The sequence below is a fragment of the Streptococcus sp. oral taxon 071 str. 73H25AP genome (genome assembly GCF_000146755.1).
Lineage (GTDB): Bacteria > Bacillota > Bacilli > Lactobacillales > Streptococcaceae > Streptococcus > Streptococcus oralis_T.
The window spans coordinates 228,821-284,372 of record NZ_GL397254.1 but is presented as its reverse complement, the minus strand read 5'-3'; the positions used below and the strand labels follow the sequence as shown (position 1 = coordinate 284,372).

58 protein-coding genes, 9 tRNA genes, 1 pseudogene, 1 riboswitch and 1 other annotated feature (1 of these 70 only partly in view) are annotated in these 55,552 nt (G+C 41.2%); of the genes and pseudogenes, 16 read left to right on the top strand and 52 right to left on the bottom strand.

Annotated elements, in window-relative coordinates; all coding sequences use genetic code 11:
• The 3 genes in view from HMPREF9189_RS03715 to HMPREF9189_RS03705 are tightly spaced (at most 9 nt apart) and all read right to left on the bottom strand, a layout consistent with a single transcriptional unit that may run on beyond the window.
• Window positions 1-180: the 5' portion of a hypothetical protein gene (locus tag HMPREF9189_RS03715; RefSeq protein WP_000575391.1), read on the bottom strand. Its footprint begins 189 nt before the window's first position; the window shows 180 of its 369 coding nt (coding positions 1-180); the start codon lies at window positions 178-180; the stop codon falls past the left edge of the window.
• Window positions 177-605: an NUDIX hydrolase gene (locus tag HMPREF9189_RS03710; protein ID WP_000401998.1), complete on the bottom strand. Its 429-nt coding sequence runs from the start codon at window positions 603-605 to the stop codon at window positions 177-179. The genes HMPREF9189_RS03715 and HMPREF9189_RS03710 overlap by 4 nt, the downstream gene beginning before the upstream one ends.
• A gap of 9 nt (window positions 606-614) precedes the next feature.
• Window positions 615-1,085 (bottom strand): DUF3013 family protein, encoded by a 471-nt coding sequence (locus HMPREF9189_RS03705; protein WP_000257109.1) that lies wholly within the window; start codon window positions 1,083-1,085, stop codon window positions 615-617.
• Window positions 1,086-1,200: 115 nt separating this feature from the next.
• Between HMPREF9189_RS03705 and HMPREF9189_RS03700 the strand changes: the two genes are divergently transcribed.
• Window positions 1,201-2,472 carry a replication-associated recombination protein A gene (locus tag HMPREF9189_RS03700; protein ID WP_001113187.1) on the top strand — a complete coding sequence of 424 codons (1,272 nt, stop codon included), beginning with the start codon at window positions 1,201-1,203 and terminating at the stop codon, window positions 2,470-2,472.
• Between the two features lie 263 nt (window positions 2,473-2,735).
• Window positions 2,736-2,808, top strand: a tRNA-Lys gene (locus HMPREF9189_RS03695).
• Window positions 2,809-2,889: 81 nt separating this feature from the next.
• Here HMPREF9189_RS03695 and HMPREF9189_RS12495 read toward each other — a convergent pair.
• The 5 genes from HMPREF9189_RS12495 to HMPREF9189_RS03675 form a co-directional block, all read right to left on the bottom strand.
• Window positions 2,890-3,228, bottom strand: a complete 339-nt coding sequence (locus tag HMPREF9189_RS12495; protein ID WP_369688070.1) for a tyrosine-type recombinase/integrase — start codon at window positions 3,226-3,228, stop codon at window positions 2,890-2,892.
• 325 nt (window positions 3,229-3,553) lie between these two features.
• Complete coding sequence (locus HMPREF9189_RS03685) at window positions 3,554-5,815, bottom strand: DEAD/DEAH box helicase (RefSeq protein WP_000765492.1); 2,262 nt, start codon at window positions 5,813-5,815, stop codon at window positions 3,554-3,556.
• Window positions 5,815-7,563, bottom strand: coding sequence for a site-specific DNA-methyltransferase (locus HMPREF9189_RS03680; RefSeq protein WP_000801901.1), 1,749 nt, complete (start codon window positions 7,561-7,563; stop codon window positions 5,815-5,817). Before HMPREF9189_RS03680 ends, HMPREF9189_RS03685 begins: the two co-directional genes overlap by 1 nt.
• Window positions 7,564-7,668: 105 nt before the next feature.
• Complete coding sequence (locus HMPREF9189_RS12395; RefSeq protein WP_009755243.1) at window positions 7,669-7,812, bottom strand: hypothetical protein; 144 nt, start codon at window positions 7,810-7,812, stop codon at window positions 7,669-7,671.
• 221 nt (window positions 7,813-8,033) lie between these two features.
• Window positions 8,034-8,489 (bottom strand): GNAT family N-acetyltransferase, encoded by a 456-nt coding sequence (locus HMPREF9189_RS03675; protein WP_000155397.1) that lies wholly within the window; start codon window positions 8,487-8,489, stop codon window positions 8,034-8,036.
• Window positions 8,490-8,558: 69 nt separating this feature from the next.
• Between HMPREF9189_RS03675 and HMPREF9189_RS03670 the strand changes: the two genes are divergently transcribed.
• The gene (locus tag HMPREF9189_RS03670; RefSeq protein ID WP_000564990.1) at window positions 8,559-9,218 is read left to right on the top strand and encodes an A24 family peptidase; all 660 of its coding nucleotides are present in this window, start codon (window positions 8,559-8,561) and stop codon (window positions 9,216-9,218) included.
• Here HMPREF9189_RS03670 and trpA read toward each other — a convergent pair.
• The 14 genes from trpA to HMPREF9189_RS03595 all read right to left on the bottom strand — a co-directional run bounded on the left by trpA (window position 9,190) and on the right by HMPREF9189_RS03595 (window position 24,161).
• The gene (gene trpA / locus HMPREF9189_RS03665; protein ID WP_001126988.1) at window positions 9,190-9,966 is read right to left on the bottom strand and encodes a tryptophan synthase subunit alpha; all 777 of its coding nucleotides are present in this window, start codon (window positions 9,964-9,966) and stop codon (window positions 9,190-9,192) included. The genes HMPREF9189_RS03670 and trpA overlap by 29 nt on opposite strands.
• Window positions 9,959-11,182, bottom strand: coding sequence for a tryptophan synthase subunit beta (trpB, locus tag HMPREF9189_RS03660; RefSeq protein ID WP_000331253.1), 1,224 nt, complete (start codon window positions 11,180-11,182; stop codon window positions 9,959-9,961). The genes trpA and trpB (HMPREF9189_RS03660) overlap by 8 nt, the downstream gene beginning before the upstream one ends.
• Window positions 11,160-11,759, bottom strand: coding sequence for a phosphoribosylanthranilate isomerase (locus HMPREF9189_RS03655; RefSeq protein WP_000169918.1), 600 nt, complete (start codon window positions 11,757-11,759; stop codon window positions 11,160-11,162). Before HMPREF9189_RS03655 ends, trpB (HMPREF9189_RS03660) begins: the two co-directional genes overlap by 23 nt.
• Complete coding sequence (trpC, locus tag HMPREF9189_RS03650) at window positions 11,746-12,513, bottom strand: indole-3-glycerol phosphate synthase TrpC (RefSeq protein ID WP_000076528.1); 768 nt, start codon at window positions 12,511-12,513, stop codon at window positions 11,746-11,748. Before trpC ends, HMPREF9189_RS03655 begins: the two co-directional genes overlap by 14 nt.
• Complete coding sequence (gene trpD / locus HMPREF9189_RS03645; protein ID WP_000658713.1) at window positions 12,510-13,514, bottom strand: anthranilate phosphoribosyltransferase; 1,005 nt, start codon at window positions 13,512-13,514, stop codon at window positions 12,510-12,512. Before trpD ends, trpC begins: the two co-directional genes overlap by 4 nt.
• 10 nt (window positions 13,515-13,524) lie before the next feature.
• Entirely contained in the window at window positions 13,525-14,091 is a 567-nt protein-coding gene (locus HMPREF9189_RS03640) for an aminodeoxychorismate/anthranilate synthase component II (RefSeq protein ID WP_000601902.1), read from the bottom strand.
• Entirely contained in the window at window positions 14,088-15,449 is a 1,362-nt protein-coding gene (gene trpE / locus HMPREF9189_RS03635; protein ID WP_000439669.1) for an anthranilate synthase component I, read from the bottom strand. Before trpE ends, HMPREF9189_RS03640 begins: the two co-directional genes overlap by 4 nt.
• Before the next feature lie 71 nt (window positions 15,450-15,520).
• Window positions 15,521-15,752 (bottom strand) — a binding site (T-box leader).
• Window positions 15,743-16,921, bottom strand: a complete 1,179-nt coding sequence (trpB, locus tag HMPREF9189_RS03625) for a tryptophan synthase subunit beta (protein ID WP_000208436.1) — start codon at window positions 16,919-16,921, stop codon at window positions 15,743-15,745. It overlaps the preceding feature by 10 nt.
• A 331-nt stretch (window positions 16,922-17,252) precedes the next feature.
• Window positions 17,253-18,482, bottom strand: coding sequence for a DegT/DnrJ/EryC1/StrS aminotransferase family protein (locus tag HMPREF9189_RS03620; protein ID WP_001134510.1), 1,230 nt, complete (start codon window positions 18,480-18,482; stop codon window positions 17,253-17,255).
• Window positions 18,483-18,524: 42 nt separating this feature from the next.
• Window positions 18,525-19,217 carry a sugar transferase gene (locus tag HMPREF9189_RS03615; protein WP_000922227.1) on the bottom strand — a complete coding sequence of 231 codons (693 nt, stop codon included), beginning with the start codon at window positions 19,215-19,217 and terminating at the stop codon, window positions 18,525-18,527.
• A gap of 218 nt (window positions 19,218-19,435) precedes the next feature.
• Complete coding sequence (locus tag HMPREF9189_RS03610; RefSeq protein WP_001180036.1) at window positions 19,436-21,178, bottom strand: ABC transporter ATP-binding protein; 1,743 nt, start codon at window positions 21,176-21,178, stop codon at window positions 19,436-19,438.
• A complete protein-coding gene (locus HMPREF9189_RS03605) occupies window positions 21,168-22,913 on the bottom strand; it encodes an ABC transporter ATP-binding protein (RefSeq protein WP_000022582.1) in 1,746 nt (581 codons plus the stop codon). Before HMPREF9189_RS03605 ends, HMPREF9189_RS03610 begins: the two co-directional genes overlap by 11 nt.
• A gap of 160 nt (window positions 22,914-23,073) precedes the next feature.
• On the bottom strand, window positions 23,074-23,709 hold the full coding sequence (locus HMPREF9189_RS03600) for a DUF421 domain-containing protein (RefSeq protein ID WP_000174430.1): 636 nt from the start codon (window positions 23,707-23,709) through the stop codon (window positions 23,074-23,076).
• Entirely contained in the window at window positions 23,706-24,161 is a 456-nt protein-coding gene (locus tag HMPREF9189_RS03595; protein ID WP_000675320.1) for a DUF3290 family protein, read from the bottom strand. The genes HMPREF9189_RS03600 and HMPREF9189_RS03595 overlap by 4 nt, the downstream gene beginning before the upstream one ends.
• A gap of 133 nt (window positions 24,162-24,294) precedes the next feature.
• Between HMPREF9189_RS03595 and HMPREF9189_RS03590 the strand changes: the two genes are divergently transcribed.
• The 4 genes from HMPREF9189_RS03590 to HMPREF9189_RS03575 all read left to right on the top strand — a co-directional run bounded on the left by HMPREF9189_RS03590 (window position 24,295) and on the right by HMPREF9189_RS03575 (window position 27,714).
• On the top strand, window positions 24,295-25,122 hold the full coding sequence (locus HMPREF9189_RS03590) for an exodeoxyribonuclease III (protein WP_000767437.1): 828 nt from the start codon (window positions 24,295-24,297) through the stop codon (window positions 25,120-25,122).
• A gap of 11 nt (window positions 25,123-25,133) precedes the next feature.
• Window positions 25,134-25,520 carry a VOC family protein gene (locus HMPREF9189_RS03585; RefSeq protein WP_000386239.1) on the top strand — a complete coding sequence of 129 codons (387 nt, stop codon included), beginning with the start codon at window positions 25,134-25,136 and terminating at the stop codon, window positions 25,518-25,520.
• Window positions 25,521-25,654: 134 nt separating this feature from the next.
• Window positions 25,655-25,750, top strand: a riboswitch (purine riboswitch).
• A 120-nt stretch (window positions 25,751-25,870) separates the two neighbouring features.
• Window positions 25,871-26,452, top strand: coding sequence for a xanthine phosphoribosyltransferase (locus HMPREF9189_RS03580; RefSeq protein WP_000770428.1), 582 nt, complete (start codon window positions 25,871-25,873; stop codon window positions 26,450-26,452).
• Window positions 26,452-27,714, top strand: coding sequence for a nucleobase:cation symporter-2 family protein (locus HMPREF9189_RS03575; protein ID WP_001171647.1), 1,263 nt, complete (start codon window positions 26,452-26,454; stop codon window positions 27,712-27,714). Before HMPREF9189_RS03580 ends, HMPREF9189_RS03575 begins: the two co-directional genes overlap by 1 nt.
• A 50-nt stretch (window positions 27,715-27,764) precedes the next feature.
• On the opposite strand, the gene HMPREF9189_RS12625 is transcribed toward HMPREF9189_RS03575, so the two are convergent.
• The 6 genes from HMPREF9189_RS12625 to HMPREF9189_RS03550 form a co-directional block, all read right to left on the bottom strand.
• Complete coding sequence (locus HMPREF9189_RS12625; RefSeq protein WP_000714750.1) at window positions 27,765-27,932, bottom strand: DpnD/PcfM family protein; 168 nt, start codon at window positions 27,930-27,932, stop codon at window positions 27,765-27,767.
• On the bottom strand, window positions 27,929-28,225 hold the full coding sequence (locus HMPREF9189_RS12620; protein WP_000850932.1) for a hypothetical protein: 297 nt from the start codon (window positions 28,223-28,225) through the stop codon (window positions 27,929-27,931). The genes HMPREF9189_RS12625 and HMPREF9189_RS12620 overlap by 4 nt, the downstream gene beginning before the upstream one ends.
• The gene (locus HMPREF9189_RS03565; RefSeq protein ID WP_000422896.1) at window positions 28,222-28,986 is read right to left on the bottom strand and encodes a DpnI domain-containing protein; all 765 of its coding nucleotides are present in this window, start codon (window positions 28,984-28,986) and stop codon (window positions 28,222-28,224) included. The genes HMPREF9189_RS12620 and HMPREF9189_RS03565 overlap by 4 nt, the downstream gene beginning before the upstream one ends.
• Window positions 28,987-29,165: 179 nt before the next feature.
• Entirely contained in the window at window positions 29,166-29,570 is a 405-nt protein-coding gene (locus HMPREF9189_RS03560) for a PaaI family thioesterase (protein WP_000651216.1), read from the bottom strand.
• Window positions 29,571-29,639: 69 nt separating this feature from the next.
• Window positions 29,640-31,121 (bottom strand): UDP-glucose--hexose-1-phosphate uridylyltransferase, encoded by a 1,482-nt coding sequence (locus HMPREF9189_RS03555; RefSeq protein WP_000176966.1) that lies wholly within the window; start codon window positions 31,119-31,121, stop codon window positions 29,640-29,642.
• An 18-nt stretch (window positions 31,122-31,139) separates the two neighbouring features.
• Entirely contained in the window at window positions 31,140-32,318 is a 1,179-nt protein-coding gene (locus tag HMPREF9189_RS03550) for a galactokinase (protein WP_000191953.1), read from the bottom strand.
• Window positions 32,319-32,482: 164 nt separating this feature from the next.
• Here HMPREF9189_RS03550 and galR point away from each other — a divergent pair, with 164 nt between their 5' ends.
• Window positions 32,483-33,487, top strand: coding sequence for a DNA-binding transcriptional regulator GalR (galR, locus tag HMPREF9189_RS03545; RefSeq protein ID WP_000212484.1), 1,005 nt, complete (start codon window positions 32,483-32,485; stop codon window positions 33,485-33,487).
• A gap of 33 nt (window positions 33,488-33,520) precedes the next feature.
• Here the strand turns inward: galR and HMPREF9189_RS03540 are convergent, their stop codons facing one another.
• Entirely contained in the window at window positions 33,521-34,411 is an 891-nt protein-coding gene (locus tag HMPREF9189_RS03540; RefSeq protein ID WP_000095937.1) for a cation diffusion facilitator family transporter, read from the bottom strand.
• A gap of 132 nt (window positions 34,412-34,543) precedes the next feature.
• Between HMPREF9189_RS03540 and HMPREF9189_RS03535 the strand changes: the two genes are divergently transcribed.
• Both HMPREF9189_RS03535 and HMPREF9189_RS03530 read left to right on the top strand, forming a co-directional pair.
• Window positions 34,544-35,098, top strand: coding sequence for a TetR/AcrR family transcriptional regulator (locus HMPREF9189_RS03535; RefSeq protein WP_000919138.1), 555 nt, complete (start codon window positions 34,544-34,546; stop codon window positions 35,096-35,098).
• Between the two features lie 26 nt (window positions 35,099-35,124).
• The gene (locus tag HMPREF9189_RS03530; protein WP_000935020.1) at window positions 35,125-35,457 is read left to right on the top strand and encodes a hypothetical protein; all 333 of its coding nucleotides are present in this window, start codon (window positions 35,125-35,127) and stop codon (window positions 35,455-35,457) included.
• Window positions 35,458-35,491: 34 nt separating this feature from the next.
• Here the strand turns inward: HMPREF9189_RS03530 and pnuC are convergent.
• A pseudogene (gene pnuC / locus HMPREF9189_RS03525) lies at window positions 35,492-35,998 on the bottom strand (nicotinamide riboside transporter PnuC); the annotation flags it as partial.
• A gap of 39 nt (window positions 35,999-36,037) precedes the next feature.
• On the opposite strand from pnuC, the gene HMPREF9189_RS12485 reads away from it, so the two are divergent.
• From HMPREF9189_RS12485 to HMPREF9189_RS12225, 4 genes are read left to right on the top strand one after another with little or no spacing between them, the layout of a single operon-like run.
• Complete coding sequence (locus HMPREF9189_RS12485) at window positions 36,038-36,733, top strand: IS6 family transposase (RefSeq protein ID WP_001015294.1); 696 nt, start codon at window positions 36,038-36,040, stop codon at window positions 36,731-36,733.
• A complete protein-coding gene (locus tag HMPREF9189_RS03520) occupies window positions 36,726-37,004 on the top strand; it encodes a hypothetical protein (RefSeq protein WP_001287841.1) in 279 nt (92 codons plus the stop codon). The genes HMPREF9189_RS12485 and HMPREF9189_RS03520 overlap by 8 nt, the downstream gene beginning before the upstream one ends.
• A gap of 12 nt (window positions 37,005-37,016) precedes the next feature.
• Window positions 37,017-37,244, top strand: a complete 228-nt coding sequence (locus HMPREF9189_RS03515) for a hypothetical protein (protein ID WP_001152920.1) — start codon at window positions 37,017-37,019, stop codon at window positions 37,242-37,244.
• On the top strand, window positions 37,232-37,393 hold the full coding sequence (locus HMPREF9189_RS12225) for a hypothetical protein (RefSeq protein ID WP_001062367.1): 162 nt from the start codon (window positions 37,232-37,234) through the stop codon (window positions 37,391-37,393). Before HMPREF9189_RS03515 ends, HMPREF9189_RS12225 begins: the two co-directional genes overlap by 13 nt.
• 224 nt (window positions 37,394-37,617) lie before the next feature.
• On the opposite strand, the gene HMPREF9189_RS03505 is transcribed toward HMPREF9189_RS12225, so the two are convergent.
• The 13 genes from HMPREF9189_RS03505 to HMPREF9189_RS03445 all read right to left on the bottom strand — a co-directional run bounded on the left by HMPREF9189_RS03505 (window position 37,618) and on the right by HMPREF9189_RS03445 (window position 51,986).
• Window positions 37,618-38,418 carry an energy-coupling factor ABC transporter ATP-binding protein gene (locus tag HMPREF9189_RS03505; RefSeq protein ID WP_000103849.1) on the bottom strand — a complete coding sequence of 267 codons (801 nt, stop codon included), beginning with the start codon at window positions 38,416-38,418 and terminating at the stop codon, window positions 37,618-37,620.
• Window positions 38,405-39,241 (bottom strand): ABC transporter ATP-binding protein, encoded by an 837-nt coding sequence (locus HMPREF9189_RS03500; protein ID WP_000343048.1) that lies wholly within the window; start codon window positions 39,239-39,241, stop codon window positions 38,405-38,407. The genes HMPREF9189_RS03505 and HMPREF9189_RS03500 overlap by 14 nt, the downstream gene beginning before the upstream one ends.
• Window positions 39,217-40,008, bottom strand: a complete 792-nt coding sequence (locus HMPREF9189_RS03495; RefSeq protein WP_000130448.1) for an energy-coupling factor transporter transmembrane component T — start codon at window positions 40,006-40,008, stop codon at window positions 39,217-39,219. Before HMPREF9189_RS03495 ends, HMPREF9189_RS03500 begins: the two co-directional genes overlap by 25 nt.
• Complete coding sequence (locus HMPREF9189_RS03490) at window positions 40,008-40,610, bottom strand: hypothetical protein (RefSeq protein WP_000846130.1); 603 nt, start codon at window positions 40,608-40,610, stop codon at window positions 40,008-40,010. Before HMPREF9189_RS03490 ends, HMPREF9189_RS03495 begins: the two co-directional genes overlap by 1 nt.
• 338 nt (window positions 40,611-40,948) lie before the next feature.
• Window positions 40,949-42,469, bottom strand: coding sequence for an ABC transporter permease/substrate-binding protein (locus tag HMPREF9189_RS03485; protein WP_000182944.1), 1,521 nt, complete (start codon window positions 42,467-42,469; stop codon window positions 40,949-40,951).
• The gene (locus HMPREF9189_RS03480) at window positions 42,462-43,190 is read right to left on the bottom strand and encodes an ABC transporter ATP-binding protein (protein ID WP_000575233.1); all 729 of its coding nucleotides are present in this window, start codon (window positions 43,188-43,190) and stop codon (window positions 42,462-42,464) included. Before HMPREF9189_RS03480 ends, HMPREF9189_RS03485 begins: the two co-directional genes overlap by 8 nt.
• A gap of 72 nt (window positions 43,191-43,262) precedes the next feature.
• The gene (locus HMPREF9189_RS03475; protein WP_000655225.1) at window positions 43,263-43,706 is read right to left on the bottom strand and encodes a MarR family winged helix-turn-helix transcriptional regulator; all 444 of its coding nucleotides are present in this window, start codon (window positions 43,704-43,706) and stop codon (window positions 43,263-43,265) included.
• 143 nt (window positions 43,707-43,849) lie between these two features.
• Complete coding sequence (locus HMPREF9189_RS03470) at window positions 43,850-45,043, bottom strand: O-antigen ligase (protein WP_025168494.1); 1,194 nt, start codon at window positions 45,041-45,043, stop codon at window positions 43,850-43,852.
• 132 nt (window positions 45,044-45,175) lie between these two features.
• A complete protein-coding gene (gene gtfA, locus HMPREF9189_RS03465; RefSeq protein ID WP_000155211.1) occupies window positions 45,176-46,618 on the bottom strand; it encodes a sucrose phosphorylase in 1,443 nt (480 codons plus the stop codon).
• A 201-nt stretch (window positions 46,619-46,819) separates the two neighbouring features.
• Window positions 46,820-47,653 (bottom strand): carbohydrate ABC transporter permease, encoded by an 834-nt coding sequence (locus HMPREF9189_RS03460; protein ID WP_000711272.1) that lies wholly within the window; start codon window positions 47,651-47,653, stop codon window positions 46,820-46,822.
• A 16-nt stretch (window positions 47,654-47,669) separates the two neighbouring features.
• Complete coding sequence (locus HMPREF9189_RS03455; protein WP_001007693.1) at window positions 47,670-48,542, bottom strand: carbohydrate ABC transporter permease; 873 nt, start codon at window positions 48,540-48,542, stop codon at window positions 47,670-47,672.
• Window positions 48,543-48,560: 18 nt separating this feature from the next.
• Window positions 48,561-49,811, bottom strand: a complete 1,251-nt coding sequence (locus HMPREF9189_RS03450; RefSeq protein ID WP_001267890.1) for an extracellular solute-binding protein — start codon at window positions 49,809-49,811, stop codon at window positions 48,561-48,563.
• A 12-nt stretch (window positions 49,812-49,823) separates the two neighbouring features.
• A complete protein-coding gene (locus HMPREF9189_RS03445) occupies window positions 49,824-51,986 on the bottom strand; it encodes an alpha-galactosidase (protein ID WP_025168492.1) in 2,163 nt (720 codons plus the stop codon).
• A gap of 107 nt (window positions 51,987-52,093) precedes the next feature.
• Here HMPREF9189_RS03445 and HMPREF9189_RS03440 point away from each other — a divergent pair, with 107 nt between their 5' ends.
• Together HMPREF9189_RS03440 and birA are read left to right on the top strand one after the other, a co-directional pair.
• Window positions 52,094-52,954, top strand: coding sequence for an AraC family transcriptional regulator (locus tag HMPREF9189_RS03440; protein ID WP_000959986.1), 861 nt, complete (start codon window positions 52,094-52,096; stop codon window positions 52,952-52,954).
• Window positions 52,951-53,889 carry a bifunctional biotin--[acetyl-CoA-carboxylase] ligase/biotin operon repressor BirA gene (gene birA / locus HMPREF9189_RS03435; RefSeq protein ID WP_000835309.1) on the top strand — a complete coding sequence of 313 codons (939 nt, stop codon included), beginning with the start codon at window positions 52,951-52,953 and terminating at the stop codon, window positions 53,887-53,889. The genes HMPREF9189_RS03440 and birA overlap by 4 nt, the downstream gene beginning before the upstream one ends.
• A gap of 103 nt (window positions 53,890-53,992) precedes the next feature.
• Here the strand turns inward: birA and HMPREF9189_RS03430 are convergent, their stop codons facing one another.
• The 9 genes from HMPREF9189_RS03430 to HMPREF9189_RS03390 all read right to left on the bottom strand — a co-directional run bounded on the left by HMPREF9189_RS03430 (window position 53,993) and on the right by HMPREF9189_RS03390 (window position 55,549).
• Entirely contained in the window at window positions 53,993-54,697 is a 705-nt protein-coding gene (locus HMPREF9189_RS03430; protein WP_000788481.1) for a hypothetical protein, read from the bottom strand.
• A 141-nt stretch (window positions 54,698-54,838) separates the two neighbouring features.
• Window positions 54,839-54,926 (bottom strand) — tRNA-Ser (locus HMPREF9189_RS03425).
• 6 nt (window positions 54,927-54,932) lie between these two features.
• Window positions 54,933-55,006 (bottom strand) — tRNA-Ile (locus HMPREF9189_RS03420).
• Window positions 55,007-55,039: 33 nt separating this feature from the next.
• Window positions 55,040-55,110 (bottom strand) — tRNA-Gly (locus HMPREF9189_RS03415).
• A 16-nt stretch (window positions 55,111-55,126) separates the two neighbouring features.
• A tRNA-Phe gene (locus HMPREF9189_RS03410) sits at window positions 55,127-55,199 on the bottom strand.
• A gap of 3 nt (window positions 55,200-55,202) precedes the next feature.
• Window positions 55,203-55,276 (bottom strand) — tRNA-Met (locus HMPREF9189_RS03405).
• Between the two features lie 11 nt (window positions 55,277-55,287).
• A tRNA-Ser gene (locus tag HMPREF9189_RS03400) sits at window positions 55,288-55,377 on the bottom strand.
• Window positions 55,378-55,388: 11 nt separating this feature from the next.
• A tRNA-Ile gene (locus HMPREF9189_RS03395) sits at window positions 55,389-55,462 on the bottom strand.
• A gap of 13 nt (window positions 55,463-55,475) precedes the next feature.
• Window positions 55,476-55,549, bottom strand: a tRNA-Met gene (locus tag HMPREF9189_RS03390).
• Window positions 55,550-55,552: the final 3 nt, after the last annotated feature.

Here is a 55,552-nt window from a genome sequence, read left to right as displayed (position 1 = left end):
CATTAATACCCAAATAACAGCCATAGAAATCCCAGCTACTTTCGTACCACTTTCTCTCTGCTTCTTTAACTTTAAATATTCCAAATAGATGAATGTAGCTTCTTCTCTAGAGTATTGTCCAGCTTTTAGTTTGCGTTTAACTTCCTTATTTAGTGTCGTTGTTGCAACTGCAAAAATCATTTTACTTCCTCCAAATAATCCCTCACTCTCCCCTGCAACTGGGGGACAACCTTATCTGAGCTAAGAAACTCCTCAATACTCATCAGTCTATATCCTTGTCCCTCATCGCCAAAGACGATACTATCAAACTGTTCCTGCCTTAACTTACCAACTAGAAAGACGGATTCCTTCCCCTCAAAAAGCATACTTGGGTAAACCTTACTCCAAAGCAGACACTCTTCAATCAAATGAATTCCCAGCTCTTCGTAAACTTCACGCGCCGCACACTCAAAGGGACTTTCATCACCCTCTCGTCCGCCACCTGGCAATTCCCAGGTATTAGGGTATGGAATGTTTGATTTATCATCACGTAGGATAGTCAAGAGCTTATCACCACAAAAGAGGGCAATTTTGCAACCTGTAAAATCAGAAATTTCTATTTCCATATCATACTCCTAGTATCTCGGATAAGGGTAAAATTCTCCTTCTTCCAAGCCTGCTTTCCCTTCTTCAAAGACTTCTTGGTTCCATTCCATGACAAATTCTTCTGCTTCTGGATCTTCCAAAAAGTCCATGAGCGCATCCAGCCCAACCTCGGCAGTATCTTTTAGGAAAAGCGCAAAATAAGCTAAAAACTCGCGCGAGAAACCTTTCTTAGGTAGATAAGGGATGACCGTTAAATAGTCTTCTTTATTGACTGTTGACTTGGCAGGATTGTAAAAAAGCACTGCTTCCTCAAAGAGGATATCATCTGAAGAAACCTCTCCGTCCTCATCCACCATTTCCACACCTGCAGCGTTTTGTGCTTCCAATAGAAAACTCACTTCTACCGCATGGTTGCGCTTATCCCAGCTAATCTCAAAGTCAAAAGGAAAGTTCTTGTCCAATTCTTCCTCTAAAACATCTAAAAATCCATATGTTGCCATTTTGTCCTCTTTCTATGTGACTCTTAAATCGCCCCGATTACTCGGAATTATGCTAAAATAGATACTACCATCTTACCACATATACATCAGAAAATCCATGTTAGAAAGGACTGCTATGCCAGACAATCTCGCGCTTCGCATGCGCCCAAAAACCATCGACCAGGTCATCGGTCAGGAGCATCTGGTCGGACCTGGAAAAATTATCCGTCGCATGGTGGAGGCCAATCGTCTGTCCTCCATGATTCTCTACGGACCTCCAGGAATCGGCAAGACCAGTATCGCCTCTGCCATCGCTGGGACCACCAAGTATGCCTTTCGGACCTTCAATGCCACTGTTGATAGTAAAAAACGGCTACAAGAAATCGCTGAAGAAGCTAAATTCTCAGGAGGATTAGTCCTGTTACTAGACGAGATTCATCGTCTCGATAAGACCAAGCAAGATTTCCTCTTACCTCTCTTGGAAAGTGCCCTGGTTATCATGATTGGAGCTACGACTGAAAATCCCTTCTTTTCTGTCACGCCAGCCATTCGTAGCCGTGTTCAGATTTTTGAACTCGAACCCTTGTCCAACCAAGATGTCAAAGAGGCCATTCAAATCGCCCTAACTAACCCTGATCGTGGTTTTGACTTCCTAGTAGAGTTGGATGATGATGCGCTAGATTTTATCGCAACATCTACCAATGGAGACCTGCGTTCTGCCTTTAATTCACTAGATTTGGCTGTTCTCTCTACTCCCGAAAATGACAAGGGCATCCGCCATATCACTCTTGATATCATAGAAAATAGCCTACAAAGGAGCTATATTACAATGGACAAGGATGGGGACGGTCATTATGATGTCCTCTCAGCCCTGCAAAAGTCCATCCGCGGCTCAGATGTGGATGCCAGTCTCCACTACGCAGCCCGCTTGATTGAAGCTGGGGATCTTCCTAGCCTCGCTCGTCGCTTGACTGTGATTGCTTATGAAGATATCGGCTTGGCCAATCCTGAAGCGCAGATCCATACTGTAACTGCTCTAGATGCTGCACAAAGGATTGGTTTCCCAGAAGCTCGCATCCTCATTGCTAATGTTGTGATTGATCTGGCTCTTTCACCCAAGTCCAACTCAGCCTATGTGGCTATGGACAAGGCCCTTGCTGACCTCAAAAAATCAGGTCATTTGCCTATCCCTCGGCACCTGCGTGATGGTCACTACAGTGGGAGCAAGGAACTAGGCAACGCCCAAGATTATCTCTATCCACACAACTATCCTGGAAATTGGGTCAAGCAAGACTATCTGCCAGAAAAAATCCAAAATCACCACTATTTTACTCCAAAAGATACCGGCAAATACGAACGAGCTTTGGCGCAACGTAAGGAAACCATTGATAAATTACGAAACTTGTGAAATCCTTTTCAAATAATTGCATTTCCCTCTTGATTTTTTTTGAAAAAGTGGTATCATATAAACATAGAAACGCTGTGGTGTACGACTTCACACTTAAGTGTTGACCGACTATTTTTTGTATTATTAGGGAAACAAAAGTCTTCTAACAGCATGTAGGCCGTCTCACACGGAAACAGCTTCAGTTAGAGCGAGTTGCCCACCTGCTTAATTGCGCGGGTTCAATACAAACCGTGAAGTTTCGGCACCAATACAGCTTTTTATTTGCCTTCTTAGCTCAGTTGGTAGAGCAGTAGACTCTTAATCTATGGGTCGCAGGTTCGAGCCCTGCAGGGGGCATCTACATACAACAGGAAAAGCCTTATAATATAGGGCTTTTTTACTTTCCTTTTAAAAATTGTCGTGCAATTTGCCGTGTTTTTACAACAAACTTTTCACAGCCATGAATTCCTCACTAATTTTCTCCTCCAATGTATGACCATAAACTTCAACCAGCATAGAGATATCTTTGTGTCCTAAAATTTTCGCAATAACTCCTAAATCAATACCTTTATGCCATAGGTAACTACCATAAGTATGGCGAACTCCTTTATTTGATATCATTGGGGAGATGTTTATTTTGGTCAGAAGGACATGTAACGCTTTATTTACTGTACCTATATTTGGAACATAGTTACGATAGCCATATTGGTAGAAAACTAGATCTCGAGAGTTTTCTAAATCTAATTCCCTATTAAAAACTTCTTGTATTTTTTTAATGATTTCAATACTTCGATAGTTTCTTCGCTTATTGGAATATAGCGAACTGAAGTCTTGTTTTTAGGAGGAACAAATTTCTAAGTGGAAGTATTAAAACGTCTATGAGTAAAAATCAGGCTTTTTTAAGTCTACATCAGACCAAGTAAGAGCTATCAATTCTCCATATCTCATACCAGTTTTAAAGATGAAATCAATGAACTTTATGAGAAACTAAAGTACATTGAAGAACATTCAAAATAGGATTTACAATTTAAAATATATTTTTAGCAAATAAAAAAGTGGGGATAATGATAATCCTCACTTTTTTATTTGAAACTTGACCGTACTATCCTTCAAATAGATTACTTTCAAATAAATCATTTATCGGCAACCAATGAGTTCTATCATTAGTATCTTCTTTCCAGATTGTGTTGTTGAATAGTAAACCAGTGATTTCACCGTCTCTATCAATTAACGGGCGTACAAAGGCAAATTTTGCTCCATTTGGATTCGTTAGGTTATTCTCAGACCACTCACGAATTGCCTTAAATTTAGCTTCTGAATAAATATCAATATTCTGCTTATTGCCACCCTTTGTCTCAATAACATAAGTTATACCATCAGTACCAAGAAAAATGTAATCAGGGAAAAAGCCTTCCTTCTTTTGTCCATATGCTACCGAGAAATACTTATCTCCTCTATCTTTACTTCTATACCACCATTGAACTTTATCACTTTTCTCTAACCATTCTTCAAAAGCTTTCTCAGGTTTTGAAGTCTGAACCCAATTATTAGTTCCATAACCTTTGTAAACATTTTTTGAGAACACAACTCCTGATTCGTTTTTCAAGGCTTTATACATTTCATATTTGGGTAACTCAAATGGTTTGAGATCTAATTCTGAATGGCTAATGCCATATTCTAAAGACAACTGCTTATTAAACAGCCCATTTGCATCTGCATTCTTAGCAGTATCTCGAATTAGCTTATAATTATTAATAACAAAAGCCCTAATTTCAGAAGGTTTTAAACTTAAAAATCTCTTATTTGGTTCCTCGCTACGATTTGAGAATAATTCTAATAGAATATTTTTTACGTCTTTCGAATCATCACGATACAAATATTTTTGGATTGCTTGTTCAGCATTCAATAAGTCTAAACTATTATCTCTAACACTTACAGGCATTTCAACATCATATGAATGAAGAGTCTCGGTAATAATATCTCGTTCTAATTTATCAGACTTAACTAATTTCTGATGTACTGTTGTACCAAAAATATAACCAAAACTCTCTAATTTTTCACGGTTTTGCTTCCCATTTTGTTCAACTAAACCATATTCTTTTTTAAACTGACTTCTTAGAGCTTGGATAACTTCACTATTAGTTAAACCAGCTCGTGAGTTAGGCTTAACAGATGTTAGTTGAAAATCAGGAGCTTCTTCATGTAGTTCGTATGTAGCAATATAAGAAGCCGCCCCATTTTGTAATACCTCCAATATATACTTCTGATCGTTCGAGTATATAAATGCATTGTCTAACAAAGTATTATCATAATGTTTTTGCTCTGGCATTCTACGAATTCTACCAATTGTTTGTAGAGTAAAACTTGGTTCAGTATTAAGTCGTAATTTTACTAGTATTTTAGCACGAGGGGCATCCCAACCTGTAGAAACTGCCTGCTTCATTAACAAATAATTAACCGGATTATCTACTTTTTCAATATCAGATATATTAATTTTTTCATTTGCTAACCACGTTGCAACTTCTCCATCTCGCTGACCAATTTCAGATAAATACTCCCTCACCTGTTTGATAAGAATGTTACGTTCTTCCTTATTTGATTTTTTCTCATCTGGAAATTGTATTAAAACTAAAGGATTGACAGATAACCCTAATTTCTCATATTCAATTTTAATTTGACGACGTTTATCGTCTGCCAAATCCAGGAAATATTGAACCATATTGTCAACAACGTCTCCATCTACTCCATCTGGATTAAGTTCAACGTTGCGAACAATTAAACCTTGAGAAATTACATCTTCGTCATTGACTTGAACATTATCATAATCGGATGATTGTGACTTAGGAGTTGCTGATGCTCTTATGATTTTATGTGGAGTAAATTTATCAATAATCCACTGTGCATTTTCAGTTTGATTTCTATGTTCCTCATCTACTATTACTACGAATTCCAATCCTCTATGCTTAGCATTTTTAATAATATCATCAAGAGACTTAGTATCTCCTCCTCTAAGAGCTATCACTTTATCATTTTTTACACGCTCCCAGTTTAAAAAAGTTGCTGTATTGGCCTGAAAACCACTTGTTAAAGATTCATCAAGTGATAAAGACTTTACAAACTTACCACAGTCTTTAGATTTATTCCATGATTGTTCTTCTAATTCTCCATTTCCTGGAGTCAACCAAACGAAAACATAATCTCTATAATTAGGATTATACTCTATGATTCTGTCCATTAAGTTAATGAGCATTATCGTTTTTCCTGATCCTGTAGGAGCATAAAAAACAATTGTTTGCTTTTTAGAATAGAAAAATTTATCTTGTAATGTTTGAACTGCTTGTTCTTGAAAAGGGAATAATTTCATTATAAGCCTGCCTCTCTCATCTCACTTGCAAAATAATATTCTGGTACATCTATCAGCTCGATATTCTCATATCTTTGTTTATCCTCTTTATCCATTAAAGCGTGTGAATGCTGGCGAACATAAACTGTCTTAATACCTGACAGATCGAGGTTTCGTATTTCTGATAAGGTGAATGCTACTGCTTTATCACTTTCTTCTAAATCAATCGCATGTTCTAACTCAATCAAAGTCTTAACATTATTGAGGAGTGAATATTCTAAATCATCATCGTCTTTGTTTATAAATTTAGTTTTAAAATACTTTAGATTATGTGGTAAATCTTTTTGTATGTTTAACAATCTTTTATATGTTACTTCTTCACATATATTATTCTCATTATTTGTGCATAGAATATACTTTCGTTTCCCACCATCTTCGTTATTCAATTGAGCAACAGCATGCCCAGTTGTCCCGGACCCAGCGAAAAAATCTAAAATTGTTATATCACGTCTGTCATTCAATGTAAGCAACAACTTAATTAATCCCACATTCTTTGGATAATCGAAAGGTGATTTCCCATCAAATAAACTTGCTAATTGACGCTTAGCTGATGTCGTCTTTAAATCTATCTCATACATTTCTTTTTTGTTATCAATAATCGCTTCGTATTTCCTATTGATTAGCAGATTTTTAATACGAATAGTACTTCTAAAATTTTTCTCATAAATCTTATCTTCAGTAAAATCTAGCGCCCGTTTTTTTAGTAGTTCCTCCATTTTTTTCTGCGTATAAGTGTTTTCAACAAAACTATTTTCTCTATAACTTATATATCTTTTGAAGCCTTCTCTTAATAAATTATTATCTATCAAATCAATACTATCTTCTTTTATAAAACGATAGTCATAGTCTTTTTTTTTGAAATATAAGGAGTAATGTTTATCTGACTCAAAATCAGATACAATATTATTAAAGTCATTTTGTCCTACAATGACTCTTCTACCACTACTATGAACATATCTTCCTTCTTCGTCTAGTCTCATATCCGACGAAGCCTTAGGTATATTCTCAACAAAATAAGCTTTTTCGCTATTTTTTGCATAAGAAATACAATACTCACTGGTAACTGAAGCAAAATTAGAATTTTTCCGACCTTTTGGATTGTTTTCGACAATAAATTGAGTAAGAAAATTATTTTCTCCAAACACCTCATTACATAACAACTTTAATTGTGCCTGTTCATTGTCGTCGATAGATATAAATATAACACCTGTTTCCGAAAGTAGATTTTTAGCAATTTCTAATCTTTTATTCATGAAACTTAGCCATTTAGAATGAGAATATACGTCTTTTTTATCAATAATTTTGTCGTTATAAACAAAATCTTTTTTACCTGTGTTATATGGAGGATCAATATAGATAACATCTATTCTTCCCGCATGTGTTTTTTCTAGCAAATGCAAACTATGAAGATTATCACCTTCTAGTAAAAAGTTATAATTCTCCGAATCTATATTTTCTACTATTTTTTTTGTCTCATCTTCTAAAAAAACAGGTATTTTAGTTTTCATTTCTTCTTCAACTAATTCAGCATGTTCTTCCCATACTAGTCCATAACGTTTAGAATCAACCAGCTCAATAAGTTTCTCTAATTTAGGAATATCTTCTAATTTTGAATCTCTCCTAGCTTGTTCCATTAAAGTTCTTATATAATTAAGTGCTTCTTCTTTCTCGCTTTGATGCGGACGTTCGTTAAATTGTTCAGGCTTCATAATTACCACCAATCTCTAATTTTTGAAAGGAATAAGTTATTAACATTTCTATTGTATCATATTTACTTATTTTTTAGATTCACTTGTATATCTTACTCTAAAATATCACTCACCAAAAAACAGCTCAATATCCTCCTTTTTTGAAAAGTCTAAACGATAGCATTTTAATTTCTCTTTTACTAGTGTTTGAATTTCTTTTTTAATTGTATCTATATCAGTTTTACTATCATAATTTTTTATATTCTTCATTAGTGTTTCTCCTCTAATTTACTGTACTATACCTATTACATAACTTTTAAAATATAAAACTATATTTGTTCCATTTTTATCTTGAACTACAAAGATAATCAACTAATTATTGGTATAACAGAAGCAAAAAAGCTTACGAGTTCTTTTATTCAACTCCTGATTTTTTTGTAGAGGGCATCTAAATACATCAGGAAAACCTTGTTTTCAAGGCTTTTTGCTTTTTATCTAGTCTTTTTCATAATATATTTTCGTACAGGTACTTCAACCATTTGAACGATTTCGAATCCTTCTTTTTGGTAAAGATTGTAAGCTGTTTGATTTGCCTCGTAGACATTTAGAGAAATAGTATCTATGTCTTCATTTTCAAAGGCCAAACTAACAAATTTCCTTAAAGCCTGGCTACCTAAGCCTTGCCCCTGTTTCTGGGGGTTGATAAAAAATCTCCCGATATGAAGAGTCTTGTCTTCTAGCCTGATTTTCTGGATAAGCCCCACAAACTCTTGTCCATCAAAGATTGAAAAGATTCCTTCCAAATCTTGCAAGACTTGAATTGTCAAGGGAAAAGGAATCATTGGTCCCATCCATTGTTCTTGAAAGGATTTGCCAAGGGAGTTGGACCATTGGCATACGAATTGAGCGTTTTCTATACTTACTTTTTCTTCAAAACGAATTGTCATCTTGACCTCACCATCTTATCTGTGTTTCTCCATTATACTACTTCTTCCATTTTTTACGAATAGATAAGTATGATTGATTTTTATTTTTTTCTTGTCGGGTGCATTCTCGCTTCTTTCTTGGGTTTGGTCATTGACCGTTTCCCAGAGCAATCCATTATTCGACCAGCTAGCCACTGCGATTCCTGTCAGACTCGCTTGCGTTCGCTAGATTTGATTCCTATCCTTTCGCAGGTAGTTAATTGTTTTCGCTGTCGCTACTGCAAGGCTCGCTATCCATTCTGGTATGCCCTCTTTGAATTGGGCTTGGGATGCCTCTTTCTGTCTTGGTCTTGGGGCTTTCTTTCCTTGGGTCAAGTCATCCTAATCACTGCTGGTTTGACCTTGGGCATCTACGACTTTCGCCATCAGGAATATCCTTTACTAGTCTGGATGACTTTTCATATAATCCTCATAGCTTTCTGTGGTTGGAGTCTGGTTATGGTCTTCTTCCTTGTTCTCGGAATTATGGCCCATTTTATCGACATTCGTATAGGAGCAGGTGATTTTCTCTTTCTATCATCTTGTGCGCTCGTCTTTAGTGTAACAGAGTTACTGATCTTGATTCAGTTTGCTTCGGCGACGGGGATTCTGGCCTTTCTCCTACAAAGGAAAAAGGAAAGACTGCCCTTTGTGCCTTTCCTCTTACTAGCTGCTTGTTTGATTATTTTTTGTAAGCTACTGCTTGTTTGATAAAGTCCTGAATCGGCTCTCCTTGGTGGAGAGCTTTTACAATTTTCGAACCAACGATAACACCATCTGACACTGCATTGAAGCGTTCTACATCGGCTTGACTAGATACGCCAAATCCTGTCAATACTGGAATGTCAGCCACTTGATGCAATTGTGCCAAGTGCTTGTCCAAGTCTGCACGGTAATTGCCTGATTTCCCTGTCACCCCATTGATGGCAACAGCATAGACAAAGCCTTCTGCCCCTTCAATCAATTCTTTCTGACGCTCAATCCCTGTTGTCAAACTAACTAGGGGAATCAAAGCGATATCTGTACCCACCAAAAAGGGCTCTACAAAGTTGGCATGTTCATGAGGCAGGTCTGGGATAATCAAGCCCTTAACCGCTGTATCTGCCAAATCTTTGACAAAATTCTCCACACCGTACTGAAAGAGGGGGTTAAAGTAGGTCATGATGACAAGTGGTACTTCTGTTTCAATGGTTTTCAAGGTTTCAACCAAAGCTTGTGTCGAAGTACCATGAGCTAGACTGCGCAAGCCAGCTTCTTCGATAACAGGTCCATCTGCAACAGGGTCTGAAAAGGGAATACCCACTTCAATGGCAGAAACGCCCAAATCTTCTAAAAAGTGGATTGTTTCTCCTAGTCCATCCAAACCTTTCTCATGGTCTCCAGCCATGATATAGGGAACGAAAATTCCCTTTCCAGCTGCTTTTATGGCCTTTAATTTTTCTGTTAGTGTCTTAGGCATGAGCTTCTCCCTTCTTTGCTGCATCTGCTTCCAAGCGGTCTTTGACTTGAACCACATCCTTGTCCCCACGACCTGATAGACAGACAATCATAGACTTGTCTGGTCCGAGTTCTTTGGCCAATTTCACTGCAAAAGCGATAGCATGGCTAGATTCCAAGGCTGGGATAATCCCTTCCACACGAGACAAGAGTTGGAAACCTTCCAAGGCTTCCTCGTCTGTCACAGGGACATAGCTGGCACGTTTGATATCGTGGTAGTGAGAATGCTCTGGACCGATACCAGGATAATCCAATCCTGCTGAGATAGAGAAGGCTTCAAGAATTTGACCATGAGCATCTTGGAGTACATCCATGAGGGAACCGTGAAGGACCCCTGGACGACCCTTGGTCAGGGTAGCTGCATGGTGCTCTGTATCCACACCAAGTCCTGCCGCTTCAGCTCCATACATGGCTACAGACTCATCTTCTACAAATGGATGGAAGAGCCCGATGGCATTAGAACCACCACCAACACAGGCTACTAGGGCATCTGGAAGGTCTTGACCTGTCAAATCACGGTACTGTTGCTTAGCTTCTCGACCGATGACACTTTGGAAGTCTCGAACGATTTCTGGGAAAGGATGAGGCCCCAAGGCAGAACCAAGTATATAGTGGGTATCATCGATATTAGCCACCCATGAACGAAGGGCTGCATTGACCGCATCCTTGAGCACGCGCGAACCATCTGTCACAGCCTCGACCTTGGCTCCCAAAAGTTCCATACGGAAAACATTGAGGGCTTGGCGTTTAACATCTTCCTCACCCATGTAGATGGTACATTCCATGTTAAAGAGGGCTGCAGCTGTTGCAGTTGCCACACCGTGCTGACCAGCACCTGTTTCTGCGATAATTTTCTTTTTACCCATACGTTTAGCCAGAAGAACTTGTCCCAAGGCATTGTTAATCTTGTGGGCCCCTGTATGGTTGAGATCTTCCCGTTTGAGGTAAATCTTGGCTCCGCCGATATGCTGGGTCAAGTTTTTTGCATAGTAAAGAGGAGTTTCACGTCCTACATACTGGCGTAAAAGTTGGTTTAATTCCTCTTGGAAACTTGGGTCTGCCTGACTTTCACGATAAGCCTCTTCTAATTCCAATACTGCTGTCATCAATGTTTCTGGGACAAAACGTCCACCGAATTTCCCGTAAAATCCATCTTTATTTGGTTCTTGATATGCCATGCTTTACCCTCTCTATAAATCTTCTAATCTTTTCATGATCTTTTTGTCCATCCGTCTCCACTCCACTCGATACATCGACTGCATAGGGAGTAAAGTGTTGAATTGCTTTTACTACATTGTCTTCATTAAGCCCACCTGCGATAAAGAAGGTCTGAGCTAGTCCAGCCGTATCCAGTTGACCCCAGTCAAATGTCTGACCACTTCCTGCCACAGGAGCATCAAAGAGTAGATAATCTGCACGAGAATTGGGCACATGTCCATTTCTATCCACCTGCACCGCCTGAATGCTGGCACAAGGTAAATCCTCAAACAAATCATCCCCTACCTGACCATGAACTTGTACCAAGTCCAAGCCAACTTTGTCAATCGCTTTTAGCAGTTCTGCTCGACTTGGTGAAACAAATACACCAACCTTTTTAACGTTGACAGGAATGAGCTTTGCCAGCTCAGCAGCCTGTTCCAAGGTCACCTGTCTTTTACTAGGTGCAAAGACAAAACCGATGTAGTCCGCCCCTGCTGATACAGCTGTCTCTACTGCTTCTTTAGTCGATAATCCGCAAATTTTAACCTTTGTCAATCTGCAACTCCTTGATTCTCTGGGCTACATCTTCAGCCTGCATGAGAGCTGTCCCTACTAAAATTCCATTAAAGTATGGTGCTACTCGTTCCGCATCCTGCCTTGTGAAAATAGCAGATTCAGATATGTACAAGCAATCATCTTTGAAGTGTTTAGCCAAGTCTACACTGGTCTGCAATTCAACCTCAAAGGTAGTCAAATTGCGGTTGTTAACTCCGATAATCTGAGCACCAAGTCTGTGGGCTACTTCTAGTTCAGCTAGATTGTGGGTTTCCACCAAGACTTCCAGACCAAGCTCTGTTGCGTAGTCATACAGTTCCTTGAGACGTTCTTCTGACAAGGCGGCCACAATGAGCAGGATGACTGTTGCACCTGCATTGCGAGCGCGGACGATTTGCTTTTCGTCGATGATAAAGTCCTTGTTGAGCGTCGGAATCTCCACCTGACTGGAAATCTCCCGTAGATAATCCAAATGCCCTTTAAAGAAAATATCATCTGTCAAAACTGAAATCATCACTGCACCATTCACTTCATAAGTCTGGGCCTGTTGCGCAATATCCACATCGAGATTAATATCTCCCAGACTAGGGCTAGCTTTCTTGACCTCAGCGATTACCTGCAAACGGTCACGGTGATTCTTCAAAAATTCTGCTAAGCGATAGGTCTGGTGCAAGGGCTGGACTTCCTCCAGCTCCATCTGCTCGACCTCACGCGCCTTCTGCTCTAAGATTCGTGCTAAAAATTCCTGACTCATTTTTGGTACTCCTGTAACAGTCTAAGTTTTTCAAGGGCCTTGCCACTAGCAATCACTTGACGGGCCAAGGAAACTCCTTCCTTGATACTAGCTACCTTACCATTAGCATAGAAACCAAGACCAGCATTTAGAACTGTCGTTTCCAAGAATGGGCTTGGTTCGTTTTTAAGAACGCTAAGCAAAATTTCTGCATTTTCCTGAGCATTGCCACCACGGATATCTTCGATAGCATAGCGTCCCATCCCCAAATCCTCTGGATCAAAGCTTGACAAGGTGATTTCGCCATTTTCAAGAAGGGCAATATTGGTTGTTCCGTTCAAGCCAGCTTCATCAAGCCCTTCTGGTCCAGCAACCACGATGGCACGTTTGCGACCCATATTTTTCAATACCTGAGCTGTACTTTCTAGAAGGTCTGGACGACTAATCCCAAGAAGCTGTGTTTCCAAGGCCATTGGGTGAATCAGGGGACCAGTCAAGTTCATAATCGTTGGAATTCCCAACTCCAAACGAGCTGGCATGATGTATTTCATAGCTGGGTGCATATTTTTAGCAAAGAGAAATACGATTCCAGTTTTATCGAAAACCTTACCTAGTTCAGCTGGTTTGAGGTCTAGATTGATACCCAAGGCTTGAAGGACATCTGCCGAACCCGATTTAGAAGAAATCGAGCGGTTACCATGCTTAGCCATATGAACACCGCCACCAGCCAAGACAAAGGCTGCAGTTGTGGAGATGTTAAAGCTGAAGGACTTATCCCCACCTGTACCGCAGTTGTCCATAGCATCATGGATTTCAGTTGGAATGTGTTGAGCATGTCCTCGCATGACTTGGGCAATAGCTGTACGTTCTTCAGGTGTTTCCCCCTTCATCTTAAGTGCCAAGAGGAGAGAAGCAATCTGCGCTTCAGTGACACGTCCAGTAACGATACGCTCAATGACATCCGTCATTTCCACACCTGATAAATTTTCAAATTTTGCTAGTTTTTCAATAATCTCTTTCATCCTGGTTTCCTCACTTTACAACCTTCTCGATAAAATTCCGAATAGAAGACAAGCCATCTGGCGTTCCGATACTCTCTGGATGGTACTGGAAGCCATAAATTGGAAGGTTTTTGTGTTGAATTCCCATGATAGCTTGATCATCAGTCGAACGAGCTGTCACTTCAAAGTCCCCAGGCATTTCTTCAATTAAAATACTATGGTAACGCATAACCGGACGACCATCCTCGATGCCTTGATAGAGAACAGAAGGCGCTTCAAAGCTGATATGGCTCTGTTTCCCATGCATGACTTTTGGAGCCAAACCTAGCTTCCCACCAAAGACTTCTGCGATGGCTTGATGACCCAAACAAATCCCTAAAATCGGCTTCTTACCAGCAAAATCACGAATCATGTCTTCCATCTTTCCAGCATCAACTGGCCAACCGGGACCAGGAGAAAAGACCAGACCATCTGCTTTTTCAGCTTCTTCATACAGCTTAGGATCATCATTTCTCAAGACCTGCACTTCTGCAAAATTCCCGATGTATTGGGCTAAGTTATAGGTAAAGGAATCATAGTTGTCAATCAATAAAATCATGGTCTTAGCTCTCCAATTCTAGTCATAGATTTTGCTTTGTTAATGGTTTCTTGGTATTCGTTTTGGGCGATGGAGTCATAGACAATCCCTGCCCCAGCCTGCACATAAGCTGTTTGATTTTTAAGAATCATAGTTCGGATGGCAATGGCAAAGTCCATATCACCTGTCGCAGACAAGTAGCCGATTGCTCCTGCGTATACGCCCCGTTTTTCTGTTTCCAGTTCATAAATGCGTCTCATAGCTCGAATCTTTGGTGCTCCAGAAACAGTTCCAGCTGGAAGTGTAGCTTTCAAGGCATCCATGGCAGTGAGTTCTGGAAGCAAACGACCCTTGACCACACTGGTCAAATGCATGACGTAGCGGAAGAGCTCCACTTCCATATACTTGGTAACTTGGACACTTGCCGTTTCAGAGATGCGACCAATATCATTACGTCCCAAGTCTACCAACATCTGATGTTCTGCTGTTTCCTTCTCATCAGAAAGCAGGTCTGTCGCCAAGGCCTTGTCCTCTTCATCCGTAGCTCCTCTTGGTCGTGTACCGGCAATCGGATTGGTTGTCACGATGCCGTTTTTGACAGAAACCAAATTTTCTGGACTAGCACCAATGATTTGATAATCTCCAAAGTCATAGAAATAAAGGTAATTAGAAGGATTGGTCACGCGGAGATTTCTGTAGAAGTCAAATGGATTTCCAGTAACTTCTGCTGAGAAACGTTGACTGAGCACGCATTGGAACATATCGCCATTACGAATCAAGTCACGAGCTGTTTCGACCATTTGCTCAAACTTCTGAGGAGCGATATGGGGTTTGAAATCGAGCGGAGATAAATCCAAATCTTCAAATTCATTTGAAACAGGAATGCGTAATTCCTCCAGCACTTGCTTCAAGGCTTCTTCCAAATCTTCTTGACTGCGATCACCATAGAGAGCATCCTCGATGACATGGATTTTTTCCTTCTTGTGGTCAAAGACCATGTAGCTCTCATAGACAAAGAAATGCATGTCTGGCGTCCCAATCGTATCTTGAGGGATTTGTCCAATTTCTTCATATAGAGAAATCATATCGTAACCCACAAAGCCAATGGATCCCCCACCAAAAGGGAGGTCTGAATGGTGCTGGCTCTTATGAGTCACTTCATAAAGAAAATCCAAGGGATCACGATCAATCACTTGTCCATTTTGATAAAGGACTCCATTTTCAAACTGAATCTCAAAAACTGGATTATAGGCTAGGATAGAAAAACGAGCGGTTTCCTTGTCTCTCGGAATACTTTCTAGGATCACCTTGTGTTGCCCCTTTAGGCGCATATAAGCCAAGATTGGTGATAAGACATCTCCATGAATGATTCGTTCCATTGTAATTTCCCTTTCAGTTCTAATTCTAGTCCGTGGCGACTGTATGAAAAATCCCCACGCAAAATAACTTGCGTGAGGACGAAATTCGCGGTGCCACCTCAATTATAGGATTTCTCCTATCTCTCATTCCTGTCTCAGAACCTTCCTGTAACAGGCTGTGCGATAAAGGGCACTCCCTTGAGAATTATGTTTTCTTCTCTCGTTTCAGATGGACCCAACCTTACAGCTTTCTCTGCTTGTTTCCAGCAACCACAAGCTCTCTGTGAAAGAAATAACTGTAATTTTTCCATCTCTTATTTTTTAGCTTCTAGGTAGTCTGCAATCGCAGCTACGTCCTTATCTCCACGACCAGAGACATTGATGATGATAATCTCATCTTTACTTAGTTTCGGTGCACGTTTAACTGCTTCTGCGATGGCATGCGAACTTTCAATCGCTGGGATAATCCCTTCTGTCTTGCTGAGAAGGAGCAAGGCTTGAACAGCTTCTTCGTCTGTCGCAGCCACATATTCCACGCGACCTGAATCTTTAAAGTAGGCGTGTTCTGGACCAACGCCTGGATAGTCCAAACCAGCTGAAATAGAGTAAACTGGGGCTAGCTCTCCATCTTCCTTAAAGACTGCATAGGTCTTCATCCCGTCGACAATTCCAACACTACCTTTTGTCATAGTGGCTGCATGCTTGTCTGTATCCAGTCCGTGACCGGCAGCTTCTACTCCTACCAATTTGACTTCTTCATCAGCCACATACTGCGAAAAAGCACCGATGGCATTTGAACCACCACCTACACAGGCAATGACGTAGTCTGGTAAACGGCCTTCTTTTTCTAAAATTTGACGACGAGATTCTTCACTGATGACCTTTTGGAATTCATGAACAATTGTAGGATAAGGATGAGGACCTACAGCAGATCCCAACACATAGAAGGCTTCAAGATCATTCATCCATGCTCCAAAGGCTGCATCAACCGCATCCTTGAGAGTTCGTGTTCCCGTTTCAACCGCGTGAACAGTTGCTCCCAACATCTCCATGCGGAAAACATTGAGGCGTTGACGTTCCACATCTTCTGCCCCCATGTAGACATCACAAGCCATACCAAACTTGGCTGCAGCCGCTGCAGTCGCAACCCCGTGTTGACCAGCTCCTGTTTCCGCGATCACTCGTTTTTTGCCCATACGTTTGGCAAGAAGAATTTGTCCTAAAACGTTGTTAAGCTTGTGAGAACCAAGGTGATTCAGGTCTTCGCGCTTGAGATAAATCTTAGCCCCACCTAGGTGGTCTGTTAAACTTTCCGCAAAATAGAGCGGTGTTTCGCGACCGGAATAGTCCTTCAAGTAATGGCGAAATTCAGCCAAAAACTCTGGATCATCCTTGTACTTATCAAATGTCACTTCCAACTCATCCAACAAAGCCTGAATCGGCTCCGGTACAAAACTACCACCAAATTGTCCAAAATAACCTTTAGTTGTCATAAATTTTTCCTCTTTCAGTATTGATTTAAAGATATGAAAAAAGCCCACACACAGAAAACAATCTGTGTGAGGGCGTTGGTAACGCGGTGCCACCTCAATTGTAAAGGGACTATCCCACTTTACATCTCTGCCTTGTCTAACAACAAGTTGCACTATAAGGTGTGCGCACCGAATTTTCATTGTTTCAAATTCATTTTTAAAATCAGCCCACTTTCACTACTTCCAACCACCTGTTCACAATCACCACAGGCTCCCTGAAGATCGAATATAGTTACTTTTCTGATTTATTGAGAATATTATATGTTATTCTTCTATCTTTGTCAAGATTTTTTTATGATTTTTTTCCTGGACCGAGTATTTCTTCGGAAATTCTCACCAAAGTCTGAACGATATAATCAACCTCATCATCGCTTAATTTCGTGTGAAGAGGGAGCGTAATTTCATTTTCAAAGAAGGCATAGGCTCTTGGATAATCTGCCATATCAAAACCAAGATTTTTATAGGCTGTCAAGAGAGGAAGCGGTTTGTAGTGTACATTACTTGCAATTCCTGCTTTGGCCAATTCTTGGATAATACGATTACGCTCTTCTAGACTAGCACCTTCTACATGGGTGATGTAGAGGTGACGACAAGATTCGACAGTATCAGTCTTGTGTGCCAGTGGGTGAATACGAGTACCCGCAAAGCCACGATTATAGCTATCCACGATGTCCTTACGACGTTGTAGCAAACCAGGGTAACGATCCAATTGTACCAAACCTATCGAAGCCATGATATCCGTCATGTTGCACTTATAGGCTGGTGTTACGATATCGTACTCCCATGAACCCAATTGCATCTTAGCAAGAGCATCCTTAGTCTGACCATGAAGGGAAAGGATTTGGAATTCCTTGTACATTTCTTCGTCGTCAATCGCTGGATTGGCCTTCCAAGTCGCACTTCCTCCCTCAGCCGTTGTAAAGTTTTTAACGGCATGGAATGAGAAGGAAGTAAAGTCAGCGATAGAGCCAGCAGGGTGTCCTTTATAAGTTGATCCCAAAGCATGGGCACTATCAGAGACAAGCACAATACGGTTAAAGACCTTTTGCCACTTACTTGAAGCAGTAAAGAGATCGCGTTTCTTCTCCACAATTTGGAACAAACGGTCATAGTTGCAAACAATCCCTGCAAGGTCTACTGGGATGATGACCTTAGTTTTCTCAGTGATAGCTTGCTCAAGAAGGTCATAGTCCATCTCAAACGTATCTGCTTGGATATCCACCATGACAGGTGTTGCTCCTACGTGTGTGATCACACTACATGAAGCTGTGTAAGTCATAGCTGGAACGATGACTTCATCACCAGGTCCCACTTCCAACACACGTAAAATCAACTCAAGAGCGGCTGTCGCAGAGTTGAGGCAGACAGTCTTAGGCGTCTGTGTGTATTGGGACAAGCGACGCTCCAGTTCTTTTGTCTTCGGACCTGTTGTGATCCAACCAGAACGTAGGGTATCTGCTACTTCAGCAATTTCAGCTTCCGTAATATCAGGTGGTGAAAATGGAATATTGTAATTTGGCATTGATTTGCTCCTTTTATCTGTACTCATTTTCTCATGACTACTTTATTTTAGTACCTCAAACACGGTTTGAAACATGATTTTGATGTCTCCAAGGAAACTAAATTCTCGGAGATAGGCGAGATTATAGCGCATCTTTTCAGGGAGGACATGTTCGACATAGGCCTGATCAACCGACAGGCCTTTTTCGGTCATTTGACTGATGATGGTGTCCTCATCCTTGTAGTTGATACTAGCTGGAGAGGTGATTCCGGCTGGCAAGAGCAAGGTCGCCATCATTTCAGGGCTATACTGCTCGGTGTAACGTGGCACCTCAGGTCTTGTGCCTACAAAGGACATCTCGCCTTTAAGGACATTGACCAGCTGAGGCAGTTCGTCCAAGCGCACACGGCGAATGAAATTTCCCACTTTGGTAATACGGCTATCGTTAGCTGAAGTCACTAGACTTCCTTTTTTATCCGCATCCGTTACCATGGTACGGAACTTCCAAATCTTGAATGGACGATTGTACTGGGTCACGCGCTCTTGCTTGTAAATGACAGGTCCCTTGCTATCCAACTTGATCCAAATGCTCAAGATGAGAAAGATTGGGGAAGTCAAAATCAGTAAAACCAAGGCCAGAACCCAGTCCAGACAACGCTTGAAAATCAGCGAACCTTTCCTTTTAGAGACAAGCTGGTAGTAAGACTCAACCTCGCTTGATTGCATTTCCACGGGCAAGTCTTCCCATTTCAGCATGCTGTTTCTCCTTTGTTTTTATTATACTATTTGTCAACATTTTTCATTATACCACAAAATGGAAAAGGCGGTGCAAGAAATCTGTAATTTAAAGAATTTCCTTCTTATACTCAATGAAAATCGAAACGCAAACTAGGAGGCTAGCCACAGGCTGCTCAAAGTACAGCTTTGAGGTTGCAGATAAAGCTGACGTGGTTAGAATAGATTTTCAACGAGTATTAGGACATAGCTCCTGCCTGCAAGCTATACATCTTGTGATAGATTCCTCCCAAGGCCAAGAGTTCCTCATGGGTTCCACTCTCGATGATGCGCCCCTTGTCCAAAACGTAGATACAGGTGGCATCTTGAATAGTTGAAAGACGATGAGCGATGGCAATGGTTGTCCGTCCCTGTCTCATTTTAGCCAGAGAATCCTGAACCAAACTTTCTGTCTCCGAGTCAATATTGGCTGTCGCTTCATCCAAAATCAAGATTTTAGGCTGATTGGCGACTGTTCTGGCAAAAGCAAGAAGTTGGCGCTGGCCAGTAGAAAAGCTCGAACCACGCTCGGAAACGGGGGAATCATACCCCTGAGGGAGGTCCTGAATAAAGGAATCTGCATCTACGAAGCTAGCTGCAGCCTTTACCTCTTCATCACTAAGATCTTGGTACATGGCGATATTGGACTTGATAGTCCCGTGATAGAGGAAGGGATCCTGCAAGACCAGACCGATGTTCTTTCTCAGCTCTTCCTGACTGTAGTCCCTAATATCCACACCATCCAAGAGAACTCGGCCTGACTGAAATTCATAAAAACGCATGAGGACATTGATAATCGAAGATTTCCCCGAACCTGTATGACCTACAAAGGCAATGGTTTCGCCCTTGTTAACTGAAAAGGAAATATCATCCAGAATCTGGTGTTTACCGTCATATGAGAAACATACATGTTCAAAACGAATATTGCCTTCTTTGACCTCGGCCTGGCCGTTTTCTTGAAGGGGTTCATAGGTCCTCTCGTCGATCAGAGCAAAGACACGGCCTGCAGACACCATGGACGTTTGAAGGGTTGAAAAGTTTTGCGTCACCTCAATCAAAGGGTCAAAGAGGCGGTTGATGTACTGGATAAAGGCATACATGGTTCCTGCTGTTATTCCCAGATAAAGCCCACGGTAGCCAAAATAAGCCATCAAAACAGCGTAGCCTAGGAGTTTCAGTAAACTCATGGCAGGACGTAAAAAGAGGGCGTCCAAGGCTACAGAACGGTTGGCGTAGACCAAGTGTTCTTGGTTGATTTCATCAAATTCTGCCTGCAGGCGCTTCTCTTGATTGAAGGCTTGGATAATTCTGATCCCTTCAATACTTTCTGCTAGCTTGCTATTGATATCCGACAAGAGACTTCTAGTTTTTTCGATGATTTTTACTGATTTTTTCCGATAGAGATTGACCAAAAGGAAAATCAAGGGAAGAAAGAGCAAGACTAAACCTGTCAAACGAAAATCCAGTACCAACATGGTATACAGAGTTGTCAGAAAGATGAAAACTGCTGAAATAAAGCTGGATAAAATCCCTGAAAACATATCACTGATGGTCTCGGTATCATTTGTCAAACGAGAAACGATGGAGCCTGCTGGCGTCTTGTCAAAATAAGACATGCCGAGTTTCTCCATATTGGCAAAGGCATCGCGACGAATATCTTTGACAATACTGTAGGACACCCGCGCAAAGAGAAGATTGCCGACATACTGAACTAGAGTTTGTAGGATATAAAGACCGTAGTAGGCCAGCAAAACGGTCACGGCAAGATGGTTTAGGTTGCTGAGATACTGGTCGATAAAGTGGGAAGCAACGAGGGGAATCACACTTTTAATGACTGTCGTCGCTAGGAGAAAGGTCAGGGCCAAAAAGGTCAGGAATCCATAGGGCTTGAGATAAGACATTAAGCGCTTCAATACAGTCCATTGTTCTTTCTTATTCTGCATCTTCTTCTCCTTTTATTTCCAACTGCTGAGACTGATAGGTTTGGGCATACCAGCCATTCAGGGCTAGCAAGTCTTCGTGCCTGCCCCGTTCGATAATTTGACCATTTTGCAGAACCAAGATCAGATCTGCATGGACAACCGCACTGAGGCGATGGGCCGTAATAATGGTTGTCTTGTCCTTCCGCGTCTCCTTGAGATTGTCAATAATCGCATACTCTGTCTTAGCATCCACGGCTGACAAAGAATCATCTAAAATTAAGATATCAGGGTCTAAAATCATAGCCCGACTCATGGCCAGACGTTGCTTTTGACCACCTGAGAGACTAACTCCTTTTTCACCAATAAGCGTATCAAATCCCCGAGGCATAGCTACAATGTCTTGGTAAACTTGGGCTAGCTTAGTCGCTTCCTCAACCGTTGAAAGGGGCAAATTAGGATTTCCAAAGCGGATATTGTCTAAGATAGAGGCCGCAAAGAGAAACTGATCCTGAGGAACATAGCCCATGAGACTGCGAAGGTCTGTCAGGCGATAGTTCCGAATATCGTGACCGTTTAGGTAAATAGCTCCCTTATCCACATCGTACTCACGCAAGAGGAGCTTGATCAAGGACGTTTTACCAGAACCTGTCTGCCCGACCAAGCCTAGGGTTTGCCCTTTTTCCAGACTAAAGTGAATATCCGTCAGTGTCTCCTCATTTTCAAAGGCAAAGCTGTCAATGGCGTACTCCAAACGTCCATTTTCGATACCGTCCAGAGGAAATTCAGGGTCTTTTACAGGTGATTCCTGAGACAAAAGATCCTCAATCCGCTGATAGGACACCTTCCCTCGCTGAGTAATATTAAAGAGGAAACCAATAGCCATAAGAGGCCAAACCAACATATCTAAGTAGCTGATGAAGGTGACCAGATTTCCAACGGTGATTTGCCCTTTCTGAACCATCAAAGAACCGACCAAAAGAGTTAAAACGTAGGACGAACCAACAAACAATAGAACCATAGGGTCAAAGAGACTATCGTATTTCATGGTTTGGAGATTCTTTTGGAAGGTCAATTCATTAACTGCCTGAAAGGACTTCAGCTCGTCCGCCTGATAACCGAAAGACTTGGTTACTTTGATACCTGATACAGACTCCTGTACCTTATTATTGAGTTCGGAAAAGGCAGCCTGCGATTCTCCGAAAGCCTTGTGAGTCTTTCTCCCTAAACGACTGGTCGCATAAGCCATGAAAGGCAAGGGCAAAATAGCAACCAGAGTCATCTGCCACGAAATGCTAAAAAGCATGGTCAACAAAGTCACCAGTGCCGTGATAGAGGCATCCACCGCAGACATGACGCCGCCACCTGCGAGACGAGTTAAGGCATTGATATCGTTGGTGGCGTGTGCCATCAAGTCCCCCGTTCGATAGGTCTGATAAAAGGCTGGCGACATTTTAGTAAAATGCTCAAACAAACGAGACCGCATAATCTGCCCCAGACGGTAGGAAGTTCCAAGGATATACATGCGCCAAACATAGCGCAGATAGTACATCCCAAAGGCTGCCAGCAGTAGATAAAATAGATTAAGAAGGAGGTCCTGCTGGGTTAATTTCCCCGACGTAATGGCATCAATCACCCGTCCCATGACCATGGGGGGAATGAGATTGAGGACGGAAACCAAGACCAAGGCCACAATCCCGACTAGATAACGGCGTTTTTCTAACTTGAAAAACCACCAAAGCTTTTGAATAATGGACATAAAATCCCTTTCTGATTGCAAATGGAAACCTGAGGCCAAGACTCAATGAAAATCAAAGAGCAAACTAGGAAACTAGCCGCAGGCTGTACTTGAGTACGGCAAGGCGACGTTGACGCAGTTTGAATTTGATTTTTGAAGAGTACAAGACCCCAGGTTTTTCTTATTCATAAGTTACGACTGAGACGACACCCTTGTCATACTCAGCGATAAAGATATTAGCAACATTGTCATACCCTTGTTTGCTGAGGTCATCAAGCAGCCATTCTTCGCTGCGACCAATGGTCTCCAAAATTTCGACTTGGATTACACCGTCTGTGACAACAGGATACTTGGGATTCTCATCTCCCATTTGGACCACGATGAGTTGACCGTTCTGCTCCTGCATAGCGCGTTTGACTTGTTTCATTTGGAAAATTCCCTGACTACGGAGCTTAAGAGCTACGTCCGCTGCTGATAAACCAACCGAACGGCAGGCTTCTGGATCAATCTTCCCATTTTTGATGAGCAGGGTTGGTTTCCCATCAATCAAACGTTTCACAAAGTGAACATTGTTGTTAAGCCACTTGAGAGTCAAGACCAGAATGGTCCATATAATCAGGATAACTGCATACTGAAGGATACTGATAGCGCTATTGTAAATCACCCCACCGATGATCCCCCCGAGCACATAGTTCTGAATTTGATCTATCGCTGAGTTAGGCGCTAGGTTGCCCTTTCCTGTCACATTAATCACGAAAACCAGAGAAAAGAGACCCAGGGCTAGTTTGATTAAAATTTCGATATAATTGAGTGTCATTTGTTCACCTCCACCAGTTCAATTACATCTGTTTTATACAATTCCACTTTCTCTAGCAGGTACTTGTCTGGCTCACTTCCGTTTAAGGCACGATAATAGCGATCACCTACCTTGATAAGTGCACCATCAGTGTTTGTGGAAGTATTGACATAGATCTCTGACTTGTCAACTCCCAATGCTTTGGAAACAAGCTCGATGAAATGAAGTGAAGCTTGAAATTTATTATTAGAAACTTGATTGTTTTGGTAAGTCGAGATACTAATTAAAAGGAGAGCTAGCAAGGTCAAAGCTGAAATCATGACCAACTCACGAAATTTGGTCCCCTTTTTATCATGATAAGCCTTGAAAGCTAGAAATCCTGTCACAGCTAATAGGACAATCCCTAAACCAATCATGATGCCATTTTGCTGACCGATTTGGCTGAGTACATAGTCGTAAGAATAGAATTTCATGTATTTTCACTCCCTTTCATAAAATCATTCTTAATTATAAACGAAAGAGGGTGATTTTTCAAACCATACGTTGAGGAAATAGACCTTTTTTTGGTATAATAAAATCTATAATCTGAATGAAAAAGGTAACATTATGAAACTCATATCATGGAATATTGATTCCCTCAATGCAGCCCTAACGAGCGACTCAGCTCGTGCAAAATTGTCCCAAGAAGTCCTACAAATCTTGGTCGCTGAAAATGCTGATATTATCGCTATCCAAGAAACCAAACTTTCTGCAAAGGGTCCTACAAAAAAACATCTGGAAATTTTAGAAGAACTCTTCCCAGGCTACGAAAACACTTGGCGTTCTTCCCAAGAACCTGCCCGCAAAGGCTATGCTGGAACCATGTTCCTTTATAAGAAAGAACTCACACCAACGATCAGCTTCCCAGAAATCGGTGCTCCTTCTACCATGGACTTGGAAGGCCGCATCATCACCTTGGAATTTGATACATTTTTCGTGACCCAAGTATACACACCAAACGCTGGCGATGGTCTCAAACGCTTGGAAGAGCGTCAAGTCTGGGATGTGAAATATGCTGAGTATCTGGCTCAACTAGACAAAGAAAAACCAGTCCTTGCGACTGGAGACTACAACGTAGCTCACAAGGAAATCGACCTTGCAAATCCTGCTAGCAATCGCCGTTCACCTGGATTTACAGACGAGGAACGTGCTGGTTTTACCAACCTTTTGGCAACTGGATTTACCGACACCTTCCGCCACATTCACGGTGATGTCCCTGAGCGTTATACTTGGTGGGCGCAACGCAGCAAGACTTCTAAAATCAACAATACAGGCTGGAGAATCGACTACTGGCTCACTAGCAACCGCGTATCAGACAAGGTGACCAAGTCTGACATGATTGACTCAGGTGCGCGTCAAGACCATACGCCGATTGTATTGGAAATTGAACTCTAAGGAGAAAGCTAATGGACTATCAAGCTGTCATTCCTGAATTTGTAGTATCTGACCTCGAAAAGTCACGCCACTTCTACTGCGACTTGCTGGGATTTTCTGTCGAATACGAGCGTCCAGAGGAGAAATTTCTCTTCCTCTCGCTTGAAGACTGCCAACTTATGCTAGAAGAAGGCAGCACAGAAGAATTAGCCCAACTAACCTATCCTTTCGGGCGCGGTGTCAATATTTCCTTTGGTATAAAGGATGTCCCACAACTTTATCAAAAAGTGACCGAGGCCAACTATCCTATTTATCGTCCTTTGACCAAGAGAACATTTCGTGTTGGGGATCACTATATCTATCCTCACGAATTTGCAGTCTTGGACCCAGATGGCTATTTTTTAAGATTTAGTGAATAGAATAATAGAACCCTACAATACTGTATCTCGTTGTAGGTTTCTTTTTTGTTCGTTTTTTTCATTAAAACACTAACAAAACATTTGATTTCTAAAGCTAATTGGTGTAAAATAAAAACATTGGCAGCAGCCTTTTTAAAATTGAATATCATTTTACTTGTTTATGTCGTGAATTGGCACGACGTTTCTACAAGGTGCCGGAACACCTAACAATGAGTATGTCAGCTGAAGGTATGGTGTTGGCCATGCCTATTTTGAGGACTTACTTAGGGGATTAAGTAGGTCCTTTTTCTATTACATACTAGAAACTCTAGACAAGCAAATGAAGCATCTTTTAGACTTTAGGAGGTCTTATGAAATTATTAGAAGAGCGCATCCTTCAGGATGGGCATATCTTGGGTGACAACATCCTCAAGGTAGATTCCTTTTTAACCCACCAAGTTGACTTCAGCTTGATGCGGGAAATCGGTAAGGTATTTGCGGATAAATTCGCTTCTGCTGGCATTACCAAGGTCGTGACTATTGAAGCGTCAGGTATTGCCCCAGCCGTTTTTACAGCTGAAGCCCTAAACATTCCCATGATTTTCGCCAAAAAAGCTAAAAACATCACCATGAACGAAGGCATCTTAACTGCTGAGGTTTACTCCTTTACCAAGCAGGTGACGAGCACGGTTTCCATCGCTGGAAAATTCCTCTCACCAGAGGACAAGGTCTTGATTATCGATGATTTCCTAGCCAATGGACAAGCTGCCAAAGGCTTGATTCAAATCATCGAACAGGCCGGAGCAAAAGTTGAAGCGATTGGTATCGTGATTGAAAAATCCTTCCAAGATGGTCGTGATTTACTTGAAAAAGCAGGCTACCCTGTACTATCGCTCGCTCGCTTGGATCGTTTCGAAAATGGTCAAGTCGTATTTAAGGAGGCAGATCTCTAATGCAAAAACAAGAAAAACACTCGCAAGCAGCCGTTCTTGGCTTACAGCACTTACTAGCCATGTACTCAGGTTCTATCCTAGTTCCTATCATGATTGCGACAGCTCTTGGCTATTCAGCTGAGCAGTTGACCTACCTAATCTCCACAGATATCTTCATGTGTGGGGTGGCGACCTTCCTCCAACTCCAACTCAATAAATACTTTGGGATTGGACTTCCAGTTGTTCTCGGAGTTGCCTTCCAGTCGGTTGCTCCTTTGATTATGATTGGGCAAAGCCACGGTAGCGGTGCTATGTTTGGTGCCCTTATCATTTCAGGGATTTATGTGGTTCTGATTTCAGGCATCTTCTCAAAAGTGGCCAATCTCTTCCCATCTATCGTAACAGGCTCTGTCATTACCACGATTGGATTGACCTTAATTCCTGTCGCTATCGGAAATATGGGAAATAATGTCCCAGAGCCAACTGGTCAAAGTCTCTTGCTTGCAGCCATCACTGTTCTGATCATCCTCTTGATCAACATCTTTACCAAAGGATTTATCAAGTCTATCTCCATTTTGATTGGTCTGGTTGTCGGAACAGCCATTGCTGCTACCATGGGCTTGGTAGACTTCTCTCCCGTCGCTGCAGCACCGCTTGTCCATGTCCCAACTCCACTCTACTTTGGGATGCCAACTTTTGAAATTTCCTCTATTGTCATGATGTGTATCATTGCAACGGTGTCTATGGTTGAATCCACTGGTGTTTACCTAGCCTTGTCTGATATCACAAAGGATCCAATCGACAGCACGCGCCTGCGTAACGGTTACCGCGCAGAAGGTTTGGCCGTACTTCTCGGAGGAATCTTTAACACCTTCCCTTACACAGGATTTTCACAAAACGTTGGCTTGGTCAAATTGTCTGGTATCAAGACCCGTCTGCCAATCTATTATGCAGCTGGTTTCCTAGTCCTCCTTGGACTCCTACCTAAGTTTGGTGCCCTTGCCCAAATCATTCCGAGCCCTGTCCTTGGTGGTGCTATGCTGGTTATGTTTGGCTTTGTTTCCCTTCAAGGGATGCAAATCCTAGCGCGCGTTGATTTTGCTAACAATGAACACAACTTCCTTATCGCAGCTGTTTCAATCGCTGCTGGTGTAGGTCTAAATAACAGTAATCTCTTTGTCAGCATGCCAACAGCCTTCCAAATGTTCTTCTCAAATGGAATTGTCGTAGCAAGCCTACTTGCCATTGTACTCAATGCCGTATTAAATCGGAAAAAGAAATAAGAAAAAGAGGTGTGAGCCTCTTTTTTGTGTGACAAAATAAAAACATTTACCTACTCATATATGCTAGTGTCATATTCCTGAAAATCATCTGCATCAAGAACTATTTCACCATTCTTATACTTTTCTCTTACAATACATTCCGCTTCATACTCATCTTCAGCTTCTATACTCACTAAACGGGTTAGAGTTTCAGTAATTTCTATGGTAAACTTTTTCATCTTAAATTTCTCTCCAATAATTCACTTATTAGCAATAATCTATGTTTGGGACTTTCCAACCACTCTGGTAATTCATCTCCATATTCCCAGCTATATTTTTTATTCAACAAAGAAAGTTGTTCGTCATTACCAAACTCCATATTTTCAGATAACCATCTCACACAATCAGGGTCTGATAAAGTATAGACCATTAAACTTAAGTTTTCATAATTACTCTCTGTTTCATAATTAGACCAGATGACTTTTAAGAAATCATACACCTCTTCTGGTGCAACAAGTTGTTTCGTTTTCATAATTTCCGATACTTTCCTCTACCTTTAAACTCTATTATTTCTTTGTCTCTTAATATTTGAAGCTGTTGCCTAATTTTTTCTTTGATATGATTGTTCCTAACAAAGATACTTTTTAGGTCATCTTCAAAACGATACATATCTTCAAGTGTGAATTCTGAACCCTCTAGCTTATCTATACAATTCAGAATTTCTATTGTCCAACCTCTTGATGAAAGGGAGTTTTTTCTTAGAAACAAACTTTGCTTAAATTCTTTTGTAACTTTTTCTGGATCCCTAACTTGCCCATTTTGTACGAGAAATATTCTTCCTTTGGAAGGTACTTGCGATAAATCTATGTTACAACCAATCCAACCGGCTCGTCTAGTAGTCGGTGCAAGTGGTTTTCTTTGAATAATCGATTTCGGTGTGACAAATTGCTTCGGAAGGACAAGAAAGTTATTTACCTCAAAATTTTTTGTGTAAGTTAAAAAAAAGAAATTAGGATTATTATCTGCCCGCACACGCTCCATCATCGTTGCATAAGCACCATCATTGATTGTTGATGAAAAATTTCCTTTTTTGCTCTTTAGTTCAAACTCCTCACTACAATGATTACAGTAAAAATCTGCTACAGGCCGATTATTTTCAAAATGATTTAAGGGATTTTTCCCACAATTAGGACAATAAGACTGACGATAAACCCAATCTTCCGTTAGAATACGAGCCTTTTGGCTATTACTTTTATAGTTTTCTACTAATTCTAAATTAAGTTGTAATTCCATTCAAAAATTCCTCACTAATATGAGAATTCACTTTATATAAGCAATTAAAATCTACTATAACTAGTATACCACATATACGTACCCATTACCCTGTATTTCACCACTCTCTTTTATATTTCCTTCTAACATATTTCATAAATTAAAAATGAGTAGGATAATTTTCCTACTCATTCTTTCTTTTATATCCTTACCTGTCTTTCTTCTGACCGTTGACCTGTGACAAACATGGTAAAGGTTGCCTTGCAGACATTTCTGCCTTCTTGATTGGTGATATCGACATCCACGACACAGGTTGTGCGTCCATGATGGACACATTCTCCTTTAATGGTCAGCACATCGTCGCGTTTTCCTGCCTTGAGGTAGTTGATAGAGGACTGGAGTGTCACTCCATCAAGTCCCAGAGATATGACCACCAAGCCACTAATCTGATCACAGAGGGTAAAGAGATAACCACCATGAGCATTGCCATAGTAGTTGAGCGACGAGTCCACTACTTTGGTCGTCACCACAACGTGGCCATCTTTCATTTGTTCAATTTCATAATTTTCAAAAGCTGATATAGCGTCAAAGTGAAAATCTTTCATCGTTTCCTCCTGATATTTCAAACGACACTATGATACTACTTTTTATAGGACTGTGCAAGGAGAAAGCTCCTAGTCTGACAAAATTCCGACCTGCTCTACAAAGCGCATAAAGGCTGCCTGTCCTTGCTCAGTCTGCTTGTAGATTCCTGCATCCTCAAGTACACGCGCAAAGATAGCACCCACAGAGTTCTTGACGATTTCAAGGGCTTTTTCTTTATCCGTTAGATCTGGATATTGTGCTTTAAGTTGGTCTGCCCACTCCTGATGATAAGCGGCAACTGAAATATCTTCTCCGACAAGGTAGGCTGCTACTTGCTCCACTTCTTCTTTCAGGCGTGGTGGCAGGATAGCCAAGCCCATGACCTCAATCAAGCCGATATTTTCCTTCTTAACATGTTGGACATCCTTGTGTGGATGATAGATGCCGTCAGGATGCTCTGGCGATGTCTGATTGTCCCGCAAGACTAAGTCCAACTCAAACTGTCCATCACGCTTACGGGCAATAGGTGTGATAGTGTGATGCGGTGTCCCGTCTGTCTCTGCTAAAATCTGCACACTAGGATCTGAATACTGACGCCATTCCTGCAAAATCTTGTCAGCCAAGTTAATCAAATCCTCTTTGGAATCCGAAGTCAAACGCAACACTGACATAGGCCACTTGACAATCCCAGCCTTGACCTGTTCAAAACCAGTAAATCGGAAGGCCTTTTGCAAGGGAGCCAATTCCATAGGAAATACGTGACGGCCTCCCTGATAGTGGTCGTGGGTTAAGATAGAGCCTCCCACAATCGGTAGGTCGGCATTAGAGCCAACAAAATAACCTGGAAACTGGTCTACAATAGCCAACAGACGTTCAAAACTCTGACGACTAATAGCCATGGGACGATGCTGGCCATCTAAGAAAATACAGTGCTCATTAAAATAAGCATAGGGCGAATACTGGAATCCCCACTCCTGACCCGCCATTTCAAAACGGATAATACGGTGATTGCTACGAGCCGGGTGGTTGACCCGACCATGATAGCCCTCATTCTCTAGACAAAGCTGACACTGAGGATAATTGCTGGCTTGTACCAACTTGGCTACTGCAATCTCTTTCGGATCCTTTTCGGGCTTGGAGAGATTGATGGTAATCTCAAGCTCTCCGTAGTCAGATGGAACACGATAAGCGATATTTTTAGCAATGGCCTTGAGTTTGATGTAGTCATTTTTCTGACTAAGTTGGTAAAAATCCTCTATCGCTTGCTCTGGAGAGTGGGCGTAGGTTGCCCAGAAATCACGATTGACCTGACTCGGACAAGGGGTCACCAAGTCCATCAGTTCAGCACCGAGGATTTCACGCGCAGTCTGACTATCCTCAATCGTCTCTAATCGAACCGCTTCCTCAATCAGCTGGTCCTTGAGGTCAATCAATTTATCCATATCAGTCTCAACTTCCAAAACACCTTCTCCCACTCGTGCCAAAACACGATTGGTTAAGTAGATTCGATCCATTTCCTCAAAGGTACTTTCTGCAATGATATGTGTTACAAATTTATCTACTAAGGTCACTATAAAGCCTCCTTTTGACTAGTCAAGGACGCGAGTGCCACCTGCAACTTCAGCGATATAGAAGCTTGGAGCATATCCAACTACTTCCTCGTAGTGTTTGCCTACAACTTCCTTAAAGGCATCAACAGTATCTTTTTGCACCAAGGCAATGGCACAACCGCCAAAACCAGCACCTGTCATACGAGCACCGAGAACACCTTCTTGTGCCCAAGCTGTGTGAACAAGGGTATCCAATTCCAAGCCAGTTACTTCATAATCATGCTCAAGAGAAACGTGTGACGCATTCATCAAGCGTCCAAATGTTTCCAAATCTCCTGCTTGAAGAGCTGCTTGAGCTTTAAGGGTACGTTGGTTTTCAAGCACAGCATGGCGAGCACGTTTTAAACGATTTTCGTCTTTAATCAGATAGCTGTATTGGTCAAAGACCCACTCGTCCAAGTCACCCAAGGTCTGAATCTCCAAGGCAACTTGCAATTCTTCCACGGCTTTCTCACACTCGGCACGACGTTCGTTGTATTTAGAGTCCGCTAGTTCACGGCGTTTATTGGTATTCATAATAACAATGACATTGTCCTTCAAATCAAGTGGCACCAAGTCGTACTCTAAAGTGTTGGTATCTAGGTAAATAGCGCGCTGGTCAGCACCCATACCGATGGCAAACTGGTCCATGATACCAGAGTTTACTCCGATAAAGTTATTCTCAGTTTGTTTTCCGATTTTAACCAAATCCAAACGGTCTAGTTTTAAATCAAAGAGATGCTCTGCCACGACCCCTGTCAAGAGTTCCAAGGATGCAGAAGAAGACAAGCCAGCACCATTTGGAATATTCCCAAAGACATAGAAATCAAAACCTTTGTCAATGACATGGCCTGCTTCTTGCAAGAAATGGAGAACCCCTTTTGGATAGTTGGTCCAGTTGTGCTCTTTTTCAAACTTGAGGTCAGCGAGAGGAACTTCGATGATCCCCTTATCCTCAAAGTTGGCTGAGTAGAAACGCAAAACTTGATCGTCACGCTTGCGAGCCGCCCCATAGGTTCCCAAGGAAATAGCAGCAGGAAAAACGTGCCCACCGTTGTAGTCTGTGTGTTCACCAATCAAATTGATACGGCCTGGTGAAAAGAAGGTTTGGTCTGCTTCTTGACCAAAAACGGCAAGAAAGTCTTTTCGAAGGGCTTCAGCAGTAAGATGTTGTGTCATATGAATTCTCCTTTGACTGTCCGTTAAGTCGTCTTAACGTGTAATCGTTTTCTTCTATTGTATCCAAGGCTTTTACCAAGGTCAATCCTTTTTACTAAAGTTTTACTAAACAATCAGTAAAAAGAAGAAAAATATGATATACTAACCTAAAAGGAGGAGGATTTATGGCTACCTTAAAAGACATTGCACAGCTAGCCTCTGTCTCTATCGCGACCGTATCCCGTGTCCTCAATCGCGACCAGAGTCTATCTGTTACAGAAGAAACCAGACACCGTATTTTAACTGTCGCTGAAGAGCTGGGCTATACCAAGCACCTCAAGATAGGCGAATCCCACAAGCCCAAGCAGAAAATTGCCATTATCCAATGGGTCAGCGAGCAGGGGGAGCTAGACGACCTCTACTACTACCAGATTCGTCTCGGTATTGAAAAAAGAGCCCAAGAGTTGGACTATGATATCTTGCGCTATTTTAATGACCATCCTTTTACACTGAGTGAGGAAGTGATTGGCATTCTCTGCATCGGAAAGTTCAGTCGAGCACAGATTTCTGCCTTTGAAGAATACCAAAAACCTCTAGTCTTTATAGACAGCGACACCCTCTCACTAGGTCATACCTGTATTATCACTGACTTTTACACCGCTGTGAAACAAGTTGTCGATCACTTCCTCAGACAAGGGCTTGATCGTATCGGGATTCTAACAGGTCTTGAGGAAACAACTGACCAAGAAGAAATCGTCCAGGATAAGCGACTTGAAAATTTCAAAGACATTGCCCAAGCAAAGGGAATCTACCATGAAGAACTGGTCTTTCAGGGGAGCTTTACTGCCCAGTCTGGCTATGACTTGATGAAGGAGGCCATTCAGAGCTTAGGAGACCAACTCCCCCCAGCCTTTTTCGCAGCTAGCGATAGTTTAGCTATCGGTGCCCTCCGTGCCCTCCAAGAAGCTGGAATTAGCCTACCAGACCGCGTCAGCCTCATTTCTTTTAACGACACTAGCCTGACCAAGCAGGTCTATCCTCCTCTTTCTAGCATTACCGTCTATACCGAAGAAATGGGCCGAGCAGGTATGGATATTCTTAACAAGGAAGTTCTCCATGGTCGGAAAATTCCTAGCCTGACTATGCTAGGAACCAGACTGACTTTGAGAGAAAGTACAAGGAATGAATAGGATAACAAAACGACCTCGCTAGAGGTCGTTTTTCTAATGATGATGCCCATGCTTCTGCTCTAATTCTCTCACCTTCCGCCTATGTTGCGCATGATTGCTTTGACTGCTATCCACTTCAATAGTGATATTCTGCACGCCTCTTTCTTCTAAAAATTGACGCACCACTTCTTTGGTCTCCATCATCTGCTCCCAGTCCTTGATACAAATGTGAACAAGGGCATTGTTCTCTAGACCATCCATGGACCAAATGCTAAGTTGATTGACACTTTTGACATTGGGTAGAGCCTCTAAATCCTTCTCCAAATCACTTGTCTCAACCCCTTCTGGCACAGCATCTAGGAAAATTTTCAGCGTGCTCCAAAAGCGAGGAATGGCTTTCGATAGAATAAAGATAGAAATAACTAGAGACAAAAGCGGATCGAGGATATACCAATCTGTATACCGAAGAATAATCGCCATTAGAATGACAGCCAACCAACCAAGGGTGTCTTCCAAAAAATGCAAGCTAAGAATTGACTCGTTCTTTGTCTTTCCTTTATGGACTACTAGACTAGCTAGCACATTAATGGCCACTGCAATGATTCCCAGCCAGAGGATCCCTTCCTCATTAACGGGTTGTGGGTGAACGATCTTTGTGACATTTTCCAAAATCACTAGGACAGACCCTATCATAAGAATCACAGCTGTTAGAATGGCCCCTAGAAGGCTGAAACGCTTGTAACCCAAGGTGTACTGCCCATCTTCTTCACGATTGGAGATCGTTTCTAGGAGGGCTGATATGCCAATGGCTATAGCATCTCCTAAGTCATGAACAGAATCAGCAAGAACAGCACTCGAACCAAAGATTCCTCCTGCGATAAACTCAACAATAGCATAGCTTAAATTTAAGAAAAAAACTAACCAGATTGATGTTTTAGAACTCATTTCTCTCCCTCCTTTGGTATAATGGGTATATACATACTTCTTTCATTTGTATTATCTAATAAAATCCAAAGAAAGGATAGAAGCAAACTGTCAGCCATGTTCAGTTCTGAACAGTTTGTCTCAAGTGTCTATATGCTAAAAAGAGACCGTCGAGTCAACAAGACTAAAAAAGCCATCTATCAAGCTTTTTTACAACTTTTGAACGACAAAGGCTATGATGCCACTACTGTCCAGGATATCATTGACCTCGCAGATGTTGGACGTTCTACTTTTTACTGTCATTACGAGAGTAAGGAACTGCTTTTAGATGAACTCTGTCGCTATCTCTTTCATCATCTCTTTGAAAGGGAAGGACACTTTACTACCGAGGACTACCTCGCTCATATCTTTTTACATTTTCAAAAAAATCAGGACCACGTCACCAGTCTCCTTTTTTCCAAAAACGACTACTTCCTCCGCCAACTACACAAGGAGCTCGAACACCATGTTTACCCCATGGTGGCGGATGACTTGCAAGAAGCCTATCCGAACATACCGGCTTCCTACCTCCAGCATTTTGTTGTGACGAACTTTATCGAGACCCTAACTTGGTGGCTAAAAAAAGGAAAATCATATACCGAAGACCAAGTAGTGAGATTTTACTTAGATGTGATTGAGATGACTTCTACAAAATCACTCGAGATTTAATCCTGTTACAAAGAAAGGAATCAACCATGTTAAATTCTATTATCCTAGGAATACTGACAATTGTACTAGCTCTCGGTTTTTCACTTCTCCATCTCGCAGCTGCTTTCGCAGCCATGAAAGAAAAAAACTACTGTCGGGGAAATATGTGTATCTTGGTGGGAAGCTGTCTCACCTCACTAGCTCTTGCTATCTTTTTCTTTGTCCCGCTTGCAACGGTCATCTTATGGATAGTGGGCTCTAGCATCATCTGCTACGGTGCTTACTGGAATGGGCAACAGCAAGAAAGTCAACATATATCGCACCACATCATTCGTATAACGAGCGCTATCGTTATTACCGTGTTACTCATTTTGCTCTAACACAAAAAAGGATCTTCTGATCCTTTTTTATTTTTTAAGCGCTTTTTGCTGCCTTGCTCCACTGGTACCAACCAACTAGACTGTTAATGAGATAAATCAGGTATTTCCCTTGGATTTGCAGGCTTTCTCCCCACCAGAGATAGATTGAAAAGACATTAGTAGCTGCCCAGAATATCCATTGCTCACGGTAAACAGCTGTCATGAGGATTTGCCCAACCCCATTGGTCGCATCGGTGAGGGAATCGCGATAAGGACGATTGGCTCCGATAGACTGATAAATGAACCCAAATACCAACCACCAAAGAACACTAATGGAAAGATACTTGGTCCAACCTTTGCCGTCCAGCTTACGCGCGACAAACTCTTGTTGTTCTTTCTTAAACTGGGCTTGATAAATCCAAACCAAGAGACCAATTGGCTGCATAATTGTAAAATAGAGAGTTGTTAAAACCTCACCATAGAAGCCTTTTTGAAGGGCAAGCACCAGATAAATGATGGAATTAATCAAACCAAATAGGTAGTTACTAGCACGACCTTCAGCTTCTCAAAGAGCAGAAAAAAGGTTAGTAAGGCTTGAGAGATGAATCATTTTAAAGGCAAACAATTCCAACAAGACATCATCATTGTCGCTGTTGGTTATTACCTACGTTACAATCTGAGCTATCGTGAAGTTCAGGAATTGCTTTATGACCGTGGAATAAATGTTTGTCACACTACGATTTATCGGTGGGTTCAAGAATACAGTAAAATCCTCTATCATCTCTGGAAAAAGAAAAATAAACAGTCCTTCTATTCGTGGAAAATGGATGAAACCTATATCAAAATTAAGGGGCGTTGGCATTATCTCTATCAAGCGATTGATGCGGACGGTTTAACATTGGATATCTGGTTACGAAAGAAACGTCGAGCAGACGATAACAGCTATAAGTTAGAAGATACCGCCTATCAAGAAGATAAAGCACGCAAAGCAGAAACCGAAGATAAGCTAGCTATTGAAGCAATGAAAAGCAAGTACACCACGCTATTGCTAGAAAATATGTTGCTAAGTCCGTTTGAAATGCAAGATACAAAAATCATGGCAGGATTGCAAGTCCATGTTTACCCCCTCTATGACGAACTGAAAGAATTAAGAGGGCTAAATAGTGTCAAAGACCACTTGTCTTATGTTGCCAGCAGACGTGAAGAATATTCTAAGCATAATATCGCACGCTACCTCAAAAAAGCCATTGAACAATATCTACCAACGGTTAAAAGGCAGGACTTAAACCATGAGTGAAGACTTAAAAACGATCAAAGAGCTGGCGGATGAGTTGAGTGTTACAAAACAAAATATTCAATATCACTACCAAAGGTTACCAAAAGAATTACAGCTTAAAAGTTCCAATGGGTCTAATCTAATAAATTCTAAAGCAGAAAAAATAATTTTAGGTAAAGTAGAAAGTAGTAGCAAATCAAATACCAAAGACCAACAAATAAGTAGCAAAGACCAACAAATAAGTAGCAAAGACCAACAAATAGAAAAACTAACTAATTTGTTAGACCAGTAACAACGATTAGCCTTGCAAGATAAAAAGTTGCTAGAAGAATACAAGGCGGAAAATGATAACTTAAAAGCCCTCAAAATGCCCTCACAGGAAACAGAATTCAAACACTTAGACAATCAATATAAAGATGAAGTGAACGCTCTTAAAGAGAAGTTGGAAAATTTACAGGAACAAATCAAAGATCAAAAAAGGATAGAAGAACAAGAAAAACCAATAAAATGGTGGGGACTATGGCGAAAATAGATGATTCAGTTAAAAAGAAAGTTCCAGAATTGCGATTTAAAGGATTCACGGATGAATGGGAACAGCGTAAGTTGGGAGACGAAGTTCGAATAGTGATGGGACAGTCTCCTAATTCAGAAAATTATACTGATGATCCTAATGGGCGCTAAAAATGCGAAGACCTATGAAGACCTATTTTGTATTAGTCAAACAAAAAATCCAAAAGAAATGGTATATGATTATGACCATGAAACAAAGTAAAATCAAACCGAGTGATCTGAGGAAGCACCCGATGATCATGAAACGTTATTAAACACAAAAGTCACCCATGTGAGTTCTTGCCAGAAGCTGAAGTTAATCCTTCAACCTGGAAAACCCGCAGAGGTGACTTTTTCTATACATCTCGATTTTGCTGGCAATAATCATTAACCGATAAATATGTCTGTGAATCACCCAGCGACTCCGCTATGTCCATAATCCGCGGTGGTAGTAATCCCACTCGCTGGACAAGTTCGTGATTGCTGAACAATTCCCGTGGACTGCCGGCGAAGCCAAACTTCCCGTGTTCCATAACATACACCGACTCAAACTCGGCGGCGACCCAATCCATGTCATGGGTGATGGTCACAACTTGGTGGCCCGAATCAGCCAACTGATGGAAAATTGCGGTCAACTTGCGCCGGCTTTCCCAATCAAGCGACATCATCGGCTCATCAAATAAATAAATCGCCGGATCCACTGCCAAAACTGTGGCAACGCTCAACAGCTTGCGTTCCGACAATGACAGGTCATATGGACTTTCAGCTGTTTTATCATCCAAGCCAACTCTTTTTAGAGCCGCTAAAGCCCGCCTCGTAATCGTGTCGTGGTCATCCATGACCTGCGCGACATTCCACTCCACCTCTCGTTGAACGGTCGGGTTGAAAAGCTGATCGTCAGGATTCTGAAAAGTAATCCCAACCTTCAGTAACTTTTCGACTGGTTTAAGATCATTAAAATTTTCTCCATCGATCTTAATCACACCGGTTTGTGGTGTCAGCAAACCCGTCAACAATTTGAAGAGCGTTGATTTGCCGGCACCATTTTGGCCGACAATCGCCACCATCGGATCGGCGAAGTGTTTGTCTTCAACATCCAAGCTAAAGGACCGTTCCGGATAAGTGAACGTCAGGTGGCTCAGTTCAATTGTGGACATAACGAACCTCCTTCAGATCAGCGTAATTCACCGGATACCGGCCATCAGCCAAGTGCCAATCCATTTTTTGAGCAAGTTGCTGGATTGTCGGGGCTGGAATCTGCCAGTCAGCTGCCAAATGATTAAACACCTCACCCGGCCTGCCCTGGGCTACCATTTGACCCTCGTGCAGCACCCACACAACGTCGGCGACTTCGCACAAATCGTCAATTTCACTGGTGACAATGAAGACAGTCGTCTCTTTGACTTGGGCCAGCCATTGGAAAAATTGCCGGCGGCCAAGGGGATCCATCTCACTGGTCGGATCATCCATAATCAAAACAGCCGGATTAGCCACAATCGCCGTGGCAATTGCCAACCGCTGGATCTGACCACCGGAAAGGCTCTCGGGACGCAAATTCAGCTGTTCAATCAGCCCCATTTGCGTGGCAACTTCTTCAACCCGTTTTTGAATCAGTCCTTCAGCCATTCCCTGATTAATCAAGTCAAAGGCGATTTCATCGGCAACCGTGTCTGCCAACCCGCTTAGTTGGCCAGCTGGATTTTGCAGTACAACTCCATTCATGGCATTATAAACGGGCCAATTGTCGGACACTCGCTGGCCAAACATGTGCCAATCGCCCTCAATCTCAGCAGACACAATTTTGGGAATGACCCCTGCCAGCACACGGCACAAAGTCGATTTGCCGGAGTGGCTATTCCCGATAATCCCAACCACCTGGCCAGTATGAACCTCCGCGTTAATCTGACGCAGTTGTGGTTGCTCAGTACCCGGATAACGGGTGGTCAAATTTTCAATTACAATCCGTTTATCTTCGTCCATATCTTCCACCCAATCAATAAAATTGCCAATCCAGTCAGACCAATGTGCAGCGTCCGCGACAGGCGATACACGCGCTGGGAGGTTCTGACAGTCCGGTTGAGATTATCAAAACCTCTCAGTTGGAGAGAAATCGACCGCGTCATCGATTGATCCAAGGTCTTAATCACCAATGGAATTAGAACCGGCAGGACTGACTTTAATTTCTGAATCAACGTTTTTTGCGGATTGGTTCCGCGAACTTTTTGTGCCTGCTGGATTTTCCGCATATTGCGCATCATTTCCGGCAAAATATAACACACCGACATCAGAACGTAGACGGTTTTATAAGACAATCCGGACAGTTCCAAATAGGCCGCGTTTTCTGAAATACTCGTGGTCACCATAAAAAAGCCACTGGTCAAAATAATCACCAATACTCGACAACCCAGAGTGGTGGCGTAAATCAGGCCTTCTTTGTAGAACGACACCCCAAGCACAGAAAACAGCACAGTTTGATTCCGACTGTAAAATAACCCTTGGATGATCAGCATGGTGCAAATCAGAAACAGGCTGAATCCCAGCGCCTTAAAGGTGGTAGAACTCAATTTGGAAAATAACAATAGCAGTGTTGCGACAAGAATTAATCCGGCCTGAAGCAATAAATTCATACTGGCAAAGCTCAACAACGTCATGTCCAAGATGAACAAGAGCTTAGTAATCGGATCGATCACCTGGTACCACTTGAGCTTGACCCGTGGCGCTCCAGAAATCAATGTTTTATCAGTCATCATTTATCATCGCTAAAGAAGTGCACCATCCGCTTCGGCAGCTGACGATAGATGAAGAATGCCAGGTAGGCCACGCAGACTTTATCCAAAATATCCAAGACAAACTCATCGGTAAATGAGGCCAGCCACACTGGTGCATGATTGGCGACCATTACCGCAAACAATGAGTCACCCCAAGCGATACCGGTCTGACCACCCCAAAAGATGACATTGAGCGGCGTTGAAATGACAGCTGAAACGATGGCAATAATAATAGCAGAAACAAATACTCGTCGCGCTGACGAGAACCACCCATTGGCGTGCAAAACTCCGACAGCAATCCCAATTCCGATGCTGGTAATCGCATACACGGTTGAAATTGGCGATAAGGTCAGCCCATAGATCACGTTGTTGATGAAACCACTAATGGCACCGGCAACCGGCCCAGCCAACATGCTGGTAAGAAAGGTTCCCAAAGACCCCAGCCAAACGGGCAACTTTAACCCCTCCGCCAAGGCTTTGGCAACATAGTTAATACCCACGGCAGCGGGAATCAAAGTCATGGTGGCAGCACTTAACTTAAATTTCCACATACTGGTACGATGAATCGGTTCTGTTTTCATAATCTTCTCCTTTTGTTTTTAAAGAGCCGTGTCTGGATAGACTTTCGGACGCAACGCTCTATTATATATCTACTGAACTGTCTATACACAAGATTTCCATCCTTAGTCGACATGAGCTGGAAATCCTTATTTGTTAAGTAGTTCACAACACATTATACACCTAATTTCTGAATAGTCAAGTGTATTTACAGTAAAATTTTAGAAAATCCTAAAAATTTCCTCTTATTTTCCATTAAAAAATGAAAATCATTAATTCTGACACCCAAAAAGCCCAGACAAGATTGTCTGAGCATTCTTCTATATAGTCGTTTAAGGAAGTTGAGTTCAGCATTTTCAAGCTATTTCTTCAAGAAACCTTGTTCTTGCAGAAATTCCTTGGCTACTTGTTCTGCTGACTTGCCTTCAACACCGACTTGGTAGTTGAGCTGGCTCATCTGGCTTTCAGTAATTTTACCAGCCAATTTATTGAGAACCGTCTCCAACTCAGGATGTTTCTTGAGAAGAGCTTCTTTCATTAGTGGAGCCCCTTGATAAGGTGGGAAGAGTTGTTTGTCATCCTCCAAGACCTGCAAATCATAACGCGCCAACTCTGCATCGGTCGAATAGGCATCCGTGATTTGAATATCACCTGACTGAATTGCCTGATAGCGAAGGGCTGGCTCCATGGTCGCCACATTGAGATTGAGACCATACATTGACTGCAAGCCTTTATTTCCATCTTCACGGTCATTAAACTCAAGTGTAAAGCCTGCCTTCAACTGCCCTTCCACTTTTTTCAAGTCCGAAATGGTCTTCAAGCCATATTCTTGAGCAATCTTTTTCGGAACAGCTACAGCGTAGGTATTTTGATAAGACATAGGTTTGAGATAGGCCAGATGATCCTGCTTGGCAATGCCATCACGCGCCACCTGATAAACCTGCTCTGGCTCATGACCCACCTTGGGTGATGGTTGAAGCAAACTTTCAGTCACCGTTCCTGTAAATTCAGGATAGATGTCAATATCGTCCTTTTTCAAAGCTTCATAGAGGAAGCTTGTTTTCCCAAAATTCGGTTTAACAGTCGCAGTCATACTGGTATTCTCTTCAATGAGGAGTTTATACATATTGGCCAAAATTTCTGGTTCCGGTCCTAATTTCCCAGCAATAACCAAGTTTTCTTTCTCTTTTTGAGCTAATAAAGCTGGACTATAAGACAGACCGAGTAATATGGTCACCAAGGCAAAACCAGAGAAAATCGTCCGCAATTTTGCTTTTTCCATCACTTTTAGCAGGAAGTTAAAGGCAATGGCAAGCACTGCAGAAGAAAGGGCCCCAATCAAAATCAGACTGGCATTATTACGGTCAATTCCCAAAAGGATAAAGGAACCCAGTCCCCCTGCACCAATCAAGGCAGCCAAGGTTGCTGTACCGATAATCAAGACCGCTGCCGTCCGAATCCCAGACATGATAACAGGCATGGCCAGTGGAATTTCAAACTTCTTGAGACGTTCCCATCTGGTCATCCCAAAGGCAATCCCAGCCTCCTGCAGACTTGGATCAATTCCCTTCAACCCAGTAATGGTATTTTGTAAAATCGGAAAAATCGCATAAATCACAAGAGCTGTCAAAGCTGGTAAGGTCCCAATTCCCATCAAGGGGATAAAGAGCCCCAACAAGGCCAGAGACGGGATGGTCTGGAAAATCCCTGCAATCTGTAAGACCCAATCCGCCAGCTTCTCATGATAGCGAAGATAAACAGCCAAGGGAATCGCTATAAAGATGGCCAGCAACAAGGTCAAAAGTGACAACTGCAAATGTTGAGATAGAGCTGTCAACCAATCACTAAAACGATCCTGAAAAGTTGCAATTAAATTAGTCATGAACACTACCTCCAAACAAGTCTGCTACAAATTCTGTGGCAGGAGCTTTTAAAATCGTCTCGGGATTCGCCACCTGACGAATCTCTCCATCCTGCAAGACAGCAATACGGTCCGCCAACTTCAAGGCCTCATCCGTATCATGGGTCACAAAAATCGTTGTCATCCCAAACTCTTTATGCAATTCTTTCGTCAGAACCTGCAACTGTTTTCTCGAAATTGCATCTAGAGCTGAAAAGGGCTCATCCATGAGGAGGATCTTAGGCTGACCAATCATGGCACGGACAATCCCGACCCGTTGCTGTTCTCCACCAGATAATGCACTCGGAAGTCGATGCCCATACTCAACTACTGGCAAGCCAACTTTAGCTAAAAGCTCTTCTGTTTTCTTCGCAATTTTTTCCTTAGTCCAGCCCTTCATCTCAGGAATGAGAGCAATATTTTCTGCAACCGTTAGATTGGGAAACAGAGCAATGGCCTGTAAAACATAACCAGTAGAAAGACGAAGTTCACGCTCATTATAGTCTTTGATGCGCTTGCCATCCATGTAAATATTTCCATCAGTGGGTTCCAAAAGACGGTTAATCATCTTAATCATGGTCGTCTTACCGGACCCAGAAGGCCCAACTAAAACCATGAACTCCCCATTCTCAATCCGTAAATTGACATCTCTCAAAACATCTTTTTCTGTATAGCGTAGCGCCACATTTTTGTATTCAATCATTCTTTGTCCTCAATTTAAAATTTTCCTCGATTGGTCAAGTTACCAAACTTTTAATAACTAATTTACCCCATTCTAAACCTCATGTTCCTTCTCTTTCAGATTGTCTAAAATGCGTTCCTGATAGCTTTCAAACTGCCGAATTTCTTCCTCTGAGAAGCCTTTATAAAAAATAGCATCCAGTTTTTGACTGATACGATGGCCCACTTCTTTCTGGGACCAACCCCGCTCTGTCAACTTGACATATTTCTTCCTCTTATCTACCCCACATGGACTAATCGTGATCAGCTTTTGCTCCTCAAGTTTCTTAATCATAGTCGTAAGCGTATTGTTGGTGAGACCAGTCGCCAGCGCAATATCTGTCGCAGTTGCACAGCCAGTTTCACTATTCCATAAAACAGTGAGAATCTTGCCCTGCTCACTTCGATAAAGAGCCTCCGGATCCTGACTCAGTAACTTTTGAAAAATCCGCCCATTCAGCAAACGAATATGATGGGCAACTAAATGACTATCTTTCATGACCTCTCCAATTTATTTCTATATCGAATTATTTTCATTGTAACACCTCTCGTTCCATCTGTCAACTATTTCGATTTAGAAATAATTTCCACCAACAAAAAAGACCTCCTACCTAAAGTAGAAGATCTCTAATCTTGATCAACTTAATCTGTCATTTCGGACACCAGTGTTCGATGTTCCAGTGGTAGACTGCACATAACCAGCAAGAAGATGAATCCTGACTGTATCCAGAAGAGAGCCAGGTCAAAAATTCCATGTACAGCGACTACTGTAAGGAAAGACAGATAAAGACCGATAATTGGTCGTTTACCAGACTCCTGGCTCATATCCATCATCATATGAACTGGGATAACCGAAGAAATGGATAAGAGAATTGTTCCAATCAATCCATAACTCAAAATGGTATCAATGTAAAGACTGTGCGCGTGTTCATGATAGGGAGCATGGATTCTCGGATAGGAATTCATATAGGTCAGTGGTCCTTCACCCCAGATCGGATTTTGTTTAAACAAAGTCATACCCGCATTCCAGATTGAAACACGCTCCTCCATTGAAGAATCTAGTGTTCCCATACGGACACCCAAATCGCTTGAGAAGAGGAAACAAAGGCCAATCCCGAAAACTCCAATACTGAGCCAGAAGGCACGCCAGTTTTTAATGGTTGTAAAGAGATAAATGATGGCACCAGCGATGATGGCAGGAAAGGCTGTTCTATTTTGTGTAAAATTCAAACCAAATAGATTCACAAAACCTGCTAGCACACAAAAGACTTTCAACCATCTTAGCTTCGTCGTTGTAAAGAGATAAAAGGCAATCATGATACAGAAGCAACAAATGATCCCATAGTAGTTAGGATTGAAGAAGGTCACCTCTGCACGGTTTTGGTGCCATACTTGCATATTGGGCGAAAGAAAGGCATAGTTAAATTTCTTTACAATTTGAAAATGCTCCAAAGTAGCAAAAGCCGCAGAGAGCACACTACCAAACAAGATTGTCTGCAGAATCAGTCGAAAGAAAGCATGCGTCAGACGTTTCTGGTAGAAGCTAAAGAAAATGAGGAAGAGAAACATCAGTAAAGATGCAACCAATCCAAGCCAGTTCTTGGCGACGATAGAGATGATACTACTATAGGCAATAAAAAAGAGAAGTACAGGATGTTTGATTAATCCTTTGATAATTCCCTTCATCTCCCCAGTAACAAGTAAACCTATCAAATATAAAGCAAAGAGCGCTAAGAACAAATAAAAAGGTAAAAAGATACTTATGATCATCAAATACAAAAAGAAATCTTTTTTCGAAAGCCCTCTTATCTTATCCAGTAATCCAATTGATTTCAAAACGGATCCTTTCTGTTCTGGATTTCTCCAGAAGATAAATGCTAAACTATCTTTATATTCTACCATTTTTTCTGTCATTTGGGAACAATGAACACGTTTTCGCCACAAAAAAACTCTTTCATTAATATAGCACTAGAACTGAATTTTTCTGCCGTTTTCCAATACTTGATAGGTTTGACTTTGCAAATCAATTTCTGCTACTGCTGTTACGGACTTGTCTTTATTTTGACGTTTGATTACAATGCTGTGAGCTGTTGGTGTTTCAACGTCAATAGTTCCTTCTAGGTCAAAGGCCTCTGATTGATTACGGAAAGAAAATAGATTGAGAAGAGACTTCACCACAGGACGTTGAACTTCTTCTGCTATTTCCTCGTTGCTATAGTAATGACGATTAATATTTCGACCTTCTTTGGTTTCTTCTAACAATTTCAAGTCATTTTTTCCTGCTAATAGACCCACATAGTAAACCTGAGGAATGCCTGGAGCAAAAGCTTGAATCAAACGAGCGAGGAAATACTTGACATCATCATCTCCAAGCGCAGAATAGTAGGTTGAATTGATTTGGTAGATATCTAGATTGTTATACTCTGCACTGGAGTACTTCCGTTTGACATTCGCTCCAACCTTATAGAGCTCATTTGAAGCATAGTCAACTTCCTCATCAGTCAGGATATCTTTGACATCCACCACTCCAATTCCATCATGAGTATCTAGTGTCGTAAATTGCTTCATCGGGCTCATCTTTAACCACTTAGCCAAGCGCTCTGTTCTGGAACTGTAAAGAGTATAAAGGGTCACCATTGGAAGGGCAAAATCGTAAACATAGTAATCATGGTCCGCTATTTTAAACTGAATCGAATAGTGTTCATGAATCTCAGGTAAGAGCTCTGTCACATACTCAGCAGCGATATCTCGAACTTTGTCCAATAAATCCCAAATATCTGGTTCCACAAAGAAATCATTGGTATCCAATTTCTTCACTGCATAAGCAAAGGCATCTAGACGAATCAAATCACAACCATTACTTGCCAGGTGCTGAATGGTCTTACGGATGAATGCCATCGTTACTTCTTTGGTCACATCAAGATCAATTTGTTCCTCACCAAAGGTATTCCACAAATGTTCTACTGAACCATCTGCAAAAACAATCTCTTGCTTTGGTGCACGATCCTTACGCTTGTAGATTAAATCTACGTCAGACTGTGTCGGACGGTTCTCTGGCCAAAACTTATCCCAGTTTAAAAAGAGATCTTTAAATTCACTGGCTTCATGTTTTTCTTGATAGTCCCTATAATACTTAGATTGACGAGAAATATGATTAATCATAAAGTCAAACATAAGATAATATTTCTCACCTAAACGCTTAACGTCCTCCCAATCACCAAAAGCTGAATCCACTTCATCATAGTCAACTGGCGCAAATCCACGATCACCTGTTGATGGGAAAAATGGTAGAAGGTGAACTCCTCCAATAGCATCACCAAAATGCTCTTCCAAATTCTCATATAAGTCTTTAAGATTATTTCCAAGACTATCTGAGTAAGTAATCAACATAGTTTTATTTTGAATGGTCATAGATGTTCTCCTTTTTCTGATGAAAGCCAAGTCTTATATGACCTGGCTTCGTAAATGAAAGATATTTTTAGATTTTTGTTCACATTGAACTCGTACTAAACTGCAAGCAACTAAGTACGACTTTCTTGTTTTCTACATAGAATTGTCAACAAGCTGAACCGTTCGTCTATGTATGGAATTATAAATTCCCTAAGCACTTTCTTACTTCACTGCCCCGTTACTCATTCCTGAAATGATATGTTTTTGGAAGATGAGGTAGACAATGGTTATCGTTACAATTCCAACAATATAAGATGCAAAACTTGGCCCATAGTCATTGAAGTATTGACCTTGGTAGTTGTATTGGAAGAGAGGTAAAGTCCACATCTTTGAATCCTTATTCAGAATCAACAGTGGCAACATAAAGTCATTCCAGAACCAGAGAGCATTGATAATCAAAGTTGTCGCATGCATGGGCTTCAGCATTGGAAAAATGATTCGACGATAAGTTGTAAAACGATCAGCCCCATCGATTTCCGCAGCTTCATCCAAACTATCTGGTACACTGATTTTTATATAACCAACATACAAGAAGAGAGTCTGTGAAATTGCATAAGTTAGATAGAGTAATACCAATCCCCACATATTTGCCAGACCGAGTTTACTCATCATAACTGTGATGGGAATCATAATCACCTGAAATGGAACAAATATTCCTAAAATCAAGAGCGAATACATAATTGCAAAGGCTTTTTTCTTGGACATGTTTCGAGCAATGGAATAAGCTGCAGCTGGTATAAAGAAAGCTACTACAATCAATGATAACACCGTAATAACAGCTGAATTCCAGAAATAGCCTCCAATCCCATCCGAAATTAATCGTTCATAATTACTTAAGGTAAAAGGATTGGGCAAACTAAAGAAATGATTCATGATATCCTTGGTTGTCTTGAAGGAACTGAAAACCGTTACCAACAAAGGAACAAGTATAAGAATACCACCTACTATCAAGAGGACATATTTCCAAAACTGATTCAATTTTTCTTCTTTTTTCATGTGTAGGACTCCTCTATTAGATTTCAAATTTCTTTGATAGCTTGATTTGGATAAGAGAAACAATTCCAATGATTAAGAATAAAATCAAGGCAATTGCATTCGCATATCCATATTGATTACTCTTGAAAGCATAGTTGTAGACTAAAAGTCCAAGAGACGTTGTAGCATTATTTGGACCACCACTCGTCAAGGCAAAAATCTGGTCAAAGGCTGTCAAACCGGACTTAAGAGCCAGAATAAAAACCATAGAAATCGTTGGCAATAAATATGGCAATTCAATCTTCCAAAAGGTTTGTTTACTTGTTGCACCATCAATTGATGCAGCCTCTAAAATATCAGATGGAATACTCTGAAGACCAGCAAGAAAGAGAATGATTGGCATTGCTACTCCTTGCCATAGAAGAACAAAAATAGTTGCCACTACCGCTCCGACTGGTGTCCCCAATAGACTCTCTTGTAAAAAGCTAATTCCTAAAATTTTTCCAATCGTTGGAAGACCATAGTTGAAAAATTGTTTAAAAATCAAGGAAACTGTCAAACCAGACAAAACAGCCGGGAAAAAGAACCAAGCTCTAAAGAAGGTCTGCCCCTTCATCTTCGAATTTAAGGCTCGTGCCACAACCATCCCAATTGTAATCTCACCAACAATCAATGCCAGAGTTAAAATCAAAGTAAAGGCTATGGCTGTGAAGAATTTACCATCAATCATCAGCAATTTGTAGTTATTTAAACCAACAAATTTATAATTATAGGTCAATCCAGTCCAGTTAGTCAAACTATAGAAAGCGCCTTGTACCATTGGAAAGTAAAAGAAGATAGCTTGTAAAGCAAGCGGGATAAGCAAAAATGTCCAACCCCAGTATTTATTTAAAAATTTTCGAATAGCCATATCATCTTAACTCCTATTCTAGTCCAAATCTGCCTTCATTGGATTAAAGAAAGCATTGAGATTGTTTGCCATATTTTTCAGATTTTTATCCATCAGGTAACCTGCACTTAGATTAAAAAAGTCTTCTTCAGAGTTCCAGCGTTGGCCCAACCAAACATAATGCTTGTCCGTAAAAGCCAGTTTAGAAATAGCTGCAAGCGCTGAATCTTCTTTTTCCTGTATGCCTTTCACCGCAACTGGTGATCCATCTACATCATAGTATAACTGCATAGCTTTTGGACTAGTCATATAGCTGATAAATTCTTCGGTTTCTTTCGGATGTTTGGTAGTAGCTGAAGTTGATAATGCCATGTCCCCTGCACCAACAGTGACTTCTTTTCCTACTTCTTCTCCAGGAAAGGCAAACATCCCCACCTCAAATTTTGGATCCTGTTGATTAATTGCGGCTAATGCCCATGATCCTTGTGGCATCATCAAGGCTTTTCCACTCGAAAATGCTACCACCGCATCATTATAAGAGGCACCACGCCAACCATCTTGAGCATTATCTGCTAATAAATCGAGTCGTTCCGCATCTGCTTTTAAAATAGCATCATCTGCAGAAATGGCGTTTGGTTTTGAAAAGCGAAGATAGTTATTAGCCGCGTCTCCACTACCCGTAAGGGTAATGAGAGAAAGTTGGTGGTAACCATTTAATGTCCAGCCTTCATTGCCTGCAACCGCAAACGGAGAATTTCCACTATCTTTTATCTTTTTAACAATCTCTTGAAACTCTTTAAAAGTCTTCGGTTCCTCAAGCCCTAATTCTTTAAACTTCGTTTTATTGTAATAGATTCCATAAAGGTTGGCTGTTAATGGCACACTATAAATCTTGTTATTGATTGCATACTTTTCGGCATAGTCATTCTTGATGTTCTCAAGATAGGGTTTTCCCGTCATATCTGCAAAATAGCCTGCCTTCGCCCACTCCTGAAAATCCATATTTTGAGGATAGATATTAATAATATCTGGAACATCTCCTGATAAAATCCGAGTCTTTAGCACAATTCCAGCTGAAGGTACTGTAGTCAGCTTCACATCAATATTAGGGTGTTCCTTTTCAAAATCATCCACTATCCTTTGCAAGGTATCTGCCATCTCGGTCTTCTGGTTAAAAAACTCAATCGTTACCTTGCCATCAGCTGACTTCTCTTGACTACTACAGGCTGACAGTCCCAAAAGGCAGAGTCCTGTAGTAGCAATTAAGCTCATCTTTTTATACCATCTCATGATTCTATCTCCTTATCTTCTAATGAAATGTAACTGCCTGCTGAGATAATCTCCCTGTGGAAGCCCCATAGTAATACCCGCATACATGAGTTCTGCACCTGAGTAAACTACACCATTTTCCTGTAATTCATACCGTCCCTCTTCATCCAAATCTTTTAACTTTAAAGTTGTTTCTATTGTTTCCACAACTGATAGGACTCGAACGTAGGTTACAATCGTTTGATTTCCATAGTTAAATTGTACAGCTGCTTCATTGGATTCAGCATTGGGATTGATTAACCTATACTGTTTTCCCAACTGGACTACTGGTCGCAATTCTTTATACAAGTTCACCTGATTAGCAATCTCAGCTTTCTCATCATCTGATAAACTTGTCAAATCAAGCTCATACCCAAGATTTCCCATCATTGCTACATGACCACGAGTTTCCAATGGTGTCATTCGTCCCATCTGATGATTCGGTACAGCTGACACATGAGCTCCCATAGAAATGGTTGGATAGAGATAAGATGATCCATACTGTATAGGTAAACGTGCTATGGCATCAGTATTATCACTAGCCCAGACTTGTGGGAAATAGCGCATCATACCAAGATCATTTCGTCCACCACCACCAGAGCAGGACTCAAAGAGAATATGACTGTGTTTCTCTGTCAGATAAGAAACGAGTTCGTAAAGCCCCAACATATACTGATGAGACTGCATTTGGGTTTCCAAGTAGGCTGAACCATTCCCCAGATTAGTAATATTGCGGTTCATATCCCATTTGATGTAGTCAATTTTATGATGAGAGAGGAGTTCATCTAAAACATTTTTCAGATATTCTACTACCTGTGGATTGGCAAGATTAAGAACTAATTGATTCCGAGAGTAAGTATGCTCATATCCTGGAACCTGAATAGCCCAGTCAGGATGTTTGCGATACAAGTCGCTATCAACAGAAATCATCTCCGGTTCTAACCAAAGACCAAACTGCAAACCTCTGTCATGGATAGCTGAAATCAGACTTTCAAGACTTCCACCCAGTTTTTTCTCATTAACAACCCAATCACCTAAAGCCCGATTATCATCAAAGCGATTACCAAACCACCCATCATCTAATACAAAAAGTTCAACTCCAACTTTCTTAGCCTCATCTGCCAACTCTAACAGTTTTTCTCTCTGAAAGTCAAAGTAAGTTGCTTCCCAGTTATTGATTAGAATTGGACGTTCTTTTTTAGAAAACTGACTTGGTATAATGTGCTTAAGTACAAAATTCTGACTTTCATGACTAATACCAGTTAATCCTTGATCTGAATAGGTCACTAAAGCTACCGGTGTTTCAAAATTTTCCTCAGGATCTAACTTCCAAGAAAAGTTTTCTGGATTAATGCCAATAGCCACCCGAACTTCATTCAGTTGATTTTTTTGGACAAAAGCTTCGAAGTTTCCACTATACAGTAGTTGCAGAGCAAACACATTCCCAGCATCCTCTGTGACTCCTTGATCACATATTAGAAGAGCTGGTGTTTGAGCATGACCAGAAGCTCCACGGTTCGAACTAATCGAAAAGATTCCTTGTTCTACCTGTTGACGTCTGATAGTCTTTTCACGAGCATAAGCTCCCTGCAAAGTTACGATTTCGTAATCCGCAGCTGGAACATCAGCCATAAAAGAAAAATCTTTATGGATGACAACTTCCTGATTACTATTATTCTCTAATTTACTGTAGCTAGCAATTGTCGCATCATTATCAAAAGCAGTATAATACAAAGTCAGACTAAGTTGAGTCTTAAAATCTTTTAAAATCAAGGCAAGAGTTTCTGTATCATCCATGCTGTGAGGAGAAGGTAAGCCCTGTGGACCATTCTGACCTTTTAAAATCTTTGCTTCTACAAATCGAAAGTCTGTTACCTCAGTTGCATCATGCTGAACCTGTAAGGTTGGTCTTCTGAAATCACCTAAACCATGTTGTCCAAAAATTTGACGTTGCGTATCCAAACTAAAGGTGCGATTATTAGCTGTTGGATTACCTGAAAAAGCATGATCGCGTTCGTAAACACTATTAGCCCCTCTATAGTTCTTAATAGTCTTTCCTAAATGTTTTAATAATAAGAACCCATCCCTATTTTCAATAATCAAACTTAAACCTTTACTCTCAACGTAAAATAGATTATTCTCTATCCGAATTCCCATAAATTGTACCTCATCCATTTCTTGATAAAATTTTAGCAAATAAAAGCGCTTTCTAAAATAGAAAAATGTCTCTAAAGTATGGTAAAATGTTAGGTAGGAGGTGGCCCATGCTCGTTTTTTCAGAATACCAGACTGGAACAATTGATCTTTCTCTTAGCTTCTACGGTTATGAAGAATGCACGCCTAACTACTCTTTTGGCCCAGCTATTCGAGATACCTATGTACTACATTACATTACTAAAGGAAAAGGTCAATTCCATTATAAGGGGAAAATTGTTGATTTAAAGACAGGAGATTTCTTTTTACTAAAACCAGATGAATTAACATTCTATCAAGCAGATAGCCAGGATCCTTGGGCTTACTACTGGTTGGGAATTACTGGAGGGAGGGCACCTGACTACTTTGCTCTATCTCAAATTTCTGACCAATCCTACTTAATTCAATCAGAGCACTGTAATACCCAAACAACTGCAAAACTCATCTCAGATATTGTCCGCTTCGCTCAGATTACAAAATCAAATGAATTGGCTCAACTCCACATCATGGGACAACTCCATGAACTAATGTTTCATCTAGGAACTATTGCTCCCAATCAGAAAAAAGAAAATATTTCATCAACTCACCAACTCTATCTTGACTGCAAACGATTAATTGATAGTCACTATCCACAATCGCTCACCATTCAAGATTTAGCAAAAGAGCTATCAGTTCATAGAAGTTACTTAACTAGTGTGTTTAAAGGATTTCACCAACTCTCGCCAAAAGAATATTTACTTTTCGTTCGAATGAATCGTGCGCAACAGTTACTAGAACATACCAACGAAACAATTAAAGTCATTGCATACTCAGTGGGTTTTTCAGATCCACTACATTTCTCAAAAGCCTACAAACATTTTTTTCATAAATCACCGAGTCAAACTCGAAAAGAACTCTCTCACTCCCTCTTAGCTAGAAAGGAAAATCAATGAAATCACACCAACTAGTTTACCAAATATTAGCTAGAGAAAACGATTATGTTAGCGGAGAAAAAATCGGAGAAGAACTGAATTTAAGCCGTACATCCATATGGAAAGCGATTCAACGTCTTCAACAAGAAGGCCTAGAAATTGACAGTATCAAAAATAGAGGATACAAGCTTATTCAAGGCGACCTGATATTGCCTGATTTGATTCAAAAGAAAACCAACTTAATCGTTCACTACAAACCTGAGACCAAATCAACCCAAACAGATGCAAAAGAAGGAATTGAAGCTGGAAACAAAGGAAATACACTCTATCTTTCAACCTGTCAAACAGCAGGTCGTGGACGCTTTCAACGTCCCTACTATTCTCCATCTCAGGGAGGCATCTATATGTCCCTGCATATTCAACCAAACCTTCACTACGAAAAGCTCCCATCCTATACTCTCCTTGTAGCTGCTGCAGTCTACAAAGCCATTAAAAACCTAACTATGATAGAAGTCGATATCAAGTGGGTAAATGACATCTACTTTAAAAATAAAAAAATAGCAGGTATCCTTACCGAAGCTATGACGTCTGTTGAGACAGGCTTGGTTACAGACGTCATTATCGGACTTGGAATAAACTTTGCTATAGAAGACTTCCCAGAAGGCCTAAAAGAAAAAGCAGGTAGACTATTTATGCCACCTGCACCTATCACACGAAACGAACTAATCTCAGAAATTTGGCGTTGTTTCTACCAAACAGCACCCGAAGAACTACTCTACCTTTATAAAGAACACTCTCTTGTTCTAGGAAGAGAGGTCAGTTTTATCCAAGATCAGACTAAAAAAAAAGGAGTCGCCAAGGACATCTCCGACAAAGGACAACTCCTTATTCAGCTTGATGACCAGACAGAAATCTGGCTCAATAGTGGTGAAATCTCACTCACTAGCTGGACTTAATAACAGCACTATATGGTGTCTAGAACCTCATCTAGCAAGCATATAGTGCTGTTTGAATGTAGAAAGTAACAGATATATAAATAGCCGACTCCCTATCAACAATTTACAGGTGGATAGCTTTTGAGGCATTCTTTTTATATGCCGTGCTATGTACCAAAGAAGCTCCATAGCAGTGATTCTCATATTCAAGCATAATCAATGGCAGCGCAAAAACTTTAACAGCATATAAAAGCAGCCAAAACATAAAGACTTCAGCTTTTATATTCACCAAATTTTTACTAAACATCTCGTACAAGAAGCATGCATTTAAAGCCATATTGAAGAGACTTGCCAACGTTGCTGAGACTATATTGGTTTTCAATTTTGGATGATAACATTTAGCCACATATAAGGCCAATATTGAAATATTATAAAGGCAAATCGGCTGGTAATTTTTCCTATAAATAACCAGCGTCTTACGATTATAGAACAGGAAACCATGAGGTCCACGATGATATTCATTGATCCAGACATGGCTAAGACCTCTAATCTCATCCAAAGCTACAAATAAATCAATTTTTCTTAGATAAATCCCTTTTTTATGAATTGAACATTTCCATTTGAACATGAAAGATAAAAGAAAAGTAAGGAGCAAAACCACAACTGTAACAATCCTCAACTCCTCTTTCCCGATAGTCAAGGATAGGTTAAAAAAGCGAATTTGCGCTTTTTTTGCATCTAAGATCATTGAAATCACAGTTAGAAATACTACAAAGATAAATAGTATAAATCTATAAAAAATACTACGAAATTTTACTCCATTTTTCATATAGAATCACCTGATATTTCAAAATCTTTATTCCTAATAAAGCACTAAACCTAGCAAAGCTGTTGCTATATTAAAAATTTTTACTCACTATTATTTTAAAAGAACTACACACAAAAAAAGAGCTTACTAGCTCTCTAAGTACGGAGAATGGGGGATTCGAACCCCCGCGCCGGTTACCCGACCTAACGATTTAGCAAACCGTCCTCTTCAGCCTCTTGAGTAATTCTCCTATTAATGGGCACGAGTGGACTCGAACCACCGACCTCACGCTTATCAGGCGTGCGCTCTAACCACCTGAGCTACGCGCCCAAGTTCAAAAACTTGGTATGAACTTTCGTTCAAAGCGGGTGACGAGAATCGAACTCGCGACAACAGCTTGGAAGGCTGTAGTTTTACCACTAAACTACACCCGCTTAATAAAACAAAATATGGCGCGAGACGGAATCGAACCGCCGACACATGGAGCTTCAATCCATTGCTCTACCAACTGAGCTACCGAGCCAAATTGCGGGAGCAGGATTTGAACCTACGACCTTCGGGTTATGAGCCCGACGAGCTACCGAGCTGCTCCATCCCGCGTTAATATAAAAAGGAGGATGTGGGATTCGAACCCACGCACGCTTTTACACGCCTGACGGTTTTCAAGACCGTTCCCTTCAGCCGGACTTGGGTAATCCTCCATTATTTACAATGGACCTTGTAGGACTTGAACCTACGACCACTCGGTTATGAGCCGAGAGCTCTAACCAGCTGAGCTAAAGGTCCAACAAGATCAATATAGCGGCGAAGGGGATCGAACCCCCGACCTCCCGGGTATGAACCGGACGCTCTAGCCAGCTGAGCTACACCGCCATG

What these genes read in the sequence shown, in the direction of transcription:
- HMPREF9189_RS03560 (WP_000651216.1), bottom strand. Translation starts at nt 29,570, where the DNA reads ATGAAAGATTTTCACTTTGACGCTATATCAGCTTTTGAAAATTATGAA.
- HMPREF9189_RS03710 (WP_000401998.1), bottom strand. Translation starts at nt 605, where the DNA reads ATGGAAATAGAAATTTCTGATTTTACAGGTTGCAAAATTGCCCTCTTT.
- HMPREF9189_RS03610 (WP_001180036.1), bottom strand. Translation starts at nt 21,178, where the DNA reads ATGCAGAATAAGAAAGAACAATGGACTGTATTGAAGCGCTTAATGTCT.
- HMPREF9189_RS03520 (WP_001287841.1), top strand. Translation starts at nt 36,726, where the DNA reads ATGAGTGAAGACTTAAAAACGATCAAAGAGCTGGCGGATGAGTTGAGT.
- HMPREF9189_RS03485 (WP_000182944.1), bottom strand. Translation starts at nt 42,469, where the DNA reads ATGACTAATTTAATTGCAACTTTTCAGGATCGTTTTAGTGATTGGTTG.
- trpE (WP_000439669.1), bottom strand. Translation starts at nt 15,449, where the DNA reads ATGGAACGAATCATTCATGGAGATGTCTTATCACCAATCTTGGCTTAT.
- HMPREF9189_RS03490 (WP_000846130.1), bottom strand. Translation starts at nt 40,610, where the DNA reads ATGAAAACAGAACCGATTCATCGTACCAGTATGTGGAAATTTAAGTTA.
- HMPREF9189_RS12625 (WP_000714750.1), bottom strand. Translation starts at nt 27,932, where the DNA reads ATGAAAAAGTTTACCATAGAAATTACTGAAACTCTAACCCGTTTAGTG.
- HMPREF9189_RS03495 (WP_000130448.1), bottom strand. Translation starts at nt 40,008, where the DNA reads ATGACTGATAAAACATTGATTTCTGGAGCGCCACGGGTCAAGCTCAAG.
- HMPREF9189_RS03640 (WP_000601902.1), bottom strand. Translation starts at nt 14,091, where the DNA reads ATGATTTTATTGATTGACAACTATGATTCCTTTACCTATAACTTAGCC.
- HMPREF9189_RS03600 (WP_000174430.1), bottom strand. Translation starts at nt 23,709, where the DNA reads ATGACACTCAATTATATCGAAATTTTAATCAAACTAGCCCTGGGTCTC.
- HMPREF9189_RS03575 (WP_001171647.1), top strand. Translation starts at nt 26,452, where the DNA reads ATGCAAAAACAAGAAAAACACTCGCAAGCAGCCGTTCTTGGCTTACAG.
- HMPREF9189_RS03585 (WP_000386239.1), top strand. Translation starts at nt 25,134, where the DNA reads ATGGACTATCAAGCTGTCATTCCTGAATTTGTAGTATCTGACCTCGAA.
- HMPREF9189_RS12620 (WP_000850932.1), bottom strand. Translation starts at nt 28,225, where the DNA reads ATGAAAACGAAACAACTTGTTGCACCAGAAGAGGTGTATGATTTCTTA.
- HMPREF9189_RS03705 (WP_000257109.1), bottom strand. Translation starts at nt 1,085, where the DNA reads ATGGCAACATATGGATTTTTAGATGTTTTAGAGGAAGAATTGGACAAG.
- HMPREF9189_RS03550 (WP_000191953.1), bottom strand. Translation starts at nt 32,318, where the DNA reads ATGACACAACATCTTACTGCTGAAGCCCTTCGAAAAGACTTTCTTGCC.
- HMPREF9189_RS03675 (WP_000155397.1), bottom strand. Translation starts at nt 8,489, where the DNA reads ATGACAATTCGTTTTGAAGAAAAAGTAAGTATAGAAAACGCTCAATTC.
- trpC (WP_000076528.1), bottom strand. Translation starts at nt 12,513, where the DNA reads ATGAGTCAGGAATTTTTAGCACGAATCTTAGAGCAGAAGGCGCGTGAG.
- galR (WP_000212484.1), top strand. Translation starts at nt 32,483, where the DNA reads ATGGCTACCTTAAAAGACATTGCACAGCTAGCCTCTGTCTCTATCGCG.
- birA (WP_000835309.1), top strand. Translation starts at nt 52,951, where the DNA reads ATGAAATCACACCAACTAGTTTACCAAATATTAGCTAGAGAAAACGAT.
- HMPREF9189_RS03430 (WP_000788481.1), bottom strand. Translation starts at nt 54,697, where the DNA reads ATGAAAAATGGAGTAAAATTTCGTAGTATTTTTTATAGATTTATACTA.
- HMPREF9189_RS03605 (WP_000022582.1), bottom strand. Translation starts at nt 22,913, where the DNA reads ATGTCCATTATTCAAAAGCTTTGGTGGTTTTTCAAGTTAGAAAAACGC.
- HMPREF9189_RS03500 (WP_000343048.1), bottom strand. Translation starts at nt 39,241, where the DNA reads ATGGACGAAGATAAACGGATTGTAATTGAAAATTTGACCACCCGTTAT.
- trpB (WP_000331253.1), bottom strand. Translation starts at nt 11,182, where the DNA reads ATGGCATATCAAGAACCAAATAAAGATGGATTTTACGGGAAATTCGGT.
- HMPREF9189_RS03540 (WP_000095937.1), bottom strand. Translation starts at nt 34,411, where the DNA reads ATGAGTTCTAAAACATCAATCTGGTTAGTTTTTTTCTTAAATTTAAGC.
- HMPREF9189_RS12395 (WP_009755243.1), bottom strand. Translation starts at nt 7,812, where the DNA reads ATGAAGAATATAAAAAATTATGATAGTAAAACTGATATAGATACAATT.
- HMPREF9189_RS03440 (WP_000959986.1), top strand. Translation starts at nt 52,094, where the DNA reads ATGCTCGTTTTTTCAGAATACCAGACTGGAACAATTGATCTTTCTCTT.
- HMPREF9189_RS03480 (WP_000575233.1), bottom strand. Translation starts at nt 43,190, where the DNA reads ATGATTGAATACAAAAATGTGGCGCTACGCTATACAGAAAAAGATGTT.
- HMPREF9189_RS03615 (WP_000922227.1), bottom strand. Translation starts at nt 19,217, where the DNA reads ATGCTGAAATGGGAAGACTTGCCCGTGGAAATGCAATCAAGCGAGGTT.
- trpB (WP_000208436.1), bottom strand. Translation starts at nt 16,921, where the DNA reads ATGACAACTAAAGGTTATTTTGGACAATTTGGTGGTAGTTTTGTACCG.
- HMPREF9189_RS03475 (WP_000655225.1), bottom strand. Translation starts at nt 43,706, where the DNA reads ATGAAAGATAGTCATTTAGTTGCCCATCATATTCGTTTGCTGAATGGG.
- HMPREF9189_RS03680 (WP_000801901.1), bottom strand. Translation starts at nt 7,563, where the DNA reads ATGAAGCCTGAACAATTTAACGAACGTCCGCATCAAAGCGAGAAAGAA.
- HMPREF9189_RS12225 (WP_001062367.1), top strand. Translation starts at nt 37,232, where the DNA reads ATGGCGAAAATAGATGATTCAGTTAAAAAGAAAGTTCCAGAATTGCGA.
- HMPREF9189_RS03505 (WP_000103849.1), bottom strand. Translation starts at nt 38,418, where the DNA reads ATGTCCACAATTGAACTGAGCCACCTGACGTTCACTTATCCGGAACGG.
- HMPREF9189_RS12485 (WP_001015294.1), top strand. Translation starts at nt 36,038, where the DNA reads ATGAATCATTTTAAAGGCAAACAATTCCAACAAGACATCATCATTGTC.
- HMPREF9189_RS03450 (WP_001267890.1), bottom strand. Translation starts at nt 49,811, where the DNA reads ATGAGATGGTATAAAAAGATGAGCTTAATTGCTACTACAGGACTCTGC.
- HMPREF9189_RS03700 (WP_001113187.1), top strand. Translation starts at nt 1,201, where the DNA reads ATGCCAGACAATCTCGCGCTTCGCATGCGCCCAAAAACCATCGACCAG.
- HMPREF9189_RS03670 (WP_000564990.1), top strand. Translation starts at nt 8,559, where the DNA reads ATGATTGATTTTTATTTTTTTCTTGTCGGGTGCATTCTCGCTTCTTTC.
- HMPREF9189_RS03620 (WP_001134510.1), bottom strand. Translation starts at nt 18,482, where the DNA reads ATGCCAAATTACAATATTCCATTTTCACCACCTGATATTACGGAAGCT.
- HMPREF9189_RS03685 (WP_000765492.1), bottom strand. Translation starts at nt 5,815, where the DNA reads ATGAAATTATTCCCTTTTCAAGAACAAGCAGTTCAAACATTACAAGAT.
- trpD (WP_000658713.1), bottom strand. Translation starts at nt 13,514, where the DNA reads ATGAAAGAGATTATTGAAAAACTAGCAAAATTTGAAAATTTATCAGGT.
- gtfA (WP_000155211.1), bottom strand. Translation starts at nt 46,618, where the DNA reads ATGACCATTCAAAATAAAACTATGTTGATTACTTACTCAGATAGTCTT.
- HMPREF9189_RS03580 (WP_000770428.1), top strand. Translation starts at nt 25,871, where the DNA reads ATGAAATTATTAGAAGAGCGCATCCTTCAGGATGGGCATATCTTGGGT.
- HMPREF9189_RS03530 (WP_000935020.1), top strand. Translation starts at nt 35,125, where the DNA reads ATGTTAAATTCTATTATCCTAGGAATACTGACAATTGTACTAGCTCTC.
- HMPREF9189_RS03565 (WP_000422896.1), bottom strand. Translation starts at nt 28,986, where the DNA reads ATGGAATTACAACTTAATTTAGAATTAGTAGAAAACTATAAAAGTAAT.
- HMPREF9189_RS03535 (WP_000919138.1), top strand. Translation starts at nt 34,544, where the DNA reads ATGCTAAAAAGAGACCGTCGAGTCAACAAGACTAAAAAAGCCATCTAT.
- HMPREF9189_RS03460 (WP_000711272.1), bottom strand. Translation starts at nt 47,653, where the DNA reads ATGAAAAAAGAAGAAAAATTGAATCAGTTTTGGAAATATGTCCTCTTG.
- HMPREF9189_RS03455 (WP_001007693.1), bottom strand. Translation starts at nt 48,542, where the DNA reads ATGGCTATTCGAAAATTTTTAAATAAATACTGGGGTTGGACATTTTTG.
- HMPREF9189_RS03595 (WP_000675320.1), bottom strand. Translation starts at nt 24,161, where the DNA reads ATGAAATTCTATTCTTACGACTATGTACTCAGCCAAATCGGTCAGCAA.
- HMPREF9189_RS03590 (WP_000767437.1), top strand. Translation starts at nt 24,295, where the DNA reads ATGAAACTCATATCATGGAATATTGATTCCCTCAATGCAGCCCTAACG.
- trpA (WP_001126988.1), bottom strand. Translation starts at nt 9,966, where the DNA reads ATGCCTAAGACACTAACAGAAAAATTAAAGGCCATAAAAGCAGCTGGA.
- HMPREF9189_RS03445 (WP_025168492.1), bottom strand. Translation starts at nt 51,986, where the DNA reads ATGGGAATTCGGATAGAGAATAATCTATTTTACGTTGAGAGTAAAGGT.